The 51,133-nt window shown below is 49.5% G+C and carries 45 protein-coding genes, 1 tRNA gene and 1 pseudogene; 2 read left to right on the top strand and 45 right to left on the bottom strand.

Translation table 11 applies throughout. The features are described from left to right. From flhA to gpr, 43 genes and pseudogenes are all read right to left on the bottom strand, one after another. Positions 1-1,988 (bottom strand): flagellar biosynthesis protein FlhA (gene flhA, locus SHK35_RS09170; RefSeq protein WP_318709555.1); only part of this gene is annotated, 1,988 nt, incomplete at its 3' end. A gap of 18 nt (positions 1,989-2,006) precedes the next feature. Next, entirely contained in the window at positions 2,007-3,119 is a 1,113-nt protein-coding gene (gene flhB / locus SHK35_RS09165) for a flagellar biosynthesis protein FlhB (RefSeq protein WP_318709554.1), read from the bottom strand. An 11-nt stretch (positions 3,120-3,130) separates the two neighbouring features. Then, positions 3,131-3,913: a flagellar biosynthetic protein FliR gene (gene fliR, locus SHK35_RS09160; protein WP_318709553.1), complete on the bottom strand. Its 783-nt coding sequence runs from the start codon at positions 3,911-3,913 to the stop codon at positions 3,131-3,133. Between the two features lie 15 nt (positions 3,914-3,928). After that, a complete protein-coding gene (fliQ, locus tag SHK35_RS09155; protein ID WP_318702468.1) occupies positions 3,929-4,201 on the bottom strand; it encodes a flagellar biosynthesis protein FliQ in 273 nt (90 codons plus the stop codon). A 25-nt stretch (positions 4,202-4,226) separates the two neighbouring features. Further along, positions 4,227-5,093, bottom strand: a complete 867-nt coding sequence (gene fliP, locus SHK35_RS09150) for a flagellar type III secretion system pore protein FliP (RefSeq protein ID WP_318709552.1) — start codon at positions 5,091-5,093, stop codon at positions 4,227-4,229. A 4-nt stretch (positions 5,094-5,097) separates the two neighbouring features. Beyond that, on the bottom strand, positions 5,098-5,445 hold the full coding sequence (locus SHK35_RS09145) for a flagellar biosynthetic protein FliO (protein ID WP_318702470.1): 348 nt from the start codon (positions 5,443-5,445) through the stop codon (positions 5,098-5,100). Positions 5,446-5,450: 5 nt separating this feature from the next. Next, positions 5,451-5,813 carry a response regulator gene (locus SHK35_RS09140; RefSeq protein WP_318702472.1) on the bottom strand — a complete coding sequence of 121 codons (363 nt, stop codon included), beginning with the start codon at positions 5,811-5,813 and terminating at the stop codon, positions 5,451-5,453. A 12-nt stretch (positions 5,814-5,825) separates the two neighbouring features. Next, entirely contained in the window at positions 5,826-7,337 is a 1,512-nt protein-coding gene (gene fliY, locus SHK35_RS09135; RefSeq protein WP_318709551.1) for a flagellar motor switch phosphatase FliY, read from the bottom strand. Positions 7,338-7,339: 2 nt separating this feature from the next. After that, positions 7,340-8,320, bottom strand: a complete 981-nt coding sequence (fliM, locus tag SHK35_RS09130) for a flagellar motor switch protein FliM (protein WP_318702474.1) — start codon at positions 8,318-8,320, stop codon at positions 7,340-7,342. Between the two features lie 19 nt (positions 8,321-8,339). Then, positions 8,340-8,861, bottom strand: coding sequence for a flagellar basal body-associated FliL family protein (locus tag SHK35_RS09125; RefSeq protein ID WP_318709550.1), 522 nt, complete (start codon positions 8,859-8,861; stop codon positions 8,340-8,342). Positions 8,862-8,930: 69 nt separating this feature from the next. Then, complete coding sequence (locus SHK35_RS09120; RefSeq protein ID WP_318709549.1) at positions 8,931-9,755, bottom strand: flagellar motor protein MotB; 825 nt, start codon at positions 9,753-9,755, stop codon at positions 8,931-8,933. Beyond that, positions 9,755-10,552, bottom strand: a complete 798-nt coding sequence (locus tag SHK35_RS09115; RefSeq protein WP_318709548.1) for a motility protein A — start codon at positions 10,550-10,552, stop codon at positions 9,755-9,757. The genes SHK35_RS09120 and SHK35_RS09115 overlap by 1 nt, the downstream gene beginning before the upstream one ends. Before the next feature lie 33 nt (positions 10,553-10,585). Beyond that, a complete protein-coding gene (locus tag SHK35_RS09110; protein WP_318702480.1) occupies positions 10,586-10,771 on the bottom strand; it encodes a flagellar FlbD family protein in 186 nt (61 codons plus the stop codon). A 91-nt stretch (positions 10,772-10,862) separates the two neighbouring features. After that, positions 10,863-12,575, bottom strand: coding sequence for a flagellar hook protein FlgE (locus SHK35_RS09105; RefSeq protein WP_318709547.1), 1,713 nt, complete (start codon positions 12,573-12,575; stop codon positions 10,863-10,865). Between the two features lie 78 nt (positions 12,576-12,653). Continuing rightward, positions 12,654-13,058: a TIGR02530 family flagellar biosynthesis protein gene (locus SHK35_RS09100; RefSeq protein ID WP_318709546.1), complete on the bottom strand. Its 405-nt coding sequence runs from the start codon at positions 13,056-13,058 to the stop codon at positions 12,654-12,656. Positions 13,059-13,061: 3 nt separating this feature from the next. After that, entirely contained in the window at positions 13,062-13,784 is a 723-nt protein-coding gene (locus SHK35_RS09095) for a flagellar hook assembly protein FlgD (RefSeq protein ID WP_318709545.1), read from the bottom strand. 25 nt (positions 13,785-13,809) lie between these two features. After that, positions 13,810-15,213 (bottom strand): flagellar hook-length control protein FliK, encoded by a 1,404-nt coding sequence (locus SHK35_RS09090; protein ID WP_318709544.1) that lies wholly within the window; start codon positions 15,211-15,213, stop codon positions 13,810-13,812. 100 nt (positions 15,214-15,313) lie between these two features. Then, positions 15,314-16,189, bottom strand: coding sequence for a MotE family protein (locus tag SHK35_RS09085; protein ID WP_318709542.1), 876 nt, complete (start codon positions 16,187-16,189; stop codon positions 15,314-15,316). Continuing rightward, positions 16,189-16,641, bottom strand: coding sequence for a flagellar export protein FliJ (gene fliJ, locus SHK35_RS09080; protein ID WP_318709541.1), 453 nt, complete (start codon positions 16,639-16,641; stop codon positions 16,189-16,191). The genes SHK35_RS09085 and fliJ overlap by 1 nt, the downstream gene beginning before the upstream one ends. 22 nt (positions 16,642-16,663) lie before the next feature. Continuing rightward, positions 16,664-17,971 (bottom strand): flagellar protein export ATPase FliI, encoded by a 1,308-nt coding sequence (gene fliI / locus SHK35_RS09075; protein WP_318709540.1) that lies wholly within the window; start codon positions 17,969-17,971, stop codon positions 16,664-16,666. 20 nt (positions 17,972-17,991) lie between these two features. After that, positions 17,992-18,837: a FliH/SctL family protein gene (locus SHK35_RS09070; protein WP_318709538.1), complete on the bottom strand. Its 846-nt coding sequence runs from the start codon at positions 18,835-18,837 to the stop codon at positions 17,992-17,994. Beyond that, positions 18,821-19,837, bottom strand: coding sequence for a flagellar motor switch protein FliG (gene fliG, locus SHK35_RS09065; RefSeq protein WP_318702492.1), 1,017 nt, complete (start codon positions 19,835-19,837; stop codon positions 18,821-18,823). The genes SHK35_RS09070 and fliG overlap by 17 nt, the downstream gene beginning before the upstream one ends. A 26-nt stretch (positions 19,838-19,863) precedes the next feature. After that, positions 19,864-21,459, bottom strand: coding sequence for a flagellar M-ring protein FliF C-terminal domain-containing protein (locus SHK35_RS09060; protein ID WP_318709537.1), 1,596 nt, complete (start codon positions 21,457-21,459; stop codon positions 19,864-19,866). Between the two features lie 21 nt (positions 21,460-21,480). Next, positions 21,481-21,834: a flagellar hook-basal body complex protein FliE gene (fliE, locus tag SHK35_RS09055; protein ID WP_318709536.1), complete on the bottom strand. Its 354-nt coding sequence runs from the start codon at positions 21,832-21,834 to the stop codon at positions 21,481-21,483. 79 nt (positions 21,835-21,913) lie between these two features. Beyond that, the gene (flgC, locus tag SHK35_RS09050) at positions 21,914-22,366 is read right to left on the bottom strand and encodes a flagellar basal body rod protein FlgC (RefSeq protein WP_318709535.1); all 453 of its coding nucleotides are present in this window, start codon (positions 22,364-22,366) and stop codon (positions 21,914-21,916) included. A gap of 41 nt (positions 22,367-22,407) precedes the next feature. Beyond that, positions 22,408-22,797, bottom strand: coding sequence for a flagellar basal body rod protein FlgB (gene flgB, locus SHK35_RS09045; RefSeq protein ID WP_318709534.1), 390 nt, complete (start codon positions 22,795-22,797; stop codon positions 22,408-22,410). Between the two features lie 144 nt (positions 22,798-22,941). Beyond that, positions 22,942-23,730, bottom strand: a complete 789-nt coding sequence (codY, locus tag SHK35_RS09040; RefSeq protein WP_318702497.1) for a GTP-sensing pleiotropic transcriptional regulator CodY — start codon at positions 23,728-23,730, stop codon at positions 22,942-22,944. 151 nt (positions 23,731-23,881) lie between these two features. Next, entirely contained in the window at positions 23,882-25,960 is a 2,079-nt protein-coding gene (gene topA, locus SHK35_RS09035; RefSeq protein ID WP_318702498.1) for a type I DNA topoisomerase, read from the bottom strand. Between the two features lie 406 nt (positions 25,961-26,366). Beyond that, a complete protein-coding gene (locus SHK35_RS09030; protein ID WP_318709532.1) occupies positions 26,367-26,903 on the bottom strand; it encodes a hypothetical protein in 537 nt (178 codons plus the stop codon). A gap of 193 nt (positions 26,904-27,096) precedes the next feature. Then, positions 27,097-29,016, bottom strand: a complete 1,920-nt coding sequence (locus tag SHK35_RS09025) for an ABC transporter ATP-binding protein (RefSeq protein WP_318709530.1) — start codon at positions 29,014-29,016, stop codon at positions 27,097-27,099. Beyond that, entirely contained in the window at positions 29,006-30,754 is a 1,749-nt protein-coding gene (locus tag SHK35_RS09020) for an ABC transporter ATP-binding protein (protein WP_318702500.1), read from the bottom strand. Before SHK35_RS09020 ends, SHK35_RS09025 begins: the two co-directional genes overlap by 11 nt. A 17-nt stretch (positions 30,755-30,771) precedes the next feature. Continuing rightward, a complete protein-coding gene (locus SHK35_RS09015; protein WP_318709528.1) occupies positions 30,772-31,299 on the bottom strand; it encodes a MarR family winged helix-turn-helix transcriptional regulator in 528 nt (175 codons plus the stop codon). Positions 31,300-31,519: 220 nt separating this feature from the next. Beyond that, a tRNA-Glu gene (locus SHK35_RS09010) sits at positions 31,520-31,591 on the bottom strand. A gap of 135 nt (positions 31,592-31,726) precedes the next feature. Further along, on the bottom strand, positions 31,727-36,310 hold the full coding sequence (locus SHK35_RS09005; protein ID WP_318709527.1) for a PolC-type DNA polymerase III: 4,584 nt from the start codon (positions 36,308-36,310) through the stop codon (positions 31,727-31,729). A gap of 10 nt (positions 36,311-36,320) precedes the next feature. After that, positions 36,321-37,373: a flavodoxin-dependent (E)-4-hydroxy-3-methylbut-2-enyl-diphosphate synthase gene (gene ispG, locus SHK35_RS09000; protein ID WP_318702503.1), complete on the bottom strand. Its 1,053-nt coding sequence runs from the start codon at positions 37,371-37,373 to the stop codon at positions 36,321-36,323. A 122-nt stretch (positions 37,374-37,495) separates the two neighbouring features. Next, positions 37,496-38,644, bottom strand: coding sequence for a DNA-processing protein DprA (dprA, locus tag SHK35_RS08995; protein WP_318702504.1), 1,149 nt, complete (start codon positions 38,642-38,644; stop codon positions 37,496-37,498). Further along, complete coding sequence (locus tag SHK35_RS08990; RefSeq protein WP_318709525.1) at positions 38,634-40,223, bottom strand: YifB family Mg chelatase-like AAA ATPase; 1,590 nt, start codon at positions 40,221-40,223, stop codon at positions 38,634-38,636. Before SHK35_RS08990 ends, dprA begins: the two co-directional genes overlap by 11 nt. Positions 40,224-40,360: 137 nt before the next feature. Further along, positions 40,361-41,248: pseudogene (locus SHK35_RS08985) on the bottom strand (type IV pilus twitching motility protein PilT); the annotation flags it as partial. Between the two features lie 77 nt (positions 41,249-41,325). Continuing rightward, entirely contained in the window at positions 41,326-41,967 is a 642-nt protein-coding gene (sigK, locus tag SHK35_RS08980; RefSeq protein WP_318709523.1) for an RNA polymerase sporulation sigma factor SigK, read from the bottom strand. A gap of 60 nt (positions 41,968-42,027) precedes the next feature. Further along, the gene (gene hemW, locus SHK35_RS08975) at positions 42,028-43,191 is read right to left on the bottom strand and encodes a radical SAM family heme chaperone HemW (protein ID WP_318709522.1); all 1,164 of its coding nucleotides are present in this window, start codon (positions 43,189-43,191) and stop codon (positions 42,028-42,030) included. Next, a complete protein-coding gene (lepA, locus tag SHK35_RS08970) occupies positions 43,178-44,995 on the bottom strand; it encodes a translation elongation factor 4 (protein ID WP_318702510.1) in 1,818 nt (605 codons plus the stop codon). The genes hemW and lepA overlap by 14 nt, the downstream gene beginning before the upstream one ends. A 66-nt stretch (positions 44,996-45,061) precedes the next feature. Further along, positions 45,062-46,366, bottom strand: coding sequence for a stage II sporulation protein P (locus SHK35_RS08965; protein ID WP_318709521.1), 1,305 nt, complete (start codon positions 46,364-46,366; stop codon positions 45,062-45,064). Between the two features lie 158 nt (positions 46,367-46,524). After that, positions 46,525-47,439, bottom strand: a complete 915-nt coding sequence (gpr, locus tag SHK35_RS08960) for a GPR endopeptidase (protein WP_318709520.1) — start codon at positions 47,437-47,439, stop codon at positions 46,525-46,527. Between the two features lie 176 nt (positions 47,440-47,615). Between gpr and rpsT the strand changes: the two genes are divergently transcribed. After that, positions 47,616-47,879: a 30S ribosomal protein S20 gene (gene rpsT / locus SHK35_RS08955; RefSeq protein ID WP_318702513.1), complete on the top strand. Its 264-nt coding sequence runs from the start codon at positions 47,616-47,618 to the stop codon at positions 47,877-47,879. Between the two features lie 137 nt (positions 47,880-48,016). Here the strand turns inward: rpsT and SHK35_RS08950 are convergent, their stop codons facing one another. Then, positions 48,017-48,901, bottom strand: coding sequence for a TPM domain-containing protein (locus tag SHK35_RS08950; protein ID WP_318709519.1), 885 nt, complete (start codon positions 48,899-48,901; stop codon positions 48,017-48,019). Between the two features lie 46 nt (positions 48,902-48,947). Continuing rightward, positions 48,948-49,937, bottom strand: coding sequence for a hypothetical protein (locus SHK35_RS08945; RefSeq protein ID WP_318702517.1), 990 nt, complete (start codon positions 49,935-49,937; stop codon positions 48,948-48,950). Between the two features lie 213 nt (positions 49,938-50,150). On the opposite strand from SHK35_RS08945, the gene SHK35_RS08940 reads away from it, so the two are divergent. Further along, positions 50,151-50,972, top strand: a complete 822-nt coding sequence (locus tag SHK35_RS08940; protein ID WP_318709518.1) for a CAP domain-containing protein — start codon at positions 50,151-50,153, stop codon at positions 50,970-50,972. Positions 50,973-51,133: the final 161 nt, after the last annotated feature.

Here is a 51,133-nt window from a genome sequence, read left to right as displayed (position 1 = left end):
TTGTAAGAAACCACCACTAAATCTTTAAAATAATCCTCCGTCAGTCTCTTAAAATACATACGCACAATGGGAGATGTAATGATAATGGGCGTCTTGCCCAGATTTTCCAGCTTGCGGATTTCTTTCCCCACCGAATCTATGATAGCCTTGGAGCGGCTGGGATCCAGATTCAAAAACGCTCCCGTTTCCGTCTGTTTCACGCTTCCCATAATTTCCTGCTCCACCTTGGGGTCTAAGGTTGCCACGCTTGTGGTCTCATTGGCCGGAAAATACTTGGTGGATATGGCCCGCTTTAAGCTCTGGCGTACATACTCTGTCAAAACATCCGTATCTCTGGTGGTAGGCGCATAATCCGCCAGCGTTTCCAGAATCGTAAGCAGATCCCTGATGGAAATGCCCTCCCGCAGCAGGTTCTGAAGCACCTTCTGAATTTCCCCAAGACCCAGCGTTTTCGGCACAAGCTCCTCCACCAGGGAAGGATTGCTTTCCTTCAGGTTATTTAACAAATTCTGCACATCCTGTCTGGTCAAAAGCTCCGCAATGTGCTGTCTGATAATCTCCGTCAGATGGGTGGCTATAATGGAAGGCGGGTCCACAACTGTATATCCCAGACTTTCCGCGCGCTCTCTCTGCCCCTCCGTAATCCAGATGGCAGGCAGGTGGAAGGAGGGCTCAAAGGTGGGAATTCCCGTGATTTCCTCCTCCACATAGCCGGGATTCATAGCCATGTAGTGGTCAAAAAGGATTTCTCCCTCACTGACCTGTATTCCTTTGATCTTAATAATATATTGGTTAGGATTTAACTGAATGTTATCCCTGAGTCGAATAATAGGCACAACAGTCCCCAGCTCCAGCGCAATCTGCCTTCTGATCATAACCACACGATCCAAAAGGTCGCCTCCCTGGTTTACGTCCGCCAGTGGAATAATCCCGTAGCCGAATTCCAATTCAATGGGATCCACCTGCAGCAGGCTGTTCACATTCTCCGGCTGACGAATCTCCTCTGCAGCCGCCTCCTCAGTGTCTACCTCCTGCTCGATTCTGGCGGTCTCGATGGTACCTGCAATGCTTCTCCCTGCAATGATAAACACCAGCCCCAGACCCACAAACAAAATAGTGTTCAAATTGGTGGTAAAGCCTAATACGATCAGCATTCCCCCCACCAGATAAAGAACCTTCGGAATACTGAAAAGCTGTTTTATCAGAGTGCTTCCAAAATCCGCTTCCTTGCTTCCCTTAGTCACAAGGATACCTGTGGAGAGGGAAATTAACAGGGAAGGAATCTGGCTCACCAAACCGTCGCCTATGGTCAAAATAGCATATTTATCCAGAGCGGCCGTTATGTCCAGCCCCTCTCTTGTGACGCCCATGATGATACCGCCCACAATATTGATCACCGTAATAATAAGACCGGCAATGGCGTCTCCCTTTACATACTTTACAGCACCGTCCATGGAACCAAAGAAGCTTGCTTCTTCCTGAATTTTCTCACGCCTGCGCTTTGCCTCAGCATCCGTGATAGCCCCGGTGTTCAAATCCGCATCAATGGCCATCTGCTTACCAGGCATAGCGTCCAGGGTAAACCTGGCGGTTACCTCTGACACACGCTCTGAACCCTTGTTGATTACAAGAAACTGTATCATGATCAGAATGATAAACACAATAACGCCGATGATCAGATTACCGCCGCCCACATACTCACCAAAGGTCTGCACCACGTTTCCCGCATCACCCTGTCCCAAAATCAATTTAGTAGAGGACACATTCAGCGCGATTCTGAAAATGGTGGTAAACAAAAGCATCGTAGGGAAATAAGACATATCCAGCACTTCCTTGCTGAACATGGCTACAAACAATATCGTAAGCGCAATGGCAATATTCAGTGCAAGAAGAATGTCCAAAAGCCACGTAGGAATGGAAACGATAAACATTAAAAAGGCAGCTATTATATAGAGAGCAACGCCCATATCTGCTTTGTTCAGTTTCATGTATACACTTCCTTTCCTTTAAATTTTGCCCTGCAGATGATAAACGAAGGCCAGCACCTCTGCAACCGCCTGATACAGCTCCGGCGGCACCACCGCCCCCACATCCACATTTGCATAAAGCATACGGGCAAGGGGTTTATTCTCAACAATTTCTATCTTATTTTCCTTTGCTACTTCCTTGATGCGGGCTGCCAGATAATCCTCTCCCTTGGCGATTACCACCGGCGCATCTGCAACCTGGGGGTCATATTTGATAGCCACAGCATAATGGGTAGGGTTGGTAATGACCACATCTGCCTGCGGCAGATTCTGCATCATACGTCTCTGGGAAACCTCCCGCATTTTCTGGCGGATTTTACCTTTGACCTGAGGGTCTCCTTCCTGCTGCTTGTATTCTTCCTTGATTTCCTGCTTTGTCATCCGCATATCCATGGCAAATTTTATCTTCTGATAAGCGAAATCTGCAGCCGCCAAAACCAGATACACGATAGAAATGCGGATTCCCAGATCCGTCACTGTCTCCGCTGCAAGCTGCAGCGCCTGCATAAGCGTCATGTCATACAGGGAAAACAAAAGCGGCCATTTATCCTGAAGATAGCTGTAGCAGATATAAACAATAAGACCAATCCGCAAAAGAGATTTTAGCAGCTCCATCACGGAATTCACGGAAAAAATCCGCCGAAAGCCCGACAGAGGGCTCATTCTGTTTAATTTAGGCTGTATGGGCTTCCCCGTGGGATGCCAGCCCACCTGTATGACATCGCTGAAAAAAGCCACCGCGACACCGATCAGCAGAATGGGCAGCATGATGATCACCGATTGCAGCATCATCTCCCGGAACACGATTCCCGTGTCTGTCTCCGGCATATAGCCATTCCAGAATGTTGCCGTCTCCGGAATTCGATTGTAAATATCAGAAAAAACTGAGAGAAATTGGGTGCCCATGTTTCCCACCCATAGTTTTAAAACCAGAAAAAGCGCCAAAAGCCCCAGGCCATTTCCAACCTCACGGCTTCTGGCCACCTGCCCTTCCTTGCGGGCATCAGTGAGCTTTTTCTCGGTGGCAGGCTCCGTTTTTTCTCCGCCCTGTCCCTCTTTTGCAAAGAATTGAAGGTTATATTCCAATATCACTTATCACACCTCTACATCATGCCGTTCACAAAGGATACAATCATCTTTTTCATCTCCTGAAAAATAAAATCAGCGGCGCCAGGCAGCATTGCGGCCGTAAAAAACATCACCGCAAGCCCCACCAGTATTTTCAGCTGAATTCCCACAGAAAACATATTCATCTGGGGAGACACCTTTGCCAAAACACCCAATATTGCATTCAGCAAAAGCACCACACAAAATACCGGCAGCACAATGCGAAAGCCGATCACGATATAGTCGCTTAAAAAATCCGTCATGGACTGCACAAGAGAGTCCGAACGAAACACTGCTCCGTTCACCGGGATCAGCGTAAAGGTGTCCGCCAGCGCACCGAACAGATATCGGTACATTCCCGTAGCAATCAGGAGCATCATAAAAACATACTGATAAAAAACACCCGTTATGCTGGTGTTTTCCCTGGTGGCGGGATCCATCAGCGTGGCCATGGAAAGTCCCGTCTCCATATCTACAATGGAACCCGCAAAGTTCACAACAGAAGTACAGATATTTGCGCCAAAGCCAATCAAAAGCCCGACGACAGCCTCCTTCATTATGATTACCGTATATTCCAGCACAGAGTCATATACCACTGCCTCTGCAGGGGTTAATACCCCATAAAGCAGCATGGATGAAAAAAAGCTGAGACCGATTCTGACTCTCGCAGGCGTGTTGCTCATGCTGAAAAAAGGAGCAATAAACACAAAACAGGATACCCTGGTAAAAATCAGCAGAAAATATTCCAGATCATAAATGGAAAAAGAATAATTGATCATATCCCCTGCTCCCGTCTATTTATGTACATAAAGACTGAAGCTCGACCACAGCTGAGTAGTAAATTCCACCATGGTGCTCATCATCCAGTGTCCAAACAGCATCAGCGCCAAAAACACACAGATGATTTTGGGGACAAAGGTCAGGGTCTGTTCCTGTATGGAAGTTACCGTCTGAAAAATACTGATTATCAGACCAACAATCAGGGAAACCAGCAAAACCGGCAGCGATACCAGGATAATCAAATATAAGGCATTGTTCGCCATTTCTGTAACTGCATCAACGGTCATCTAAAAATCCTTTCCACGACAGCCATCAGTAAAAGGTCTTTACCAGATTGCCTATTACAAGAGACCAGCCATCCGCCAAAACAAACAAAAGTATCTTAAAAGGCATGGAAATGGTGGTGGGCGGCAGCATCATCATACCCATACTCATGAGCGTGGAGGCCACCACCATATCTATCACAATAAAAGGAATATAAATCATAAAACCAATCCAAAAGGCCGTTCTCAGCTCACTGACCATAAAGCTTGGAACCAGCACGGAATTTGGTATATCCTCCAAAGATGCACCGTCCCACTCCTGCCCTGCAATGTCCATAAACAACTCCACATCCTTTACCTGGGTCTGGCGGTACATAAATTCCCTCAGAGGCTCCATCCCCCGTTCAAAGGCTTCTTCCTGATCTATCTGACCCTCCTCAAAAGGAACCACAGCCTCCTCGTAAACAGTTGTTATGGTAGGCTCCATAATGAAAAAGGTAAGAATCAGGGACAAACCGATCAAAATCTGGTTGGGCGGCGCCGTCTGGGTATTTAACGCCGACCGGGTAAAGTGCATCACGATGATAATCCTGGTAAAGGAGGTCATCATAATGATGAGGGTGGGAGCCAAAGCAATCAGCGTCAGGATAATTAAAATTCTTAAAGCTCCATTCAGCTGTCCGTTCCCATCATTGTAGGTGATGCTTATGGTATTCCCTGTGTTCAGTGAATTCAATTCTTCGGGCGTCTGGGCCGTGCCGGGAGGATTGATAACAGTTGAGTTTTCTGTTTCTCCCGTCAGGTGCTGCTGTGCCGCATGGGCTGTAATGGGTTCGTGAATACACAATATGCCTACCGTAATCAGCAGGCATACGAGCATCCATATTTTTTTTCCAGTCAACATTTGCTTCTTCATGCAGTTATTCCTTTGGTTTCATTGCCTTTTCCAGCAAGGCCTTGAAGGGCTTCCCTGTTTCCTTTGGGCCGCTCTCCTTAAGCTGCTCCTTAGGCACTTCCCCAAGCAGCGTTACCGTATCCTTGCAGACCGCGATGGCAAGATATGTCTCTCCAATCCGCACAAGCTGGATATACTTGTTATTGCTGATACGGGTTGTCTCCAGAATTTCAATGTTGCAGGTCACATTCTGCTGCTTTTGGTAATTCGCAATCCACTTGGTAGTCAGCGCCGTTATGCCGAGCACCAAAACAAAAACTACCAGCACAGCAAGAAACTGCGCGTAGCTGTTTACATTCCCTGTCAGCAGCACTGCCGTCAGCCCACTACCTTTTTAACGGCTTCAATCACGCGCTCTGCCTGAAACGGTTTTACAATAAAATCCTTTGCACCGGCCTGAATGGACTCAATCACCATCGCCTGCTGTCCCATGGCGGAACACATAATGACCTTTGCGCCGGCATCCTGCTTTTTGATCTCCTTCAGCGCCTGAATGCCATCCATCTCAGGCATAGTGATATCCATAAGCACAAGGTCGGGAGAAACCTCCTTATACTTCTCCACAGCCTTAATCCCGTTTTCCGCTTCTCCTGCGACATTGTAGCCGTTTTTCGTCAAAATGTCCTTAATCATCATCCTCATGAATGCCGCGTCATCACAAATCAAAATATTCTTTGCCATTTAACTATCCTCCTATTTGATAATTTCGGTTACTCTCACACCAAAGCTTTCTTCGATTACAACAACTTCTCCCTTTGCAACAAATTTGCCGTTCACCAAAACGTCTATAGGTTCGCCTGCAATACGGTCAAGCTCAATGATCGTGCCAGGCGCGAAATCAAGTATCTCGGAAATCGACTTAGTGGTACGTCCCAATTCAACTGTAACCTCAAGAGGGACATCCATGATCAGGCCGATATTTTCCTGGCCTGGAACACTATTTACATTGCTGGAAAAATTCTGAAACTGGGCCGGCTGAACATTAACATTCTGCTGATTCATCTGGGGAACCGCCCCCATCTGACTCATCCCCATGGGTTGATTGAATCCGCCTGCATTCATGTTCATGCCCATCTGCCCCATGTTCATTTGGTTCATCCCCATCTGGCCCATATTCATCTGGTTTGTTCCCATGGGGTTCATATTCAGTTGATTCATGCCCATCTGGTTCATTCCCATTGGGTTCCCGTTCATTGCCATCTGGCCCATGCCCATCTGCCCCATATTCATCTGGTTTGTTCCCATGGGGTTCATATTCATTGGATTCATGTCCATCTGGTTCATTGCCATGGAATTCATTCCATGGGAATTTATTCCATTGGAATTCATTCCGCTTTCCATCCCATTACCATATCCCGTCTGGCCCTGAGAATCTCCTGACGAAGGCATCTGCTGTGAATTCATCTCCTGTTCCGGAGCGGAAACGCTTTCCGAGGAGACTCCTATTTGGGTGTTAAAGAAGGTTTCCACCACCTTACGGGCAAATTCAATGGGGTATAACTGTATAATGGTACTATCCACCAGTTCATCAATCTGCATGCGAAAAGCAATTTTAACGAAGGTGCCGCCCAGAAACGGCGAAACATCCCCACCGTTTTGGAATTCGGATAAATCCACCAGAGTGCTCTCTGGCGGGCTGATATCAATCACCGTCTGCAGCATCGTGGAAAGAGATGTGGCAGCAGAACCCATCATCTGATTCATAGCCTCAGAGATGGCGCTCAAATGCAGCTCACCCAGTTCACCGTCCGTATTGGTTCCGTCACCGCCCATCATCAGGTCGGCAATCACCTTCACGTCGTGCTCCTTCAGCACGAGAATATTCATGCCGTCAAGCCCCTTGGTATATTTAATCTGGATAAATACACATGGCTTTTCATAATCTCCCAGCAGCGTATTCCATGTAGCCAGGGTAACCACCGGGGTAGTGATATTCACCTTTTTATTCACAAGAGAATACAGGGTAGTGGCAGAGGAACCCATACTGATATTGGCAACCTCCCCAATTGCATCCTTTTCCACATCTGTCAGCAGCTCTCCCTCTCCGGAAGCTGTGCTGCCGGCTGTACTTTCATTGCTTATGTCTCCTGCCGCATCCCCTTTAGGCAGGTTTTCTGTACTGTCCAAATCACCTGCGCCGTCGGCGGATAAATCCATTCCATTTAGCAGCGCACTTATCTCATCCTGAGACAGCATTCCATCCATGCTTACTCCTCCTCTCTGATTACCGATGTAATCCGGACAGCATAAGATTCTTTATCGGTTCCGGGCAATGCGGTAAACTTTCTGATATTTCCTACATAAATATCCATATCGCTATCAATCTTTGAATCCAGGCGGATGCAGTCTCCAACCTGAAGATTCAGGAAATCATTCACTGAAATTAGGCTTTTTCCGAGTACTGCCTTAATGGGTACATCTACCCTTCGGATCAGCGATTCGATATATTCCTCATAATTTTCATCCCGGTTCTCCTGCATTGTAGAAAACCAGTATTTTGTATTCAGCTTATCCATGATGTCTTCCAGGGTAAAGAAAGGCAGGCATATATTCATAAAGCCCTCCACATCCCCGATCTTCATGTTAAGCGTGATCAGCGCTATCATATCATTGGGAGCGATCACCTGGGCAAACTGTGGATTTGTTTCCATCCGGTTTAAAACAGGATTCACATCAATCACATTTTTCCAGGGTTCTCTGAGAAGCTGGGTAAACATAATCATCAGTTTCTGTAAAATAGTAAGCTCAATCTCTGAAAATTCCCGGCTTTTCTCCAATGGTACGCCGCTGCCTCCCAGCATACGGTCAAGCATGGCATAACCAAGATTTGTTGCCAGGTCTATGATAACTGTGCCATTCAGCGGAGCGAAGTTAATGATTCCCAAAATAACGGGATTAGACAAAGCATTGGTAAACTCGCTGAAGGTAACTGTCTCTGAGCTTGCCACCGCCACCTGGACATTTTTCCGCAGGTAGACGGGAAGATTCGTAGAAACCAGCCGGCTGTAATGCTCGAATATGATTTCCAGCGTCCGCAGATGCTCCTTTGAAAACTTCGTGGGTCGGCTGAAATCATAATTCTTCACATGCTTCTCTTCATTGCTCTGCATCTGATCTACGTCCAGCTCTCCGGCCGATAAGGCTGCAAGCAGATTATCTATCTCATTTTGTGAAAGGACCTCTCCCACAAAAGCTCACCTCCTTAGCCTAACTTCCGAACTTCACTTCGCTGATTGCCACCTGATAAATAAAATCAGACTGGAACAAATTTTGAACCGCCTGCAGGATTTCTGCCTTCAGTCCCTCCAGGTCCGCCCTGCACTCACTTTCTGTGTGGGCTGAAACCACCGAGGAGATAGCATCCTTCACAAGACTCTCACGATCCGCTATGGTCTCGCCATAGGTTTTGTATCCATCACTGTTCATGTTCATGGACAGCGCCGCATCAAACTGGATATATCTCTGCACTCCACCGTCCTGGGCAGAAGGATCGCTTGCAAGAGGAATGGTCATAGTTGTCAGATTATATACTGCTGTATCCTCCAGCGAAATCTCCTGTCCCGATTCTCCCGGCTGTGTCAGCTCCAGCCGCATTACTGTAGCTATGTTGTTCACAAGCTCAGATGTTTTTTGGTTGGTTCCCATGACACTGACCATCAGTACACTGGTCAACACAACATTCACAATCAGTAGTGCCAGAATCAGCACCGTCAGCATGTTCTTCTTCATTTTTACTCCCATCTGCGCATTTTTGCACATTTTTTAATTTAAAACCCAAACAGCTGCCGTTCTCATCTCTCAGCTGGCAGGATTATAAATTCGTATTTCCACCCTTCGATTTCTGCTTCTGCCCTCCTCAGTGGAATTGTCCGCAATGGGCTCTCTGTCACCCATTCCCGCATGTCTCAGCCTTGCCGGATCCAAAGAGGTATTTTCTACCAGATAGTAGAACACAGAAAGGGCTCTGGCACTGCTGAGTTCCTCATTATCGGCATATTTGGCACTGCTTATCGGTACATTGTCCGTATGTCCTTCTATTTCAATGGTGCCTTCACTGTATCTTTCCAGAATCACTCCTACATTATCCAGAATATCCAGCGCCTCACCCTTCAGCTCAGCGCTGCCCGAGTCAAACAAAAGGGCGCCCTTCATGGTCAGCTGGACGTACTGGGACGAAAAGCTCACCTCCACCTGATCAGACAGGCTGCTCTCATATACGGCTTCCTCAATGTTCTCAGACAATTCTTCATTCTGCTGCAGCATCTCGCCTTCCAATGCCTGAGCCAGCTCCTGGGCGGTACTCTGCGCATTTTCCTCGAATTCCTGGGCATCATTCTGCCCTTCCGCCGCCCTTCCCGTGCTGTTTATGTATTGATCCAGATTATTCAGCTGGCTGATACCGTTTCCAATCAGCACCCCCTCCTCCAAAGCAGTGTCTCCTCCGTCAAAAATACTGAAGGTGCTGTTCATAGACGCTGCCATCTGGTTATACCTTTCCGTATCTGTATCTGACATAGCGAACAGCATGACGAAAAAACATAAAAGAAGGTTCATCAAATCCGCAAAGGTATTCATCCACGGCGCGTTCCCCCCTGAAGGCGGATCTTCTCTGCGTCTGGCCATTACACCTCACCTCCTGCCTCTGCTTCTTCGGCCGCATTCTCTCTTTCGGCTGGAGCGAGGAAGGATTTCAGCTTTTCTTCGATGACTCTTGGATTCTCCCCGGCCTGAATGGACAAAAGCCCCTCTATCATTACTTCCTTCTGCATCATTTCCACATCATTATCCGCCTTCAGCTTGTTGGACACCGGAATACAAATCCAGTTTGCAAGCAGGGAACCATACAATGTGGTAATCAGCGCCACCGCCATAGCCGGTCCAATGGTGGAAGGGTCTTCCATATTATACAGCATATCCACAAGACCAATCAAGGTACCGATCATACCCCAGGCAGGTCCCATGGCAGAGAGTGTGTCCCAGAAACCGATCTTGTCCTTATGTCTCCCTTCAATGCTCACAAGCTCTGTTTCCATAATCGCTCTGACCAGATCCGGATCCGTGCCGTCCACAATCAAAAGAATTCCCTTTTTCAAAAAAGGATCCTCTAAATCTTCTGCCGCCTCCTCCAGGGAAAGCAGTCCCTCCTTGCGGGCCACATTGGACAGATCAATGATCTTGCGTATCATCTCCGCCGTATTCACAACAGGAGCCTTGAAGATCAGGCCCATGGACTTTACTCCGCCAATAAAGTTCTGCAGGCTCACACTCATCAGCGTACAAGCAAAAGCGCCGCCGAAGGTTATGATAACGGATGGATAATCCAGATATTCATAAACGCCGCCCAGACCAGCACTGCTGATAACACCGAATACGATTGCCAATAATCCTAAAATAATGCCTAATAAGGATGCTATATCCACGAGAATCACCTAAACATTCCGCAATTTTTTGAATTATTCTGCAAGAATATCCTTTCTGTACAATTTTACAAGATTTTTTATCTCTTGTCTACTTTCTTTTACAATTATTTTTCTGCCTGTCGTCAGCGTAATCACTGTATCCGGCGTCTCCTCCACCACTTCAAACAGATGCGGATTTACAAGGATTTTCACGCCATTGATTTTCGTTACCTCTATCATAAAATCCACCTCGCTTCTGTTATTCCATCAGGCATAAACCATAAGTGATATAAGGGACGGAAAGCTCCGTCCCTTATTCATTAATGATACCTTATCTCTTCAGGTTTGTCAATTCCTCAAGCAAGGTATCGGACACCGTGATAATACGGCTGTTTGCCTGGAAGCCCCTCTGTGTGGTAATCATTTCTGTAAATTCTGAGGACAAATCCACATTGCTCATCTCCAGCTGTCCCGTGGACATATAACCGCCGTTTGCAGTAATATCCACGCCGATGCCGTCGAATTCCCCGGAGTTTAAGGATGCGGAATAGAGGTTGTCACCCTGCTTCTCCAGACCGGAGGCATTGGCAAACTCCGCAGTCGCAATCTGTCCCAGCAGCTTTGTCATACCGTTATCGTAGCTTGCATAAATCATGCCATTGTTTTGAATGGAAACACCAATCATATCCCCAAGGCGTCTGCCGGCGCCCAGTCCGTCCTCGTCCCCGCTGGTAGCGGACACGGTAGAGGTTCCCTTGTTGTCTACCATAGACACATTGGAAAAATCAACGGTGATGTCGGAAAAGTTTCCGCCCAGGGCAGAAAGTCCCAAAACAGCAGTGGTCTGGGTAGCCGCTCCGCCGATACCGGCAAAGTTTCCGGTGTTGCCGTCAAAGGTTATCGTGGTGCCGTCAAAGAAACGGCCGTCAGCTTCAAAGGAATCCTCCGTAGAAGGAAACATATCAGTTCCTGTACCCTGTACCATGTTTGCCAGCATCTGCTCCACAGAAACCGGCGTAGTGCCGTTTGTTTCATCGTACACAAACAGATTTAAAAATTCCTCTGTAGAACCCTCATAGCCATAGGCTGTGGCAATGTTGTCCAGAACCTCCTGCACTGTCATGTCCGTTCCGCCAATGCTTACCACTTCGTCTCTGTCCCGTAAAGTACCGGCGTTGAATATAGCCGTTAAATCCGCATAGATAATGCCGCCGTCAGCAGACTGAAGCTGATTGCCGTTCCACCTATAAGCCGAGCTGTTAAAGCTTACCGTCACCGGCCTTTCCTGGGTATTGTTTACCGTTCCGAAGGTAACCCCGGTAATGTCTATCTCGTTTCCCTCGGAATCCAGCAGGCTGGAAAGCTCCAGACTGTACTCATTTTCGTCCGCCGACTGCTTAAAGGTCAGCTTTGCCGTGTAGCTGTAGCCCAGGGCATCATAAAAATTCAGGTTAATCACCTTGCCGTTTGCACTGGTCACATCCGTATCGTTTTTGTCCAGAATACCGGAAACATACGCCTGGGAGGTAGCCTCCGGCGGATAGGTCATATTTGCCGCGCTCATAATGCGCAGCGCTGTCACCGTATCCTGCCTGATTTCTCCTGTGGTTTCGTCCACGCCCCAGCCCATTACATTGTATCCGGTGCTGGTCATGGCAAGGTTGCCTGCTGCGTCCACATAAAAGGAGCCGTCACGGGTAAAGAAATTCTCACTGCCGTTGTTCACAATGAAAAAGTTATCTCCGTTAATCATGATATCAAAGGGATTGCCCGTGGACTGGCTGGCCCCCTGTGTAGCAATGCTTGTGCTGATCGCTCCGGATTTAACGCCCAGACCGATCTGTCTTGCATTGGTTCCCCCGGCTCCCGTAAGGGCGTTGGGGCCGCTTGCGTTCTGCGTGGTCTGGCTGAGCAGATCGCTGAACACAATCGAGCTTGACTTAAATGCAACCGTGTTGACGTTGGCAATATTATTACCGATCACGTCCATCTTTGTCTGGTGTGTTTTCAATCCCGACACACCAGAATACAATGATCTCATCATAGTACTGATTCCTCCTGTAGAAACGGAGCCTGCCTCTCTCTGTCATTCAAAAGGCTCAAGCCTCCATTCAGGTCCGGCTTATATAATCACCGCTCCGTTTATATTGGTAAATACATTTTCACTTGTCTGTGCACTGTCCATTGCCGTCACTACCGTCTGGCTGGGCACATTTACAATAAAGGCAATTTCATCCACGATCACCAAAGAATCCCTGATCCCTTTCTGTTTTGCCTTCTTTGCCCCTTCATTCAGCCGTTCCAGCTGCTTCGTGCTCAATTCAATATTCCGGTCCGCCAGACGCACCGCCGCGTGCTTTGAAAACTTAAGTCCATTTGCTTCCTCGCCCTGAAGCGTCTTTGTCTGCAGAACCTCTTCAAACGTCAGACCGTCCGTGGTCCTTTCTGTCCCCGTCCTCTGCGCCGGATTCAGATATCGGTCGGTCAGCTGCTCAATGGACAGATAACCGCTTTTTTGTATGTTCATTTCTCAGGCTCCCGTATCTGTATTCCCAGTTCCTTCTGTTCCCTGCGTATCTTCCGTGTCCTCTCCGTTCTGCGTGCCTTCGTCCTCTCCTGCTATGGTTCTCAGCTCCTTAAGCTTTTCGATATACTTATTCAGCTGGTTCACCACATCGGTCGCCAGAAAGCTTTTCTCATAATCCGTCATTTCATTGTAGATTTTCTCCAGCTCATCAATGGCCTCTCCATCCGAAAGACCAATGGCGTTTACGCCGGGCAGCTTGTTGATCGCCACATTGAAATCATATGCCTTGTCGTAAGCTGCAAGGTATTCGGGGTCTGCCACCGTATCCAAATCGTCAATGGAATACAGCTGCTCTCCGATAGACAGATATGCCTTTCCGTTCTCGTATACCACATAGTCTACTTTTCCCCGCACATAGTTGGTCTCTCCCGAGGAATTTGTGGTCTTGATATATACTTCCTCTCCCACAAGGGTGCTTGCCCGCTGCAGATCCATGCTCTTTGCCATGTTCTGCATCTGCTCCACCTGGGTAAATTGTGCATACTGGGATATGTACTCCGTGTTGGAGGTGGGTTCCAACGGATCCTGATACTTCATCTGCGCCACCAAAAGCTGCAGAAAAGCATCCTTGTCCATATCGCTGCTGGCGCCTGTGGTTTGGGACAGAGAGCTCTGGGATGTAGATTCTACCAGTTTTCCATCCTCCACTGCCTGTACCAGTGCCATAATATCACTCCTTTCCTTTTTTGTGCTACGCGGTGAAGTCCACCGTGCTTCCTGTGGCAGTCATCATCTCAGCCGCCAGGGCTTCCTCTTGTTCCAGCTCCTCTAAATCTAAAGGCTCGTTGAGATTTATTCTTCTCGCTCTCCCTTTGGATGGGGCCTGCTCCTGCTGCCTTCCTCTGCCCTGCTCTAAGTTTCTCTCAAACTGATGAGCTTGTACGGAAACCTCAACGGCCTCCACTCTCACTCCCTGTTCCTGAAAGCTTTCCTTGAGCTGAATCATCTGGCTTTCCAAAGCAGCCTTTACCGTCTCGTTCTGCGTGATAAAATGAGCCGTTACAGCCCCTCCCTTTGACACCACCTGAACATGTACGGTTCCAAGGCTTTCCGGATGCAGCTGCATTTCAAGATTAGATACGTCAGGCTTAATCTGAATCTTCATGTAATCCATGATCTGCTTCATAATATCCTGGGTATCCACATCCCATATAAGGGCGCTTTCCCCTGTCTGCGCTGCCTGAGCCTGAAAGCTGTCAAGCCTGAATTCCTGCTGCAAGAAATTGGCGGTTTGTCCGCCCGTGTGCTCCTGGCGGCTTTGTGCGCCGTTTCCTTCGTCTGTCTGTGCGTCTGCCCCGGCACTCTGTTTCACCAGCTGCGTATCCGTCTGGGCATTCCCTTCAGACATCCCCTGGCTGCTCTTTGGCGTGCTGCCTTCCTCTGTTTCCGGCATTTCTTCCTGCAAAACAGCTTCATCTACCGTGATTTCCACGGATACAGATTCCCCGCCAATGCCGGATTCACCGGGCGTGCTTCCCACATCCTCTGTCAGCGCTAAAAGTGCTTCGCCTTCCAGTCCCAGCTCTTTGCCGGCCTGTTCCAAAAGCGCACTCAGCTGCTCCATGGCCGTCCGGTAATCCTGATACAGCTCCCCGTTGGTAATCAGGGAAAGGGAATCCTCCGCTCCGGCCGCCGCAAGCAGAAAACCGCTCAAATTCTCCGGATTTAACAGCTGTAAGGGCTCCATGTCAAGCTGTCCAAGCACATCCTGGATTTCCTCTTTTGTCAATCCAAGTATCTGGCCAAGCTGCTCCATAAACTGTGCAGACACACTGCCAAGCACCTCCAGGACTTCCTCCCTTTCCTCACCGGCAAGGTCCGCATCCTGCAAAGCTTCCGCTTCTTTTTCAGCCCCGGCCTTCCCCGTGTCCTTTGTCTTTAGGGATTCGCCCTGGACATGCTCTGTCTTTCGAAGGGAAGTCTGCCCGCCAAAGGAAGCAGTATCCTGTTTCACTGCCTTTTGGGTATCCCTTCTGTCCGTCTGAAAATTCAGTATTTCCTGAAATCCGGATTCCCCGGTTTTCCCTGCAGCGGGAAAAATCTGAGCGGCTCCCTTGACCGCACTGCCCGCAGCCTTTACAGGTGTACTCGTCATACTCTCTCCTCCTTTCTTTTCGTATTTTATTTATTTGAAAGCCTGTTAAGGCATTCAAACCATATATCGGAAAAAATCAAAAAAATTGTTACGTTTTCCGTCAAGATTCAGGATCCATGATTTTGGTCAGTCTGGCTGCCACCTCAGGATCCATTTGCCCCATAATAGCGCCCCTGTCCTCAGCACTCATAACCTTTAATATCCGGGCCGCCAGATCCAAATCATCGGTCATAGACTCAAAAATTCCCGCAGCCTGCTTAGGCTTCATCTGAGAATAAGCTTCTGCATAATCCTGAACCTCCTGGCTTTCCTCGAGCTGTGTAACCACCTGCTTATAAATATATTCTGCCGTGGTGGGATCCATTGACTCATAGTATTTTTGATACGCCTCAGCCCCGGGACCGTTTTCGGCATACACTACTTCCTCGTAAAACTCCGTTTTTACCCTCTGGAATTCCACCTGGCTGTTTTCAAATTCCTGAAGCCGCAGAACCTCAGCTTTTAAGCTGTCAAGCTCCTCATCCTTGGACCGGGACTCATTTTGAGCCTGCTCTAATTGAATTTCCAGGCTCCTTATCTGTTCCACCGCTTCCTCCAGGCTGGTGTATCCCCCATAGCTTTCTGTATCCGTAGTCTCCGTCACGGAATTTTCCGGCAATATTTTGTTGAGCACCGGCACATCCTGCAGAATGGGAGCCAGCACCCTGCTTCCGAAGCCTCCCACGTCCAGCTTGATAACGACGCAGATTACCGCCAGCCAAAGGGCCACAATCAGAAGCGTCGCTCCAAGAGTCAAAAGACCATTGCTCTCCTCATCCTCCCCCAGAGCGTCCTCCTGCCTGGCAATTTCTCTGGCTCTTCTTTTTGCCTCTTTTCTCTGCTCCCGCTGCTGCCTTTTCAGTTCCTTTTTTTCACTTTCTAATTTTTCTTTTTCCGTCGGAGCCGCCAGCCCCTCAAGATTCTTTGCCTTTGCCATTATTTGCTCACCTGCCTCTGACCATAAGTATAGCTGGTCAGCTCATCTATCTCCTTGCTCTCCTGCCTGTTTTCTTCCTGTAAAAAGCTTTCAAAGGCTTTTTCCTTTAAAGATTCATGAGTTTTCCGCTCCTTCATCACTTCCGTCAGACGTTCCCTGGCCTCCTCAAGAGCCTTTTTTGCTCTCCGCACCCTGACGTTCTGCTCCGCGATAAAGGAATCCATGCGCAGAATCGCAGTTTGATTCTCTTCAATCTCCCTCACATCCAGCTTCCCCGAAAGAAGCTCTGCCGCCTGTTTTTCATAAGACAGCTTCCGCTCCTTTAATTCCGCCAGCTTCTCCTCCTCCCTGTCAAGGGCGCCTTTAGCGGAGGAAAACTCCTGCTTTGCCTGGGTCTCCATCTTTTCCTTGATACTCAGAATGCTTTGCAGTGAATAGTGAAATCTTGCCATTTATGTTCACGGCCTCCTGTTTTTACTGAAACAGCTTTTCCAGGGCAGCCACAGTCTCTTCGAATTCAAACTTTTCCTCCACACCCTGGCACAAAAATTCATTTACCGCATCAATTTTTGTGATGGCATAATCAATGGAAGGATTGCTTCCGCTCTTGTATGCGCCAATGTTGATCAAATCCTCCGCTTCGTTGTAGGTAGCCAGCACCGACTTTAGCTTGCCTGCCGCCTGTTTGTGCTCTCTGTCTGCAATCTGGCTCATGCACCTGGAAATACTCTGAAGAATATCTATGGCCGGATAATGATTTTTATGTCCCAGCTTGCGGCTCAGCATAATATGTCCATCTAAAATACTGCGGGCCGTATCCGTGATAGGCTCGTTAAAGTCATCCCCATCCACCAGTACCGTGTAAAGGCCTGTTATGGAACCCTTTGCGGCCCTCCCGGCTCTCTCCAGCAGCTTTGGCATCTCGGAGTACACACTGGGCGGATAGCCTCTGCTCACAGGCGGCTCCCCGCTGGCCAGCCCGATTTCACGCTGGGCCATGGAAAAACGAGTCAGGGAATCCATCATCAAAAGCACATCCTTTCCCTGGTCTCTGAAATATTCCGCAATCGCCGTTGCTGTCTTGGCAGCCTTATTTCGTTCAAGAGCGGGGCGGTCCGAGGTGGCCACCACCACCACAGAGCGTTTCATGCCCTCCTCGCCTAAGTCTCTCTCGATAAATTCGCGTACCTCTCTGCCGCGCTCTCCAATCAGTCCGATCACATTGATATCTGCCCGGGTATTTCTGGCAAACATGCCCATCAGTGTGGACTTCCCCACACCAGAGCCTGCAAATATACCGATTCGCTGGCCTTTCCCCACTGTAATCAGCCCATCCACCGCCTTCACTCCAAGAGGCAGCACCTGGTCGATAATCGTCCGGCTCATAGGGTCCGGCGGAGCAGCCTCCACCGGGTAGCTGGCGCCCTCTATCTTTTCTGCATCAATGGGGCGTCCCAGACCGTCCAGGGTTTTTCCAAGAAGCTTCTGACTCACCTGTACCCGAAGGGGATAACCGGTGTTTTCCACAATACAGCCAAGGCCAATGCCGTCCACTGCCTCATAGGGCATCAGCAGTGTCTTTTTATCCTTAAAGCCCACCACCTCCGCCATAATAGGCGCCGGTTCACCGTCTCCCTCAGGATATATCCTGCAGATATCTCCCAGCTTTGCATCCGGACCTGCCGACTCAATGGTCAGTCCCACAACGTTGACCACCTTTCCCAGCCTGCGGAAAAATGTTTTTTCTTCTAATTTCTTATATTTCTCAAAGTCTATTGTCATACTGCTCCTAACATCAGGAATCACTTCTCATAAGACAAAAGCTTCAGCTTCTGCCTAAGCTGCGCAAGCTGTGTACCCACGCCGCAGTCGAAAATACCGCCGTCTGTCTCGATCAGACAGTCATTTTTTCCAAGCGTCAAATCTTCAATGATTTCAATTTCACTGTTGGGAGAAACGGCTGTAAGCTGCTTCTTTTCCATGCTCACATAAGGATAATCTTCCTTGGAAACATGGATCAAAAAGCTGCGTTTTTCCTCTACATCCCGCATGGCGGTGGAAATCAGGTAGACAAGCACCTCTCTGTAGGAGGCAAGCTCCACATGAAAAATGTGCTCATAGACTCCCGTAATGGTATCGATAAACGCCGGCTCCAGCTCATCTAGCTTTTTTTGATAAGCATCCTCCAGCTGCTTTTCTTTCTTCCTGTACTCCTGCTCCAGGCGGGCTTTCTCAGCCTGCGCTTTCCTCTGCCCCTCCTCATAGCCCTGGGTCCTGGCCTGCTCCAGAATACTGCGCTTTTCCTGTTTTGCCTGGGAGATTGCCTGCTGTCTTAAGGTCTCAGCCTCCTCTTTCGCCTGTTGTACAATAAGATCAGCCTCCGCCTTCGCCTGCTGTGATGCAGCTTCATCCTCCACAGCCGCCTTTATCACATTGCCGGTCTGGGAATTTTCTTCCCCTTCCTCCAAAGGAGGCACCTCCCCGGCCTGAAGTCCCGGGACAAAGCCTTCGTTTTCCGGGCGCTGCATTCTGGCTGCCAGCTCCTCCATGCGCCTGGCCATCCGCTCATTGCTGTCAATTACACGCAAATCATCCTGGGCCAGACAGGTATATCCTCTTTTCAGCAGATTACTAGACAACGATCTCATCACCTCCGCCTCTGGAAATAACGATTTCGCCTGCATCCTCCAGCTTTCTGATAATATTTACAATCTTCTGCTGTGCCTCTTCCACATCCTTCATGCGGACAGGACCCATAAATTCCATGTCCTCTCTGATCATAACGGCAAGACGCTTGGACATATTGTTGAAAATCGCATTCTGCACCTGCTCGTTTGCACCTTTCAGGGCCACCGCCAGATCGTTGTTGTCCACATCACGCAGCACACGCTGTATAGCCCGGTCGTCCAAAAGAAGCACGTCCTCGAACACAAACATCTTTTTCCGGATTTCGTCCGCCAGCTCCGGCTCTTCGATCTCCAGGGTTTCCATAATATGTTTTTCCGTTCCTCTGTCCACAGTATTCAAAATTTCCACTACCGCGTCCACGCCGCCGATAATGGTGTAATCCTGATTTACCAGACTTGCCAGCTTGGACTCCAAAACCTTCTCCACCTCTTTGATCACATCCGGGCTGGTTCTGTCCATCACAGCCACACGTCTCGCCACATCGGCCTGTCTGTCAGGAGGCAGCGCAGAAAGAATCAATGCCGCCTGGTTGGGAGATAGATAGGATAAAATCAATGCAATCGTCTGCGGATGCTCATCCTGAATAAAGTTAATCAGCTGTGTGGCATCCGTCTTTCTGACAAATTCAAAAGGCTTTACCTGCAGGGACGCCGTCAGCTTGCCGATGATATCCATGGCCTTGTCCGACCCAAGAGCCTTTTCCAAAAGCTCCCTCGCATAGTTAATGCCGCCCTCTGCGATATACTGCTGGGCGAGACACACCTCATAGAATTCGTTGATAACCTCTTCCTTCACCTGGGGCGTCACGCTTCTGGTATTTGCAATTTCCAGGGTCAGCTCCTCTATTTCATCTTCCTTTAAATGCTTAAACACACCGGCAGAGCGCTCCGGCCCCAGCGAAATCAGCAGAATCGCCGCCTTCTGCAGTCCGGTAATGTCTCCCTCTCTTGTTCTAGCCATAATCCTTCGCCTCTCTTCCAAACCCTTTAATTCCAGTCCTCATTCAGCCAGTTTCGAAGCAGGCTGGCCGCCGCCTCAGGATTTTCATCCACAAATTTCTCTATCAGCTTGCGGGTTTCTGATTTAGCCTCCACATCAATGTCCTCAAGTTCCGGCCCAGGAGTGGACTGCAGAAGGTTCTCCACAGAAAGCTCCTCCTCCCTCGCCACCTCTGTCCGGGTGCGCATGCTGCGCAGCACCACAAAGGCCAGCAGGGCCAGAATCATTACCAGCATCATAATGCTTAAAATAGTGGTCCAGCTGACATTCATGCCCTCCCTGTCATAAAAGACAGGGGACTCGTAGGCCACTATGGTGATATTATCCTCGCTGATTCCGGTAGCATTGGCTACAATGCTGTAAAAATCCGGGTCCACATCCATCTTTACATCCGCGCTGTTTGCAGACTTATATTCCTCCCAGCTGGTGCCGTCCAAAAGGCCCTGACGCTCCACATCCTCCTCATGAATCTCATTCCAGGTAATAGCCGTTATGGAAATGGAGGACTGGGAATAATCAATGCTGCCCGCAGGAGTCACTTTATAGTTGATGGATTCATTGGGCAGATAGTCCGTGGAGGTCTCCGACTGTGTGGAGGAGGTGGTGCCGGAATCGGGATATACCTCCACAGTTCCGTCATTTGACTCCGCTCCAGGCACAGCACTTCCGCCGCTGTCACTTTCAGAATCGAAGGTGTCCTGATGGGAAATCATGCCCTCTTCCCGTCCGTCATTGGCATAATATTCCTTTACAGTCTCCTCGTAATTGGCGTAATCCATGGTCAGATGGCTGGTGACCTCAATGGCGTTGTACTGATTGGTGCCAAACAAAACCTTCTTCACTTGATTGGCCACCATGGATTCTGCCTGATTTTGAAGCTCCTGCATGGAATTGGCGATGCCCGCGGAGGTGTAATCCTCTCCGCCTTCAAACAGGATATTGGAATCGCTGTCGATGATTGTGATGTTCGCTGTGGTTTCGTTTCCCAGATAAGTCGCCGCCGCCTTGGCCACCGCCGCTGCATTGGCAGAGGTAAAGGTTCCGTCCAGTTCAAGCTGAATAAACGCAGAGGACTCCTGCTGCTGCGCAATCAGCGTCCCATCCTGATCGGGAATATGCAGGCGCACAGTGGCGCTTTTTACGTTGCTTAAATTGGTAAGGTCCTTGGAAAGCTGGTTCTCCAGATACACGCCCCAAAGCTTTTCCTTATCGGATGCCGTCGTAGACATTCCCCCGCTCAGCGCATCCTCCGGCGAATAATCGTCAGGAACGTAACCCGCCGAACCAAGCGCTACATTGGCCGAAGAAAGCTGGCTGGTCTCTACATCGATCTTTAAGCCGTCGCTTGACTCCCTGTGCGCAATGCCTGCGCCGTCCAGAATATCGATGACCTCCGCCGCATCGGCTGTTGTTTCGCAGTCGATCAGCCTTGAATACTGGGGCTGTGAGAACACATATATGATAATTGCGAAAGTAAAGATGACCACCGCACCGATACCGATGATAATGGTTTTTTGTCTGGCGGTAAATTTATTCCACCACTCAAGCACCTTTGCAGGTATTTCTTTCAGCTTGTCTGCCATGATAAATTTCCCCCAGCGCTATTATATCTGAATCTGCATCAGCTCACGGTATGCCTCCAGGATCTTGTCCCGCACCGTCACCGTGTACTGCAGAGCTGTGGAAGCCTTCCGTAAGGCAATCGTCAGATCATGGGTATTCTCTGTTTCTCCAAGAGCAAACTTAATTTCCTCATTTTCTGCATCTGAAAGATAGCTGTTTGTGGTTTTAATGTTGTCCAGCGCCGAATTAAAAATAGCGCTAAACAATGTTCCGTCCGCTTTTTCATTTTTTTCCGTGAGCATTCCTGTCAGCGAAGCCGCAGAAACCTCCGAGCCCGCGCCTGCTGCATTCAAAGCACTGACTCCCGTAAGACCGCTAATTGCTGATAAATCCATTGTATGTACTCCTCTTATCCTTCTTATCCATTCTGCGCAGTATTTCTATGCCTTCTGCTCCCCCTCAAAAGCTTAAGCTTTACTGCTGCGTCAGCTGAAGCCCCTGCAGAGCCATGGATTTGCTGGCGTTGAACGCTGTGGCGTTTGCCTCATAAGCCCTGCTGGCATCAATCAGATTCGTCATTTCCGTTATGATATTTACATTGGGATATGTAACATAACCGTTCTCATCCGCATCCGGATGGGAGGGATCATATACCATGTTCATTTCTGTTTCCGTATCCTCATATACGCCGTCCACCTTGACGCCCTGTCCGCTGTATCCATGGTACAAAGACACGCTGCCCAGCACTCTGCTGAAAGAGGTCTGATCCCCCTTCTGGGCGAAAGTAACCACTTTTCTCCGGTAGGGCGTGCCGTCCTCCGTGCGCGTGGTGTTGGCATTTGCCACATTTTCAGAAATCACATCCATACGGTATCTCTGAGAGGTAAGACCGGATGCGTTAATATTAAAAGCAGAGAACATACTCATTCTTTTCTATCCTTTCTAAGCTGAGACAAAACAGAGAAAATCTATTTTATCACGGTCTGCAGATTGGTAAACTCCTGGTTGATGCTTGTGAGAAGCCCCTGGTATTTCAGCTGGTTTTCCGCAAGCATCACATTTTCATTTTCAACGTCCACATTATTCCCATCCAGTCTGTAGGAATAGCTCTCATAATCCGTGTAGGGCCTTGCCTGAAGCTCACTGGTCTTTATGGAGGATACTCTCTCGTCCATAGACTTGTTCAGCCCGCTTCCCAAAGCCTTCTTTAACTCATTTTCAAAGGACACATCCTGCCTCTTATAGTAAGGTGTATCCACGTTGGCTATATTGTTGGATATGGCTTCATTTCTCAGCCAGCCTGCGTCCGCAGCCTTGTCCAGCACATTGATATAATCAAATACATTAGTTTGAATCATCAGGGAACTCCTTTCCACACACTCCTACCACTTTATTCTATTATAATTTATTTTGCCAAAAAAACAACATTTTTTTATGGTTTTCAATGCAAAAACATGAAAAACGGGACTTATTGACTATGCAACAAGTCCCGCCATCTGCTCTTATTTTTTACGATTCTGGCGCTTCAGCTCCTCTATCTCGTCAAACACCACATCGTTGAGTACCTTGATGTAAGTACCCTTCATGCCGGAGGAACGGGATTCAATCACGCCGGCGCTCTCGAACTTACGCAGCGCATTGACGATCACCGACCTTGTGATTCCCACCCTGTCAGCAATCTTACTGGCAACCAAAATTCCCTCCATGCCGTTTAATTCGTCGAAAATATGGGTGATGGCCTCCATCTCTGAGAAGGAAAGGGTGCTTATGGCAGATTTCACCACCGCCACCTTTCGGCTTTCCTCTGCGCTTTCCTCATTTACAGCCCGCAGCATCTCAAGACCCACTACGGTACTGCCATATTCACAGAGTATAATATCGTCTATGTCATACTGGTCATAGCATTTATAGATAAACAGAGTGCCAAGCCTCTCTCCCGCAATCTCGATGGGGGTAATGATGGCCTGAAATTTTTTCACATCCGTACTCTCAAAGCCCAGCGTTTCCAGATTCACATTCTCCTTGGTGGACAGCACGCCCAGAAGCCTTTCATTTAACATGGAGTCGATAAATCCCCCCACATTCTCCTCAATCAGCTCCGTGATGGATTCGATCCCATCGGACTTCCCCACCCCCAGCACCTTGCCCTTGCGGCTGATCACCAGCACATTGGAATTCAAAATTTCACGCATCACACTGCAAATATCATTGAAAACCACCTTACTGGAATTATTATTGTGCAACAACTTGCCGATCTTCCTGGTCTTGTCCAATAGCTGTACACTGCTCATACACATTCCTCCGTTTTATTGAGACCGATTACAATATATAAACATTTTATCACAAATAAAATCAGATTACAATGTGCATACAGTTAATTTTTTTGTATTTTTTTTGATTTATGAGACAATTCTGACACTACTCCTGTTTCCTGCCTGCATATCACTGCTTTTCCACAGGGATTTTCCCGGTCACATAGCCGCACTGTTCGTTCATACACACCAGTTTATTTCCTTTTTCCAGAAGCATATCGCCGCATTTGGGACACTTCTCCCCGGATGGCTTCTGCCATACCATGAAATCACACTCGGGGTTATTGATGCAGCCATAATATTTTCTGCCTTTTTTTGTTTTTTTCAGGACAATGTCTCCCCCGCATTTGGGACAGGCCACTCCGATCTTCTCAAAATAGGGCTTGGTATTGCGGCACTCCGGGAAGCCCGGGCAGGCAAGGAATCGTCCGTGAGGGCCATATTTAATCACCATATGCCTGCCACAGAGCTCGCACACCTCATCGGACACTTCATCCTCTATGGTGACCTCCTCAAGCTCCTTCTCCGCATTTTTTACCGCTTCTTCCAGGTCGGGATAAAAATTGGATACAATGGTTTTCCACTTTACGGTGCCTTCCTCCACCCCGTCCAAAAGGGCCTCCATGTTGGCTGTGAAATTCACATCCACAATGCTGGGGAACGCCTCCTTCATCATATTGTTTACCACCTCTCCCAGCTCCGTCACATAGAGATTTTTATTCTCCTTTACCACATAGCGTCTGGCCAGAATTGTGGTGATGGTAGGCGCATAGGTACTGGGTCTGCCGATGCCCAGCTCCTCCAGGGTTTTCACCAGGGAGGCCTCTGTGTAGTGGGCCGGGGGCTGGGTAAAATGCTGCCTGGGGTCAAAGGAAAGATACTCCAGCCTGCTGTCCTTATCCAGCTCTTTTGCAAGAGAATTTTCCTCCTCCTTATCCTCCTCCTGCATATATACACTCATAAATCCATCAAACAAAAGCCTGGAAGCCGAAAGTGTAAATATATGCTCTGTCGCCTGAATCTTCACAGAAGTTGTCTCATATCTGGCTCCGCTCATCCTGCTGGCTGTAAAACGCTTCCAAATCAGCTGATAAAGCCGGAACAAATCCCTGGGCAGCTCATCCTTTACAAGCGCAGGAAGTCTGTTGATATCCGTAGGACGGATGGCTTCGTGGGCATCCTGAATCTTCTGCCCTGTCTTTTTTTCTGCGCTCTTTTCAGACTGATATTCCTCTCCATAACGGGATTTTATAAAGTCTGCCGCCTGAAGCTCCGCTTCCTCAGACACACGGGTGGAGTCCGTACGCAGATAGGTAATCAGACCCACAGTGCCCTCTCCCTTGATATCCACGCCCTCGTAGAGCTGCTGGGCGAGACGCATGGTTTTCTGGGTAGAAAAATTTAACACCTTGCTGGCTTCCTGCTGCAGTGTGGAGGTGGTAAAGGGCAGAGGGGCCTTCTTCATGCGCTCCCCCTTTTTCACTTCTGTGACCCGATACTGGGCCCCCTCCAGGGATGCCATAACAGCATCCGCCTGTTCCTTGCTGGTAATGGACTGTCTGCCCTCTTCGGTGCCATAATATTTTGCTGTAATGGGCTTCTTTTCGCCTTCTATCTTTAAGTTTACATCCAAGGACCAATATTCCTCCGGAATAAACGCATTGATCTCTTCCTCTCTGTCACAGATCAGACGAAGCGCCACAGACTGCACTCTTCCGGCGCTTAACCCCCTCTTAATCTTGGCCCAAAGCAGCGGGGAAATGCGATAGCCCACCATTCTGTCCAACACCCGGCGGGCCTGCTGGGCGTCCACCAGGTTCATATTGATTTCTCTGGCATTTTTCAAAGATTCCTTCACCGCATTCTTGGTAATCTCATTAAAGGTAATGCGGTACACCTTCTTCCCTTCCAGCTTCAGGGCTGCCATCAAATGCCAGGAGATGGCCTCGCCCTCCCTGTCGGGGTCGGTTGCCAGATAAATTTTTTCCGCCTTCTTTACCTCCTTGCGGAGATTGGCAAGAATGTCACCCTTTCCCCGGATCGTGATATACTTGGGCTCATAATCATGCTCCACGTCAATCCCCAGCTGGCTTTTGGGAAGATCCCTCACATGTCCGTTGCTGGCCGCCACCTCATAGTTTGCTCCCAGAAATTTTTTGATTGTCTTCACCTTTGCCGGTGATTCCACGATCACTAAATACTTTGCCATGTCGCCGTCCCCTTACTCCATGTTTTCGCTGTGTTTCTTCTATTTATATTATGATGTTGAGGTCAAAAGGATTTTCGGTCACAAAGCTTGTTTGAGCGCAGCGAGTTCGGATTTTTTGGAACGCATTTAGCAAATTTGTCGATTCCTGGCGCAACTTGACTCCGAAGCCGCAAACAATTCTGACGCTTTGTGATTGGGAGACCTTTTGCCCCCAACATCATATTATCTGATATATATACCTGATTCTCTCAACAATCGTGAAACACTATACACTAAATTCAGGGCGCTTGCAAGTTTTTTCAGAGATTTTTAATGAAACTTTCTTCTATTATTATATATAAAAGGGACAGAGCTGTTTTTTATCGCAGCTCTGTCCTCATTAGTCTTACATCATTCATTCATAAAATCACTGCATGGAAAGCAGCCGTACCTTAAGCCTTACATACACGGGAAGCAGAATAATAACCGCCAAAACGCCGTGAACAGCCATTCCTCCAAGCGCCGCCAGACTCGCAGGCAGCACTTCCTCCAGCTCTCCGGTGAAAGCCAAAAGCCCCGACATCATGGAGACGAAGGAAAAAACAAGCACAAACAGCTCTGCCGCCACAGCCGCCGCCATGGCCAGCTTAACAGACAAAAGCGACCTCTCTATCTGCATTTTTGTTATCTGCTCCCGGTTCTTCAGGCTATATACAAAGGAACGAAGAAAATCCGGCAAAAGTCCCGAAATCAACAGCATCAGCAAAACGGTTCCATATACAGCCGAGGCGCTCACCGGTTCAGAAAACCAGAAGCTTACATCCAGATGGCTGTCCATCAGATACCCAGCCAGGAATAAAAAGAGGAACAGCAATGCTTCGCCCACAACAAGCAATAGGAAACGATATACATTTTGAGGCTTCTGTGACGGGGCGTCCGCCTTTTCCACAATTTTGGTTCTCATAAAATCCCCTCCTGTTTCGATGAATATTTCAGACACATTTTTATTTCATATACTTATTATACTATTTATTCATTTTTTGTAAACACAAAATACTGGAATCCGAAATTGATATGCCAAAATACCATGCAAAAACGGCCTGTCTCCTATTTTCAGAAGACAAACCGTTTTTTCTTCTATTGAAATCTATTGGGAATTAATCCAGCTCCAGCGCACCGGTGTACAGCTGATAATAGGTTCCCTTAAGCTTGATCAGATCCTCATGGGTGCCACGCTCAATAATCCGTCCATGGTCGAGAACCATGATCGCATCGGCGTTCTGTACCGTGGATAGACGGTGGGCGATCACAAAGGTAGTACGCCCCGCCATCAGCGCATCCATGCCGCGCTGAACAATAGCCTCGGTGTGAGTGTCAATGGAGCTGGTGGCCTCGTCCATGATCATAACGGGCGGGTCAGCCACAGCAGCCCGGGCAATGGCCAGCAGCTGGCGCTGTCCCTGGCTTAAATTTGCTCCGTTTCCGGTCAGCATGGTGTTATAGCCGTCCGGCAGACGGCGGATAAAATCATCTGCACCAGCCAGTCCGGCAGCGGCAATACATTCCTCGTCGCGGGCTTCCAGATTGCCGTAACGAATATTTTCCATAACCGTTCCGGTAAAAAGATTGGTGTCCTGCAGCACAATGCCAAGGCTGTGGCGCAGGTCCGCCTTCTTAATCTTATTGATGTTAATACCGTCATAACGGATTTTACCATCGGCAATATCATAAAAGCGGTTGATCAGGTTTGTGATAGTGGTTTTTCCGGCGCCGGTAGAACCCACAAAGGCAACCTTCTGCCCCGGTTTTGCGTACAGGGAAACATTATGCAGAACGGTTTTCTCCGGCACATAGCCAAAGTCCACATCGAAGAAACGTACGTCTCCCTGGAGGCGGGTATAGGTGACGGTGCCGTCGTGATGGGGATGCTTCCACGCCCACACATTGGTGCGTTCATGGTATTCCTCCAGAGTGCCGTCGGCACGCTCTCTTGCGTTGACCAGCGTCACATAGCCTTCATCGGTCTCAGGCCCTTCATCCAGCAGCGCAAAGATACGATGGGCACCAGCCAGACCCATAACCACCATGTTGACCTGATTGGACACCTGTCCAATGGCCCCGGCAAACTGCTTGGTCATATTCAAAAAAGGAACCACAATACTGATGCTTAAGGCCATGCCTGAAATGCTGAGGTTGGGCGCACCAGCCAGCAGCAGGCTTCCCCCGACCAGCGCCACAATAACGTACATCACATTGCCGATGTTGGCTAACAAGGGCATCAAAATATTAGCGTAACGGTTTGCCCTTTCGGAATTTTCAAACAGCTCATCGTTTACCTTGTCAAAATCTGCCTTAGCGCCGTCCTCATGGCAGAATACCTTGATGACCTTCTGGCCATTCATCATTTCCTCCATAAATCCCTCCGTACGGGCAATGGTGATCTGCTGTCTGAGGAAATAGCGGGAGGAATGTCCGCTGACATAGCGCGCCACAAAGGTCATGACCACAACGCCGCAGACCACAACCAGCGCCAGCCAGACGCTGTAATACAGCATAATACAAAAGACGCTGAGCAGCATAACGCCTGAAATCAGCATCTGGGGCAGACTCTGGCTGATCATCTGACGCAGGGTATCGATATCATTGGTATAAAAGCTCATGATATCGCCATGGTTATGAGTGTCAAAATAACGAATGGGCAAATCCTGCATATGGTCAAACATCTTTTTCCGCAGTTTGGCCAGCGTGCCCTGGGTAATAATCGCCATCAGCTGGGTATAGCATATGCCCGCAATCAGGCTGATGACATACATGGTAATCAGGATAGCCAGCAGATTGAAAATCCGGCCCGAGGCTGTGGCCCAGTCACCATCCCTGAAGGTGTCCTCGACCACGGCGATCGCATTCTGCATGAAAATTGACGGCATGGAGCTGACAATGGCATTGATAAGAATACAAACCAGCGTAATGGGCAGAAGCACCGGGTAAAACTGAAATACGGTCTTGATCAGGCGGCCCAGCACGCCTTTGGGAGCGCGGCGGCCCCGTGCAGTGGTGTTGGTGGTGTTATTCGGCATTCTTATCACCTCCTACTCGGTTCTGGGATGTATAAATATCGCGGTAGACCTCGCTGGATTCCATCAGCTGATCATGGCTGCCCACAGCGCTGATGCGGCCCCCTTCCATCAAAATGATACGGTCGGCATCCTGCACACTGGCAACACGCTGCGCGATAATAATTTTAGTGGTCTCTGGAATAAACTCGCGGAAGCCTTTGCGGATCAAGGCGTCGGTGCGGGTATCCACAGCGCTGGTGGAATCGTCCAGAATCAATATCTTGGGCTTTTTTAACAGCGCGCGGGCAATACACAGACGCTGCTTCTGGCCTCCGGAAACATTGGTTCCTCCCTGCTCGATCCAGGTGTCATATTTGTCCGGAAACTGCTGGACAAATTCGTCTGCCTGAGCCAGACGGCAGGCCTCCTCCATCTCCGCATCGGTGGCGTTTGGATTTCCCCAGCGCAGATTGTCCTTGATCGTACCGGAAAACAGCACGTTCTTCTGCAGCACTACAGCGACCTGGTTACGCAGCGTTTCCAAGTCGTATCGGCGCACGTCCTCGCCTCCCACCCTGACGCTTCCTTCAGTCACGTCGTACAGACGGGGAATCAGCTGGATCAGCGACGATTTGGATGAACCGGTGCCTCCCAGAATACCGATCACTTCGCCGGACTTGATATGTAGATTGATGTCGGACAGTGCCATACGGTCAGCCTTCTTAGAATACTTGAAGCTGACGTTGTCAAAGTCAATAGAGCCGTCCTTAACTTCCGTCAAGGCGTTTTCCGGACTTTGCAGCGTGCTCTCCTCATTCAGAACCTCCACAATACGCTCCGCCGATTCAATGGACATGGTGATCATAACAAACACCATGGACAGCATCATCAGGCTCATCAAAATCTGAAAGCTGTAGGTCAGCATGGAGGACATCTGTCCCACGTTCAGGTCTAGTCCATAGCTGGTAATCACAGAATAGGAGCCGTAGGAAAGCACAAACACCATACCCGCATAAACGCAGAACTGCATCATGGGATTATTGATGGCCATAATACGCTCGGCACGGGTAAAATCCTTTTGAACATCCTCTGCCGCAGCGCCGAATTTCTTCTTTTCATAATCCTCACGCACATAGGACTTTACCACACGCATAGCCTGCACATTTTCCTGCACCGAATCGTTCAGCGCATCGTACTTGCGGAACACCCGGCGGAACAGAGGCGTGGCAGCGCGGATAACCAGAAACAGGCCAATACCCAGAAGCGGTATGGTAAACAAAAAAATCATAGCCAGACGACCGCCCATGATAAAGCCCATTGCAAACGAGAAAATCAACATCAGCGGGCAGCGGATGGCAACACGGATAATCATCATGTAAGCCATCTGCACGTTGGTGATGTCAGTGGTCAGACGGGTGACCAGGCTGGAAACGGAAAATTTGTCAATGTTTTCAAAAGAATAATCCTGTATTTTATAAAACATATCCTTGCGCAGATTACGCGCAAAGCCGGCGGATGCCGTTGCACAGGTAGCGCCTGCCGCACCGCCGAAAATCAGCGAGACAACGGACATGGCAATCAAAGCCGCGCCATACCGGACAATGACGTCCATGGAGCAGCCGGCCTGCATCTGATTTACCAGATTAGCGATCACAAACGGGATCGCGCATTCCAGAATAACCTCCACCGTCACCAAAAGCGGCGTCAAGATTGAAGCCTTTTTATACTCGCGAATGCTGCGGGCCAAGACTTTTATCATTTTGACTTCCTCCTTTTTCAATTCGTTTCTTTGTTTTTGGCTCGAATGTTCTGCTGCGAACTTTTTGGGTTCGATGCGTGGACTTTCCCGCAGGAAGCATTATCAGCCGCTTCGCCGTCCCAGTCATCCAGATTGCGCAGCATCTGAGCCGCCATCTCCTTAAACAGCTGCACCTGACCCTCCGAGAGTCCGCGCGTCAGCATACGGTCGGTCTCCTGCAGGCAGGCATACACCAGAGCGTCCAGCATAGCAGCACGCTGTGTGGGAACCAGACTTTTGAGTCTGGCATCGCTTTCTACGCTCTCCCTCCGGATAATTCCGTTTTTTTCCAGCAGCTGCAGGATACCCGTTGCAGTAGAACGGCTCAGCCCGAACACGTTCTCAATATCACGCTGGAAAATGGGACCTTCCTGGTAATGAGACAGAATATAATAGATTACCCGGCTCTGCACGCCGGTAATGCCCAGATTCTGTAAGGTAGCATTCAGCCGCGTTTTGACCTTATGAGACAGCAGATTGATCCACGCGCCGCAATCCTTTTCCACCTCAGACACCCCCTTTTTTTAGTACAACTGTCAATTATATTGTTTGGATGCGAACAGTATAGTACTCCATTTTGCCTATAATGTCAAGGGGGCAAAAATGATTTCTTATCGGTAAACTTATCCGTAAAAAACCTTTTTCAGCAATAAAAAAATGCTAAAAACTCAATTTTCATCAAGTTTCCAGCACTTTTCGGGTTGGGCTGTTCTTCTAAAGAACAAGCAGCTGATAGGGGAATCGAACCCCTGTTTCCGCCGTGAGAGGGCGGCGTCTTGACCGCTTGACCAATCAGCCATCTGCAAATACCGCTCTTTTTTGCTGTATCAGCGGTACTTGCTTATCATAATACATCTTCGAAAAAATTGCAAGTATTTTTTTAAAAATTTCTACAATTTTTTTTAATGCTGAAGCGCCATTTCCGCCTGCCTGTCATACAAAATCAAAAATACTGATCTGGTTAGATTCCGGCAGATCCCCCAAAAGATTCAGGGAATCCATCAAATCAATAACCGTTTTGGAAACCTTGGTGCGCTGCCTGAAATCATCCTTGGACAGGAAAGGCCCGTCCTTTGCCGCCTCCACAATGGCATCTGCTGCCTTCTCCCCCAGTCCGTCAATGCTGTTTAAAGAAGGCATCAGCTTCCCGTCCACGATCTGAAAGGCCCGGGATTTTGCCCTGAAAATGTCGATGGGCACAAATTCATAGCCTCTTGCATACATTTCCTGCACCACCCGCATATCACCATAGGCATCCTTCTCCTTGTTGGACAGGCTGTCACCTCGTTTTTTATAGTCCGCCATAATGCTTTCCAAATGCCTCTGGCCCTGGCACATAATCTCATAGGAAAAGGCCTTGGCCCGGATGCTGAAAAATGCGCCGTAATAGGCCAGTGGATAATATATCTTACAGTAGGCAATACGCCAGGCCATCATAACATAGGCAGCCGCGTGGGCCTTAGGAAACATGTATTTGATCTTTTTGCAGGATTCTATGTACCAGTCCGGCACATTTTTCTCCTTCATGGCCGCAATCCACTCCTCCTTCAGACCCTTTCCCTTGCGGACGCTCTCCATGATGGTGAAGGACAGACTGGGTTCCACTCCCATTTGAATCAGATAAAGCATAATGTCGTCACGGGTGCAGATGGCCGTTGCAATGGTTGCCGTTCCTTCCAAAATCAGTGTCTGGGCATTTCCAAGCCACACATCCGTTCCATGGGCCAGACCGGCAATCCGCACCAGGTCCGAAAAGGATTGGGGCTTGGCGTCAATCAGCATCTGCATGGCAAAGTCCGTGCCAAATTCCGGTATCCCAAGAGCCCCCAGCTTACACCCTCCGATCTGATCCGGTGTAATGCCCAGGGCGTCCGTATTCTGAAACAGGGACATTACCTTAGGATCGTCCAGGGGTATGGTGGTAGGGTCCTTTTGGGTCAAATCCTGAAGCATGCGAATCATCGTAGGATCATCATGTCCCAGAATATCCAGCTTTAACAGATTGTGGTCAATGGAGTGATAGTCAAAATGGGTGGTAATGGTGTCGGTGGTCATATCGTTCGCCGGGTGCTGAACCGGGGTAAAGGAATTGATATCCTGTCCCAGGGGAAGCACCACAATACCGCCGGGATGCTGTCCGGTGCTTCGCCTTACGCCCGTACAGCCTGCAGTGATGCGGTTGATTTCACAGGTCCGCTTGTGAACGCCCCTCTCCTCATAATAGTTTTTCACATATCCGAAAGCCGTTTTGTCTGCCAGCGTTGCGATGGTGCCTGCCCGGAAGGTCTGTCCTGCGCCAAAAATAACCTCCGTATACTTGTGGGCCTTGGACTGATACTCTCCGGAGAAATTCAAGTCAATATCCGGCTCCTTGTCTCCCTTAAAGCCCAAAAAGGTTTCAAAGGGGATGTCAAAGCCGTCCTTATTCAGCTTCTCCCCGCAGACAGGGCACAGCTTGTCCGGCATATCAATGCCGGCCTTGCCCGCATAAGCCTTTACATCCTCTCCGTCAAAATCCACGTAATGGCATTTGCTGCAATAATAATGGGGGCTTAAGGGATTGACCTCGGTGATCCCCGACATAGTGGCCACAAAAGAACTTCCTACAGAACCCCTGGAGCCCACCAGGTACCCGTCCTCCACAGACTTCCACACCAGCTTCTGGGCGATAATATACATCACCGCAAAGCCGTTGGTGATGATGGAATGCAGCTCCTTTTCCAGCCTGTCCTCCACGATTTTGGGAAGGTCTGGGCCGTAAATCTCGTGGGCTTTATTGTAGCAGATTTCCGTCAGCGTCTTATCACTGTCGGGAATCACCGGAGGACATTTATCCGGTCTCACAGGCGAGATAGTCTCTATCATGTCCGCGATCAGATTGGTGTTGGTGATCACCACCTCCCTCGCCTTATCGCTGCCCAGATAAGCAAATTCCTCCAGCATTTCCTCTGTGGTGTGCAGATAAAGGGGCGCCTGCTCGTCCGCATCCTCAAAGCCCTTTCCGGCCATGATGATTCTGCGGTAGACCTCATCCTCAGGGTCCAGGAAATGCACGTCGCAGGTAGCCGCCACAGGCTTGTGAAACTGCTCTCCCAGCTCCACGATCCTGCGGTTGATATTCTGAATATCCTCCACGGAATTAACATTTCTCACCTTTTCTGAGGCAATCATAAAACGATTATTGCCGCAGGGCTGTATTTCCAGATAATCATAAAAGTTAACCAGCCTTGCGATCTGGGCGTCGGACTGCCCGTCCAAAAGCGCCCTGTAAAGCTCTCCTGCCTCGCAGGCGCTGCCAAGGAGCAGTCCCTCTCTGTATTTCATCACCAGGCTTTTTGGCACTCTGGGACGTTTGTTGAAATAAGTCAGATGGGACTCGGATACCAAACGATAGAGATTGATTCTCCCCAGATCATTTTTTGCCAAAATAATGGCATGATAAGAAGGGAGCTTCTTTACCATATCCACGCTGGCAGCTCCCAGTGCATTCACCTGCGCCAGAGTATACACCTCTTCCTTTGCAAGCATCTTGATAAACCGCACAAAAATATGGGCCGTTGCCTCCGCATCGTCCACCGCACGGTGATGGTTTTCCAGGGATATCCCCAGAGTTTTTGCCACCGCATCCAGGGTGTGTTTGGCCTGATGAGGCAAAAGCACCCTGGCAATGCCCACGGTATCCACATAGGTATATTCCGTGGGATATCCCAGCCTTCTGGCATTTTCCATGATAAAGCTCATATCAAAGCCCGCATTATGGGCCACTAAGATGCAGCCCTGACAGAAATGCAGAAATTCCGGTAAAACCTCCTCTATTTCAGGAGCGTCCAGTACCATATCGTCCCTGATCCCAGTCAGCTTTTCTATCTCAAAGGGTATGGGCGTCTTAGGATTCACAAAGGTGGAATAACGGTCCACAATTTCGCCCCCTGACACCTTCACCGCACCGATTTCAATAATACGGTTATTCACCGGCGAAAATCCCGTGGTCTCTATGTCAAATACCACAAAGTCATCCGAAAGGCTCTGTCCTCTCTCGCCCGTCACAATTTCCCGCAGATCATCCACCAGATAGGCTTCCATGCCATAAATAATTTTAAAGAAGTCCTGCTTGACCGGATTTTCTTCCCCGGCCTCCTTGCGTTTTGCCTTCTCCGCCTTCCACAAATCCTCCCACACATGATTGGCATCGGTGAAGCTCTGCACCACCCCGTGATCTGTGATGGCGATAGCCCTGTGCCCCCACTGATAAGCCCGTTTCACGATGTCCCTGGCCTCTGACACACCGTCCATATCGCTCATCTTAGTATGGCAGTGCAGCTCCACGCGCTTCACCGGGGCAGTATCCGTCCTGCTTGTGGTAAAATCCGGAATTTTCTTAATTCCGGCCACGGAGCCTATGGTCAGCTCATGATCAAATTTGTCCACCATGCTGATGCCCTTCACCTTGATGAAAACGCCGGGCTTAAGTCCCTTCGTGATCTCCTCCACCTGGTCATTGCCTGCAAACATCTTCACGGTTATGGTGTCCGTAAAATCGGTTACATCAAAGATGATGATTGTCTTTTCATTCCTGATTTCCCGCTTGTCCAGGGTAAGAATTTTGCCCCGGATGACCACCTCCCCGATTTCTCCGATGATTTCCTCTATCTTTACGGGTTCCTCCTCAAAGTCCCTTCCGTAGAGCACGTCGGGATTGTCAGAGCGTCTGACGCTCCTTCCGTAGTCGCCTCCCCGTCTGAATTCTCCCTTTTTCCATTCCCCCCGTCCCTTTTCCAGACTCTTTTGCGCCGTGGGTGACTGCGCCTCCCTCCGGCCCGGCATACCGGCCTCTTTCTGCCCCCTGCCGCCAAAGTCCGCCTTCCCAGGCCCGCCGGGAGAACGTACCGCACCAGCCGTTCCTTGAGCCTCAGAGTCCTGCCCGCCGGCCGCACCAGCCTTTACCCTGCGGCAGATTTCGTCCACTTTCATTTGAATTCTGCGCTGGTCATCCTCTGCATATCTTCCGGTCTGTCCTTCCTTGTAATCTGTCTGCACCATTACCTGGAAGCCACAACGTTCCACCAGAACCTTTTCCAATATTCTGACAAGCTCTTCCTCCTTGCTTCTGATCAGAACAGAGTCCTCCAGCGTCAAAAGCACCTTATCCTTTGACGGAAAGGTAATATCCGCCGTCTTAAAGGCATTATATTCCACATGACTGTACTCCCTAAGTTCCGCCAGAATACTTTCTCTATAAATGTCCAAAAGCTTCTCCGGATCATACTGAGCCGACAGGGAAAACCTCTCATATATTTTCACCGTCATGTTTACATTGGAAAAAAGCTGCCTCTTAATCTGATTCTCCGCCTCCCAGATATGATCCTTTACAATCAGTCTGGTACTGAATAAATACACTCTCAGATAATCCCTGCTTTTGGTTGCAGAGATTTTCTCCACGCTGGTCTGCTCCATAATATCCTGCACATCCGGTTTCAGCTTCAGCGTTGGAAATACTTCAAAAAACGGTTTACCCATATTGTTTCACCTAATTCCAGTTATCCAGTTCTTCCTTCAAAGCCGCAAGCAGCTGTTCCTCCTTCACCTTGCGGACAATTTCCCCCTTTTTGATTAAAAGTCCCTCGCCTATGCCTCCGGCAATTCCAATATCTGCTTCTCTGGCCTCCCCGGGGCCGTTTACCACGCATCCCATCACAGCCACCTTGATAGCAAGGGGATAGTCCTCCACCAGTCTTTCCACCTTTTGCGCCAGTCCGATCAAGTCAATCTGGGTTCTTCCGCAGGTAGGGCAGGAAACCACCTCAATCCCACCCTTTCTAAGACCCAGGGTGCGCAAAATCAATCTGGCCGACTTGATCTCCTCCACCGGATTTCCCGTCAGGGAAACCCGTATGGTATCTCCGATTCCCTGATAGAGAATAATGCCAAGCCCCACCGCAGATTTGATATTTCCGCTCTGCACCGTGCCTGCTTCTGTAATGCCCACATGCAGCGGATAAGCGGTCTTTCCCGCAAGCAGCTCATGAGCCTTCACGCACATCAGCACGTCGGAGGACTTAATGCTGATCACCAGATTATCATAGCCCATATCCTCTATCATGTGCACCTTGTCAAGGGCGCTCTCCACAATAGCCTGGGCCGTTACCCCTCCATATTTTTCCAAAAGAGGCTTTTCCAGGGAACCGCTGTTTACCCCCACCCGGATGGGAATATTGCGCTCCTTCGCCGTCTCCACCACAGCCCGCACCCTGTCGGGGGCGCCGATATTTCCCGGGTTGATGCGTATTTTGTCTGCGCCGTTTTCCATGGCGGCAACAGCCAGCCGGTAATCAAAATGAATGTCCGCCACCAGGGGGATGTGTATCCTCTTTTTTATCTCTGAAAGGGCTTTTGCCGCCTCCATATCAGGCACAGTACAGCGGATGATCTCGCAGCCCGCCGCCTCAAGGCTTAAAATCTGCGCCACAGTGGCCTCCACATCCTGAGTTTTTGTATTTGTCATGGACTGAATCAATATGGGATTTCCCCCGCCGATCTTTCTGTCTCCTATCTGTATCACCTTGGTATTGTCTCTGTACATGGCTCCTCCCTTTCCTTTCCATCCTCAAAGAGAAAAAAAGAACACCTTCCTGATGTTCCTTTCTTGATTATAATCCAATCCAGGAACCCTGTAAAGAAACAATTCAAACGGAAAGGCTGCTTTCAGCGCTTTGCCGCGCAGAAATACCCGGGACTTACCTGGCTTGCAAATCCCTTCATACACAAAACCATCAGCATGGCTCCAAGACTCCCCACACTACAGGAAAAAGATATTCTGTCCTTTATCTGCTCCAATGTTCTGGGCGTAAAATCCAAAGCCTCCCAAATCTGCTGAAGTTCAGGCACAAGCTCCCTCTCCTTCTTTCCCCCTTCCACTCTCCTCTCCCGAAGCGCATATTTCGGATTTTTCCTGTGAAAATCCCGCGACAGCTCCTCCCAGAAGTCCTCCGGGGACAGAAAAACCCGGGCTCCCTGTCTCAGCAGACTGTTACAGCCGTCGCTTAATCTGTCCGTGATTCTGCCCGGAACCACATAGACCTCTTTTCCCTGCTCCAAGGCCATGTCCACCGTAATCAGCGTACCGCTTTTGTTTCTGGCCTCAACCACAACCACCGCATCCGCCAGACCGCTGACAATTCTGTTCCGCGGCGGGAAATTCCCCGGTCTGGGCTCCGTTCCCGGCGTATAAGAAGAAAGAAGGCCGCCCTGAGAGGAGAGCTGTATATACAGCCTGCGGTTCTCCCGGGGATAACAGATATCCACGCCGCAGCCTAACACCCCAAAGGAGGCTCCTCCCCTTTCCAGTGCCGCAGACTGGCAGATGCCATCGATCCCTCGTGCCATTCCGCTGATCACATTAACACCCCTCTCCCCCAGAAACCGTCCCAGCTCTCTGGCCACATAGCTTCCATATTCGGAGCAATCCCTGGCCCCGATCACCGCAGCGGAAGGGACGTCCTGTTTTGGCAGACTCCCCCGGTAAAATAACCCCAGAGGCGCGTCCGGAATATTACGAAGCCGCTCCGGGTATGTATCCTCACACCGACACACAAACCCAATGCCCTTCTCCCGCAGCTTCTCATACTCCTCCTGCACCTTCCACCCTTCTGTAAACTCCTTTGCCTTTTCATAGGTTTTTTCTCCCACCACTTTACTCCAAAGCTCCCCGGGAGCATGATACAGATTCCGGGCGCTTCCTCCGCATAAGTTCAAAAGCCTTTCTCCTCTTACGTTTCCAATTCCGGGCAGGCTGCACAGCCAAAGCATATAAGCCCGCTCCGTCTCGTCCTTTCCTTCCATTTCAATCCCCATCTGCATCCTCCCATCCCTTCCAACTGCCCTTTGCAGGGCAAAAAAAGGAAGCCTCTAAAATATGTGATTCCTCGATTGCTTCCCTCTCCTCCAAATCCGCAATGGTTCTTGCCACCCTTAAAATTCTGTGGTAAGCCCTTGCGCTGAGCCTTAAGCTTCGGTAAAGCTCCTCCATAAGTCTCTTTTCAGCAGTTCCCAGAGGACAATACCTGTCCATGTCCGCCGCCGAAATATCCCCATTAAACCGGCAGCCGCTTCCGGCAAACCGTTTCATCTGGCGTTTTCTTGCCCTCATCACCCGTTTTCTGATCTCCCTGCTGCTCTCTCCCTTTTGCTTTCCCTGGAGTCCTCCAATTTCCACCGGACGCAGCTCCACACAAAGGTCCATCCGGTCCAGTACAGGCCCGGAAATCCTTCCCAGGTATTTGTTTACCTGGAATTGGGTGCATTTACAGCGGTTTCTATCCGGATAATATCCACAGGGACAGGGATTCATGGCACAGACCAGCATAAAATTACTGGGATAGGAGAGATTTCCTCCCACTCTTGCGATCTGCACCCTTCGTTCCTCCAGCGGCTGGCGCAGGCCATCCAGCGCCTGTCTGCGAAACTCCGGCAGTTCATCCAAAAACAAGATACCCCTATGGGCCAGAGAAATGATTCCCGGTCTGGGAAGGAAGCTGCCGCCGATCAGGGCAGTGTGGGAAATGGTGTGATGGGGACTCTGAAAGGGTCTTTTTGTGACAAGAGCGCTTCCCTCCGGAAGCGTTCCCGCCACGCTGGAAATGGCAGTGGCCTCCAGGCTTTCCTCCAGCGTAAGCGGGGGAAGGATTCCCGGAAGCCTTTTTGCAATCATGGACTTTCCGGCTCCGGGAGGCCCCGTCATCAAAAGGTTATGGAAGCCGGCGGCCGCAATTTCAGCCGCCCGCTTTGCAGTCTCCTGCCCTGTCACCTCCGCAAAGTCCTCTTCCCCATCGTCCGCCCCTTCCCGGAAGATTTCCTTTAAATCCACCTGCGCTCTTGGCAGCAGCCGTTCCTTTTCTTCCTCGCTGCCTGCACCTTTCAGATAATCCAAAAGCTGCCTGATATGGCTGACTCCCCGGACCGCTATCCCCGGAATCACCGCTCCCTCTAAGGCGTTTGCCGCAGGAACCACACATTCTGAAATTCCTCTTCGGGCTGCTTCTCTCACAATGGGAAGCACACCCCGAACCTTCTTTACCTCTCCGTTCAGCCCAAGCTCCCCTAAAAAGAGCGTGTCTGCAATCAATTCTGCGGAACAGGGATTTTCCCTAAAAGCTCCCATGGACTGCAGGATTCCCACAGCTATGGGCAGGTCGAAGGCCGTTCCCTCCTTCCGGCAGTCTGCCGGGGACAAATTTACCGTGATATGGCTGGGCGGCAGGCGCAGACCCGCGTTTTTCAGCGCCACGCTCACCCGTTCTTTGGATTCCCGCACCTCGCCGCTTAAGGAACCCACAAGGGAAAAGCCCGGAAGCCCGGCTGCAATATCCACCTCCACACAGACGGGATAAGCCTGCACTCCATGCAGAGCGCCGGATTGAATCATGCTATACATTTTTCTCCTCCTTTGGAATATAAAATAGGATTGTAGAATGAAAAAATCTCAGAAAATAATGTGGAAATATAGTGATTATGTATGATTATGATAGAAAAACAGATGCGGCAAGGCAAGATGCAGGCCTGCCTTGCTTTTTAGACATCTTCCCCTAAAAGGGAACCCTTTAGCACTTCAAAGGACGCTGTCCTCCCTCCGTTTTCGGAAACAGGCACCAGTTCCTGGAAAACCACCGCCTCCAGCACATGCAAAAGGCGTATTTTTATCTGCCGCTGTTTGGCCGGCGGAAATTTCTCCACAATGCGCTCCACCACGCAGTCTGCGTTTCCAGCATGCAGAGAGGACAAAACCAAATGCCCTGTCTCAGCAGCATGAATGGCAAGCTCAATGATTTCCGTATCCTGCAGCTCCCCTATCAGGATCACGTCCGGGTCCTCCCGCAGAGCCGCCCTGAGGGCGCTTAGATAAGTATCGGAATCTGTTCCGATCTCCCTTTGATTTACCATGGCCATTTTGTGCTGATGAAGATATTCTATAGGCTCCTCCAGAGTGATCACATGCACCTGGCGGCTTTCGTTTATCTGGTCGACCAAAGCCGCCAGCGTGGTGGAAGCTCCGCTCCCGGCCGGTCCTGCCACCAGCACCATACCCTCTTTCTTTGCACAGAGGTCTGCCAGGCATTCCGGCGCTCCCAGTTCTTCCAGGGCAGGCACCTTGGCCCCCACCAGCCGGAAGGCCAAAGCTGCCGATCCCCTCTGCTTATACGCATTCACCCGAAAGCGCCCGCATCCTGAAATAGAAAAGGACAGGTCACATTCTCCATGCTCCTCAAAATATTCTCTCTGCTGCTGCGTCATGATATTCACCAGTACATCCAGTGTGTCTGCAGGCAGCACCTTCGGATAAGCCATGGAAACCAGTCCGCCGTCTATGCGCATTTTCGGTGGAATCCCCACTGTCAAATGTACATCGCTTGCCCCGGCCTCCTTAGCCGCCTTTAAAATTTCCTCTATCTCTGGCATCTTATGCTCTTCTCCTGTCTCTTTGGAATGACTCTGCCCAGCCTCTTAAATCTTCCTTACGGATTTATTATACCCCGGCTCTATCTGATTGACAAGCAAAAAGCGTCTCTCAGCTTCTGCAGTGCCTTTTTTTCGATTCTGGACACATAGCTGCGGGATATCCCCATCCTTTCGCCAATCTCATTCTGGGTAGCCTCCGGCCTTCCGTCCAGCCCATAGCGTAAAATCAATATCTCCCTTTCCCTGTCTGTGAGACATTCCTCTAACAGCACAAACAGCTTCCTGAGATTGCTGTGAAATTCCATGCTGTCAACGATATCCGGCTGCTGCTGTTCGATCACATCCACCAAATGTATCTCATTGCCCTCTTTATCCTGGCCAATGGGCTCAAATAAAGAAACCTCCCGGGAGGTTTTCTTTTTGCTGCGCAGCAGCATCAGCAGCTCATTGTCTATACAGCGGCAGGCGTAGGTGGCAAGCCGTCCCTTTCCCGCATCAAAGGTATCTACCGCTTTGATCAGTCCAATGCAGCCGATGGATATTAAATCCTCCATATCCTCGTCTACATTCTGATATTTTTTGGCAATGTGCGCCACCAGCCGAAGGTTTCGCTCTATCAGAATCTCCTTGGCCCGCCGGGCCTCTACGGGGGTGCCTTCCTGCAGCAGCCGGATATACTCGGCTTCTTCTCCTGAGGTTAAAGGTTTTTGAAATGTTTTCAAAATACCCCCCTGGATTTCTCTTTACAATAGTCTATGAAAAACCTCCGTCTCCGGTGCCTGTCACGAGAGCAAAAACTGCGCCATGCAGTAGTTGCTCAAATCCAGGCCTCTTTCCGTGAGAGCCAGCCTCCCCTCCTTCGTCTCCTCATCCTCCCGAAAGTAAAGCAGGCCGTCTTTTCTGTTTCTTTCAATGACAGGCCCATAAACCTTTTCCATGGACACGCCAAAGGTCCTTTCAAATGCAAGGGGACTGATTCCCCGTATCATACGCAGCCCCAGGAACACAAATTCCTCCATCTGTTCTGTGACAGAAAGGCTCTGCACCCCCTCCTTGCAGCCCAGAGGAGCCTCCAGATAGCGGTCCAGATCACGGCCGTTTTGAAACCGCACATTGTCCACCAGAGACGCCGCGCCAATCCCAAGCCCCAGATAATCCTCTCTCTGCCAGTACCCACAGTTATGACGGCAGGCATAGCCAGGCTTCGCATAATTGGATATCTCATACCTTTCATATCCGTGTTCTCTCAGAATGCGCCCCGTCTCCTCATACATCAGGCGCTCGCTGTCCTCATCCGGCAAGGGAAGCCGTCCCTCCTTTTGAAGGGATGCAAAAGGCGTTCCCTCCTCCACAATGAGACTGTAGGCCGAGATATGCTCAGGAGGATACTTCAGGGAAAGGACTTTTAAGAGAGTCTCCCTCCAAGAAGCGATGGTCTGGCCCGGAATGGCGCTCATAAGGTCCACACTCATATTGGAAAAGCCAGTCCTTCGTCCCGCCTCCCAGATGTTCAGAAAATCCGAAAAGCTGTGTATCCGTCCAAGGGCTGAAAGCTCTTTTTCATCTGCAGACTGTAAGCCAATGCTCAGCCTGTTGATTCCGGCCTCATAATAGGCGGCAAGTCTTTCCGCATCCGCCGTGCCGGGATTTACCTCCATAGTGATTTCCGCATCCTTAGACAGGCGAAAGCTCCCCCTTACAGTATCCATAAGCTCCTGTATCTTTTGGGGAGGCACCACAGAGGGCGTGCCCCCTCCCAGAAAAATACTGGTCACCGTCCTGTCTGTGTACTCTCCTGCCCTTTTTCTTGTCTCTGTCAGCAATGCCTCCATGTAGGCCTCTATCTGGGCCCGGGTTCCCGGGGCTGACAAAAAATCGCAGTACAGGCATTTTCTCACACAGAAGGGAATATGAAAATATAATTCCAGTTTTTTATTTTCTGTCATCCAGCTTCAACACGCTCATAAACGCCTTCTGGGGAATCTCCACGTTGCCAATCTGGCGCATGCGCTTTTTGCCTTCCTTCTGCTTCTCCAAAAGCTTCTTTTTCCGGGTGATGTCGCCGCCGTAGCATTTTGCCAAAACGTCCTTTCTCATGGCCTTTACCGTCTCTCTGGCTATGATCCTCCCGCCTACTGCAGCCTGAATGGGAATCTCAAAGAGATGCCTCGGAATTTCATCCTTCAGCTTCTCGCACATTTTCCGTCCTCTCTCATAGGCGGAATCCGCATGCACAATAAAGGACAGCGCATCCACCTCCTCACGGTTGATCAAAATATCCAGTTTTACCAGATTGGACTGCTCGTACCCCTTGATATCATAGTCGAAAGAAGCATATCCTCTGGAACGGGACTTCAACGCGTCAAAGAAATCATAGATAATTTCATTTAAGGGCAGCTCGTATTTTAGCAGTGCTCTGGTGCCCTCCACATACTCCATGCCGAGATATTTTCCTCTTCTCTCCTGGCACAGCTCCATAATGGAGCCGATAAACTCCGAGGTCACCATAATCTCCGCACTGACAATGGGCTCCTCCATATAAGCAATCTCCGACGGGTCAGGCAGGTTGGAGGGATTGGTCAGCTCTATCACCTCTCCGTTTGACTTGTGCACCTTGTAGATAACGCCCGGGGCAGTGGTCACCAGATCCAAATTGTATTCCCGCTCCAGACGCTCCTGGATGATTTCCAGATGCAAAAGTCCTAAAAAACCGCACCGGAAGCCAAAGCCCAGGGCTATGGAGGTCTCCGGCTCAAAGTTTAAGGAAGCGTCATTCAGCTTAAGCTTCTCCAGCGCGTCCCGCAGATCCGGATATTTTGCCCCATCCGCCGGATACATGCCGCAGTACACCATGGACTGCACCTTCTTATAGCCCGGAAGAGGCTCCGCACAGGGGCGGTTGTCATCGGTGACCGTATCTCCCACTGCGGTGTCCTTCACATTTTTGATGGAGGCCGTGATGTAGCCCACCATGCCGGCGCTCAGCTCGTCACAGGGAATAAACTGTCCCGCGCCAAAGTACCCCACCTCCACTACCTCCTGTTTTGCACCCGTGGCCATCATCCGTATCACAGTGCCCTTTTTGACAGTGCCCTCCATAATACGGCAAAAGATAATCACGCCCTTGTAGGAATCATAAAGGGAATCAAAAATCAGAGCCTTAAGAGGGTTGTCAGGGCTCCCCGACGGGGCCGGTATCTTCTTTACAATCTGCTCCAAAACCTCATCGATGCCCACGCCGTTTTTGGCGGAGATCAACGGAGCATCCTGGGCCTCAATGCCGATCACATCCTCTATCTCCTCAATCACCCGCTCCGGCTGTGCGCTGGGCAGATCAATCTTATTGATTACAGGAAACACATCCAGATCGTGATCCAGAGCCAGATACACATTCGCCAGAGTCTGGGCCTCAATGCCCTGGGCGGCGTCCACCACTAAAATGGCTCCGTCGCAGGCCGCCAGTGAACGGCTCACTTCATAATTAAAGTCAACATGCCCCGGGGTGTCGATGAGATTGAAAATATATTCCTCCCCATCCTTAGCCTTATAAACCGTACGCACCGCCTGGGCCTTTATAGTAATGCCCCTCTCTCTTTCCAGCTCCATATTGTCCAGGACCTGATCCTGCATCTCCCTGCTGGTAAGCAGTCCCGTCCTTTCGATAATTCTGTCCGCCAGGGTGGATTTCCCGTGGTCTATATGCGCCACAATGCAAAAATTCCGTATTTTGCTTTGATCTACTGCTGCCATTTGTATTCCTCTCCAACCGTTACAATTTGAGTTAGATTTTAACAGAATTTACAGGCATTGTCCAGTCTATTCAGGCGCAAGCAGACTGTCCGTCTGCTGCCTCGTCTGCCCGCTCAGCACCAGATCCAAAATGTGCGCCAGCGGATCACAGGCATTCATGGCCTCCTCCACCGTATTGTTCTGCGCCCCCAGCTCCACCAAAAGATAACGGGGCTTTAAGTGCATATTGTAGCGATAGCCCTTTAAATATATTTTTCTGGTAAGTCCCGGATAGTATTGAACCGCCGCCATCTGCATCTGAAAGGAAAAGGCAAGGTTTTCCTCCTGATTTTCATTATACAGATAAGAAATATTCCCCGTTTTCTTCGTCCTGCTAAGGCCGTTAAAAAACATGAAACGGGCGGTAGGTCTGCCATCCAAGTCCATGACCAGCCTGGTCTCCTCCGCCATCTGATCTCTATGTAAATCAATCACCACCTCAATAGAAGGATTTTCCGCAAGCACCTGCTCAATGGCCGGAAGGGCGTTGGAATAGGCGTCATCTCTGGTCTCCACATCATACTGCCCCTTATGGTGGAGCACCTGATATCCATACTGCTGTGTAAGAATGTCTGCCAGGCGGTCCCCCACCCCCACAATAGAGGTGCTCTCATCCCCAGGGACCGAATCCGCAAAGGTTTCCTGGGAATGAGTATGAAAGATCAGTATCTGCGGCCCTGCGCTTTCCTTTTCTATGCTCATGTCCTTTTCCAGAAGCTTTTTTGCGTCAAGCTGGTCGCTGCCCGCCATGGTATTGCTGTCAATGGTATAAAAATTCTGCACAAGACTCTCATAATCCTGAAGCATCTGGGAATCCACAGGGTTTTTAAGGGCATGGGGAATAAACTGCTGCCCCGTTTCCTGTTCTGCAAGGGCCTGGGACGCCTCCATGGCCGCTTCATTTTCCGCCCGAAGCAGTTCATCCAGCGACATTTCTGCGTCCTGTGTCTCTCCCCCTTCTTCCTCCGGCAGGGCTTCCCCTCCTGCCTGTCCTTCCCCCTCACCCGCCTCCAATTCTCCGCCATCCGCCATATCCCCGCTTCCCTCCCGGGACTCCGCCAGCAGAATTTCTTCCAGTGACAGGGATTCCTGCGTGCCGGGAATACTCTGGGTATCCCCGTAAAAACCGTATTCCTGAGCATAAAGGCAAAAGGGCATAAGGGAATTTACCTGTTTTTGAAAAATTCCCGAAGTATCACCGGCGTTTTCCTGCACAAAGGCAAACGCCGGTACAAACTGCCGGTACAATGCGTTTCCGATTTCTCTTCCCGCCATATGCAAAAGCTCCTCTCCCAGAGAAGCCTGCGTCTCCACATCCTGTCCTTCTTCCATATCTTTTCCAAAATCTCGTACCAGGGACAAAAGAAACAGGCACACGAAAGCCAGCCCCGCCAACCACACAGCGGGACTGGCTGCGTTTTTTCTTCCTTTTACGGCTCAGCACTCCCTTTCCTTAGAGCTGTTTTATATATATGCCGGATGAAAACATCCTATTCCTTCTCCAGTGCAATATTGATTCCCTCAGAAATGGTAAAGCTTACCCGCTTAATCACCGCATCGATATCCTTTCCCGTCATATACATATTATTCAGCTCCGCAAAGGCCAGGCGATGCTGCCCCATATATTTCAATCCGTCAAATTCACTGTCATCCCCCATAAGCTTCTCCAAAGCATCTCCCACTATGGTAGCCGCATCCACCACCGTGGGTACTCCAATGGCGATCACAGGGACTCCAAGGCTCTCCTGAGTCAGGGCGTTTCTGTGGTTGCCAACCCCTGAGCCGGGCTGTATCCCCGTGTTCGTAATCTGTATGGTTCTGTTAAGACGCCTTGTGCTGCGCGCTGCAAGAGCGTCTATCACAATCAGCACATCCGGCTTCGTCTCATGAATTACTCCTTTTATGATTTCAGCAGTTTCCATTCCCGTTTTGGCCATAACTCCAGGCTCAATGCTGCTGATGGTATTGATCCTGCTACAGTTATATGCCGCTTTTCCGTAGGTTTTTATAATATGCCTGGTCACAAAAAGATTGTCTACCACCTGGGGCCCTAAAGCATCCGCCGTAACCTCCCTGTTGCCTAATCCCACCACCAGCACGGACTGCTCTTTCTCCGAATCAGGTATCATTTCCTCAAGCTCCCTGGCCAGACATTCTGAGATTTCCCGGTGATAATCCTCATCCGGCTCCACAAGGGCAGGCGCCTCCATGGTCACATAGGTGCCGATGGGTTTTCCCATGGCCTTGGCCCCATTTTTCGTTTCTATCATGACCTTTGTGACCTGAATATCCTCCTCCTCCAAATAGTACTCCTCCACACGGACCCCCCGCAGCTCGCTGTCTGCCTCACTGATGCTCTCCCTGGCCTCCAGCGCCAGGTCTGTCCTTACCTGAAAATTCCCCATAAGCCTATCCTTTCGCTTTTTTTCATATTTTTTACAAAAATCAGGAAAATATGTATTGACAAACCCTCAAAAATTGACTACACTACAATAGTATGTTTACGTTAGTCCTCCGTGTCTGGCTAAAGTGAAACATTTTCAAACAAATTATATAATCTATACAAATGGAGGTGTATGACTTGGCTAACATTAAATCCGCAAAGAAGAGAATTTTAGTAAACCGCACAAACGCTGAGAGAAATAAAGCCATCAGATCCCGCGTCAGAACAGCGATCAAGAAGGTAAATGCCGTAGTTGCATCCGGCGATAAGGAAGCTGCAAAGGCAGAGCTTGCTGCTGCTACCAAAGTAATCGAAATGGCTGCCAGCAAGGGTGTTTACCACAAAAACAATGCGGCAAGAAAAGTTTCCAGCATCAGCAAGGCTGTAAATCAGATGGCTTAATTTTTTAACATATTGAGATTTCAAAACGCCTATACCGCGGTATAGGCGTTTTTTTCAGGCACTCAAAAGCGGCAGCAAGGCTTATGTCTTCTGCCGCTCTTTCATTCTTTTCATATCCTTCTTTTGTCTGCTACGCGCTATCTGCGTCTTCCGCCGCCGCCATGTCTGACGCCGCTGCTGCTTCGGTGTCCTCCCCCTCCGCCGCTTCGTCCGCCGCCAGAGCTGCTTGTCTGGATTCTGCGGGTCACCACATTCTTTCGAACAAACTCGTCTCTGCTGTCGTTCATCCGGGGCTTTCCTCCTTCCACAAAGGATGTGGCCGTTGTAGTGTCCTTCGCCTTCTCCTGTCTTAAATGAACCAGTGCGTAAATCAACGCCGCAGCCAGCGGAACCACCAAAATCACGCCCAAGGGAATGCTCACTCCCACTTTGTTTCCATACAGCCTGCAGGTTTCATCCACGTATGCCTTGTATCCTTCAAAGGGATTTTCCTCCACCTTCTCATAGACAGCATCCAGCACTCTGTCAATGTCCCGGGTGCTGAAGCTTTCGTACACCCTTCCACAGGTGGAAAGCCAGCTTCCCTCCTGTCCCTCGTACCAGTTATCCAAAAGCAGAATGCCATCCCCGTGTACTCTGTCATAGCCAAAAGCATTCTCATCATAAAAGTCATCGGCGATATTCATCATCTGGGTTTCCCAGTATCCGTTTTGCTCCACATCCTCCTTTATGGTCACCAGCACAATATCAATCTGATGCCTCCGCTCCGCCTTTGCAATCTGCTCTCTAAGCTGCTGCTCTTCCTCATCCGTCAGCACATCCGCATAATCAAAAACCCTTTCCTGAGGCGCCTCCTGATTTTTTCTGGGAGCCTTTGGAATCACCAGCCCGGCGATAAACAGCCCCGCCAGCACCACTGCCAGCACTAAAATCCCAATAAACCAAAAACGAAAATAATGTATGTATTGTCTGAGCGCCTCTTTCTTAATATCTTTATCCATTTTTCTTTTCTGCCGTCCCAAAACGGCATTCCCTCCTACATTTTAAAATGATAAAAGCCGATGCTTGCTACACCAGATATATAATGCCGTTTATCATGCCCAAAATCAGCGTCAGGCACAGCCACAAGGTCCCCGCATAGCTCCACACCTTTTTCTTTGAGATGGGGGCCGCGCCTACAATCTTGCCGTTTTGCCCGTTCACATAGAAGGGATAATCCTTATCCTGATACCGGTATATGTATTTCCACACAGGAAGCAGTCCATATCGGTTTTCCTCCCGCTTTACCTGAATGTTGTTCTTCCGCACCGTCACATGGCTGTAACCGGAATAGCTCTGTGACAGCATCTGTCCCACATCCTCATTCATCTTCTGCTTCGCACGGTTCTGGGCGATATCTGCGGTCATATTGTATTTTTCCGCATAAAATCCCGAGAGATACTCCGGCTTAAAGGGCATAAGCTCGCTGTAATTGTAGGGCTCCATCAGATCCATAACATCATCCGGCATATCTACGGAGGCATCCACCGGAATATTTTCAAAATCCGCATCCATATTTCGGAAAATATTATAATAGGAAGTTTCCGTATACTGCGTGTTTCCTGTTGTCCAGCTCTTCACACGAGTGCCCTCTGCACTGTAATCACAGTTTACGTCGTAATCAAAAAACCAAAAAGGAACATAAGTGCCCTGCATGCCGTTTAAACGCGCTTCGGAAAGAAAATCCGTGGGAGCAAACAGACATTTTTTAAACTTCTCCCGGATGGATTCCTTACACTTTTCTTTTCCAAAACGGAAGGGAATCATTATTTTTGGTTCGTACTCCCCTTCAATCCGTTGATCAAAAATCAGATAATTGTCACAGTAAGGACACTGTGATGCGCTGGTATGCTCCTGCACGGGCACTTCACCGCCGCAGTTTGGACAAATCTTCATGTCCTGATCCGGAAACTCTTTCTTTTCCTCACTGTTTTCACTCTCGCAGAATGGACAATACATCCCCTTTCTTTCAGGACTGTAAATCACATTGCCGCCGCAGTTTTTACATTTAAAAACCATATCGCACTCCCCTCTCTTATGTATCTATTGCTGCAGGTGTATAATTATTCATATGAGTAGTATTATAACAAAATTTTATTTTAGAAGCAATGAATATGTTATCCTATCCCTTCCAGATATTGCATGTTGCAATTTTCAAATTTTATATTATGATTTTTATGTAACATTTATGTAATATTTTTAACATATGTGAAACATTTGAAAGGAGACATTATGAGAAAACTTACACTGCTTACTGCAGCCCTATTGTCCACAGCTGCGCTGGGAAGCCAGACACTGACCGCACAGGCTGCCGGAAACGGCTGGAAAAATACTGTAATTTCCAAAAACGGAAACCGCATCGTGATTTCCTATCAGGAAAACTGTGACCTGTCCTCTCTGCTGGAGCAATGGAAGGATTGCTTCCCTTCTGTCAATCCCTCCCTTCCGGAAACCGATACGGATTTGCCGGGCAGCGACACAGACATCCCCGAAGCAGACCTGCCGGACAGCAATGGAGGCTCACCTGACGCCGGTCTGCCGGATGACGGCACAGACACACCTGATGCCAATCTGCCAGACAACGAGGCGGAAACGCCTGACACCAGTCTGCCAGGCAGTGGCACAGATTCCCCCGAAACGGACAAGCCAGGCAATGACATAGAATCTGAGGACAGCGAGAACCTCTCCTACGCAGAACAGGTAATCCGTCTTGTAAATGAAGAGCGTGCAAAGGAAGGCCTGTCTCCGCTGGCTATGGCGTTGGACGTTCAGGCGGCGGCCCAGGTGCGGGCTGAGGAAATCGTAACCTCCTTCTCTCACACCAGGCCCAACGGCAGCAGCTTCTCCACTGCTTTAAAGGAGCAGAATGTTTCCTATAGGGGCGCAGGAGAAAACATTGCCTGGGGACAGCGTTCTCCCGAGGAGGTGGTAAATGCCTGGATGAACAGCGCCGGGCACCGGGCCAATATCCTGAATGAAAGGTTTACTACTATCGGCGTTGGACATTATCAGAAGGGAAGCACTCACTATTGGGCCCAGCTGTTTACCTATTAAACAAGACAAAGCCGCCGCTATGGCATCATCCATGCGGCGGTAAGTACATAAACAGGGGCAAAAGGGGGTTCGATCACAAATCGCCAGAATTGTTTGTCATCTGCAGGAGTCTTAGTTGCTCCTGGAATCGGCAAGGTTGCGTTGTGAGAAAAAAATCCGCT

Origin of the sequence: Candidatus Acetatifactor stercoripullorum, from assembly GCF_944382095.1 — a bacterium.
In the GTDB taxonomy this organism is placed as follows: Bacteria; Bacillota; Clostridia; order Lachnospirales; family Lachnospiraceae; genus Acetatifactor; species Acetatifactor stercoripullorum.
The sequence above is the reverse complement of the archived record's forward strand: the minus strand, read 5'-3'. Positions and strand labels throughout refer to the sequence as shown.

What these genes read in the sequence shown, in the direction of transcription:
- fliQ (WP_318702468.1), bottom strand. Translation starts at nt 4,201, where the DNA reads ATGACCGTTGATGCAGTTACAGAAATGGCGAACAATGCCTTATATTTG.
- fliR (WP_318709553.1), bottom strand. Translation starts at nt 3,913, where the DNA reads ATGATCAATTATTCTTTTTCCATTTATGATCTGGAATATTTTCTGCTG.
- SHK35_RS09005 (WP_318709527.1), bottom strand. Translation starts at nt 36,310, where the DNA reads ATGGGTAAACCGTTTTTTGAAGTATTTCCAACGCTGAAGCTGAAACCG.
- SHK35_RS08990 (WP_318709525.1), bottom strand. Translation starts at nt 40,223, where the DNA reads ATGTATAGCATGATTCAATCCGGCGCTCTGCATGGAGTGCAGGCTTAT.
- dprA (WP_318702504.1), bottom strand. Translation starts at nt 38,644, where the DNA reads ATGGGGATTGAAATGGAAGGAAAGGACGAGACGGAGCGGGCTTATATG.
- SHK35_RS09120 (WP_318709549.1), bottom strand. Translation starts at nt 9,755, where the DNA reads ATGGCCAGACGCAGAGAAGATCCGCCTTCAGGGGGGAACGCGCCGTGG.
- SHK35_RS08945 (WP_318702517.1), bottom strand. Translation starts at nt 49,937, where the DNA reads ATGGTTTTTAAATGTAAAAACTGCGGCGGCAATGTGATTTACAGTCCT.
- SHK35_RS09085 (WP_318709542.1), bottom strand. Translation starts at nt 16,189, where the DNA reads ATGGCAAAGGCAAAGAATCTTGAGGGGCTGGCGGCTCCGACGGAAAAA.
- SHK35_RS09105 (WP_318709547.1), bottom strand. Translation starts at nt 12,575, where the DNA reads ATGATGAGATCATTGTATTCTGGTGTGTCGGGATTGAAAACACACCAG.
- SHK35_RS09030 (WP_318709532.1), bottom strand. Translation starts at nt 26,903, where the DNA reads ATGAGAACCAAAATTGTGGAAAAGGCGGACGCCCCGTCACAGAAGCCT.
- codY (WP_318702497.1), bottom strand. Translation starts at nt 23,730, where the DNA reads ATGAGCAGTGTACAGCTATTGGACAAGACCAGGAAGATCGGCAAGTTG.
- SHK35_RS09095 (WP_318709545.1), bottom strand. Translation starts at nt 13,784, where the DNA reads ATGGCACTGGTACAGGCAGTGGAGGATGGAAAACTGGTAGAATCTACA.
- lepA (WP_318702510.1), bottom strand. Translation starts at nt 44,995, where the DNA reads ATGGCAGCAGTAGATCAAAGCAAAATACGGAATTTTTGCATTGTGGCG.
- SHK35_RS09125 (WP_318709550.1), bottom strand. Translation starts at nt 8,861, where the DNA reads ATGAAGAAGAACATGCTGACGGTGCTGATTCTGGCACTACTGATTGTG.
- fliP (WP_318709552.1), bottom strand. Translation starts at nt 5,093, where the DNA reads ATGAAGAAGCAAATGTTGACTGGAAAAAAAATATGGATGCTCGTATGC.
- ispG (WP_318702503.1), bottom strand. Translation starts at nt 37,373, where the DNA reads ATGTACAGAGACAATACCAAGGTGATACAGATAGGAGACAGAAAGATC.
- fliI (WP_318709540.1), bottom strand. Translation starts at nt 17,971, where the DNA reads ATGACAATAGACTTTGAGAAATATAAGAAATTAGAAGAAAAAACATTT.
- flgB (WP_318709534.1), bottom strand. Translation starts at nt 22,797, where the DNA reads ATGATTCAAACTAATGTATTTGATTATATCAATGTGCTGGACAAGGCT.
- topA (WP_318702498.1), bottom strand. Translation starts at nt 25,960, where the DNA reads ATGGCAAAGTATTTAGTGATCGTGGAATCACCGGCAAAGGTGAAGACA.
- fliJ (WP_318709541.1), bottom strand. Translation starts at nt 16,641, where the DNA reads ATGGCAAGATTTCACTATTCACTGCAAAGCATTCTGAGTATCAAGGAA.
- SHK35_RS08940 (WP_318709518.1), top strand. Translation starts at nt 50,151, where the DNA reads ATGAGAAAACTTACACTGCTTACTGCAGCCCTATTGTCCACAGCTGCG.
- flgC (WP_318709535.1), bottom strand. Translation starts at nt 22,366, where the DNA reads ATGAGTATGTTCTCTGCTTTTAATATTAACGCATCCGGTCTTACCTCT.
- SHK35_RS09110 (WP_318702480.1), bottom strand. Translation starts at nt 10,771, where the DNA reads ATGATAGAGGTAACGAAAATCAATGGCGTGAAAATCCTTGTAAATCCG.
- SHK35_RS09090 (WP_318709544.1), bottom strand. Translation starts at nt 15,213, where the DNA reads ATGACGAGTACACCTGTAAAGGCTGCGGGCAGTGCGGTCAAGGGAGCC.
- SHK35_RS09100 (WP_318709546.1), bottom strand. Translation starts at nt 13,058, where the DNA reads ATGAACATACAAAAAAGCGGTTATCTGTCCATTGAGCAGCTGACCGAC.
- fliE (WP_318709536.1), bottom strand. Translation starts at nt 21,834, where the DNA reads ATGGATTTATCAGCAATTAGCGGTCTTACGGGAGTCAGTGCTTTGAAT.
- SHK35_RS09140 (WP_318702472.1), bottom strand. Translation starts at nt 5,813, where the DNA reads ATGGCAAAGAATATTTTGATTTGTGATGACGCGGCATTCATGAGGATG.
- SHK35_RS09070 (WP_318709538.1), bottom strand. Translation starts at nt 18,837, where the DNA reads ATGAGATCGTTGTCTAGTAATCTGCTGAAAAGAGGATATACCTGTCTG.
- SHK35_RS09020 (WP_318702500.1), bottom strand. Translation starts at nt 30,754, where the DNA reads ATGATAAAAGTCTTGGCCCGCAGCATTCGCGAGTATAAAAAGGCTTCA.
- hemW (WP_318709522.1), bottom strand. Translation starts at nt 43,191, where the DNA reads ATGACAGAAAATAAAAAACTGGAATTATATTTTCATATTCCCTTCTGT.
- SHK35_RS09025 (WP_318709530.1), bottom strand. Translation starts at nt 29,016, where the DNA reads ATGCCGAATAACACCACCAACACCACTGCACGGGGCCGCCGCGCTCCC.
- SHK35_RS08965 (WP_318709521.1), bottom strand. Translation starts at nt 46,366, where the DNA reads ATGGAAGAAGGACAGGATGTGGAGACGCAGGCTTCTCTGGGAGAGGAG.
- fliG (WP_318702492.1), bottom strand. Translation starts at nt 19,837, where the DNA reads ATGGCTAGAACAAGAGAGGGAGACATTACCGGACTGCAGAAGGCGGCG.
- fliY (WP_318709551.1), bottom strand. Translation starts at nt 7,337, where the DNA reads ATGGATGGAATGCTGTCTCAGGATGAGATAAGTGCGCTGCTAAATGGA.
- SHK35_RS09060 (WP_318709537.1), bottom strand. Translation starts at nt 21,459, where the DNA reads ATGGCAGACAAGCTGAAAGAAATACCTGCAAAGGTGCTTGAGTGGTGG.
- gpr (WP_318709520.1), bottom strand. Translation starts at nt 47,439, where the DNA reads ATGGGGAATTTTCAGGTAAGGACAGACCTGGCGCTGGAGGCCAGGGAG.